At 70.8% G+C, this 56,670-nt stretch carries 52 protein-coding genes (1 of these 52 running past the window's edge); 30 read left to right on the top strand and 22 right to left on the bottom strand.

The window, feature by feature from the left end; genetic code table 11:
* The 9 genes from ABZ664_RS11310 to der all read left to right on the top strand — a co-directional run.
* Positions 1 to 428 carry the 3' end of a tyrosine recombinase gene (locus ABZ664_RS11310; RefSeq protein WP_362507257.1) on the top strand. Its footprint begins 499 nt before the window's first position, so only the last 428 of its 927 coding nucleotides appear in the window; its start codon lies beyond the left edge, outside the window; the stop codon is at positions 426 to 428.
* A gap of 99 nt (positions 429 to 527) precedes the next feature.
* On the top strand, positions 528 to 1,475 hold the full coding sequence (locus ABZ664_RS11305) for a ParA family protein (protein WP_350948232.1): 948 nt from the start codon (positions 528 to 530) through the stop codon (positions 1,473 to 1,475).
* 30 nt (positions 1,476 to 1,505) lie between these two features.
* On the top strand, positions 1,506 to 2,339 hold the full coding sequence (locus ABZ664_RS11300; protein WP_362506622.1) for a segregation/condensation protein A: 834 nt from the start codon (positions 1,506 to 1,508) through the stop codon (positions 2,337 to 2,339).
* The gene (gene scpB / locus ABZ664_RS11295; RefSeq protein WP_362506620.1) at positions 2,332 to 3,015 is read left to right on the top strand and encodes an SMC-Scp complex subunit ScpB; all 684 of its coding nucleotides are present in this window, start codon (positions 2,332 to 2,334) and stop codon (positions 3,013 to 3,015) included. The genes ABZ664_RS11300 and scpB overlap by 8 nt, the downstream gene beginning before the upstream one ends.
* The gene (locus tag ABZ664_RS11290; RefSeq protein ID WP_362506617.1) at positions 3,012 to 4,931 is read left to right on the top strand and encodes a pseudouridine synthase; all 1,920 of its coding nucleotides are present in this window, start codon (positions 3,012 to 3,014) and stop codon (positions 4,929 to 4,931) included. Before scpB ends, ABZ664_RS11290 begins: the two co-directional genes overlap by 4 nt.
* Positions 4,932 to 5,006: 75 nt before the next feature.
* A complete protein-coding gene (gene aroH, locus ABZ664_RS11285) occupies positions 5,007 to 5,366 on the top strand; it encodes a chorismate mutase (protein WP_350948236.1) in 360 nt (119 codons plus the stop codon).
* A 184-nt stretch (positions 5,367 to 5,550) separates the two neighbouring features.
* Entirely contained in the window at positions 5,551 to 6,633 is a 1,083-nt protein-coding gene (locus tag ABZ664_RS11280) for a prephenate dehydrogenase (protein WP_362506613.1), read from the top strand.
* A 262-nt stretch (positions 6,634 to 6,895) separates the two neighbouring features.
* The gene (gene cmk, locus ABZ664_RS11275; RefSeq protein WP_362506610.1) at positions 6,896 to 7,552 is read left to right on the top strand and encodes a (d)CMP kinase; all 657 of its coding nucleotides are present in this window, start codon (positions 6,896 to 6,898) and stop codon (positions 7,550 to 7,552) included.
* The gene (der, locus tag ABZ664_RS11270; RefSeq protein WP_362506607.1) at positions 7,549 to 8,973 is read left to right on the top strand and encodes a ribosome biogenesis GTPase Der; all 1,425 of its coding nucleotides are present in this window, start codon (positions 7,549 to 7,551) and stop codon (positions 8,971 to 8,973) included. The genes cmk and der overlap by 4 nt, the downstream gene beginning before the upstream one ends.
* 55 nt (positions 8,974 to 9,028) lie before the next feature.
* Here the strand turns inward: der and ABZ664_RS11265 are convergent, their stop codons facing one another.
* Both ABZ664_RS11265 and ABZ664_RS11260 read right to left on the bottom strand, forming a co-directional pair.
* On the bottom strand, positions 9,029 to 9,439 hold the full coding sequence (locus tag ABZ664_RS11265) for a DUF397 domain-containing protein (RefSeq protein ID WP_362506605.1): 411 nt from the start codon (positions 9,437 to 9,439) through the stop codon (positions 9,029 to 9,031).
* Positions 9,440 to 9,472: 33 nt separating this feature from the next.
* Entirely contained in the window at positions 9,473 to 10,429 is a 957-nt protein-coding gene (locus ABZ664_RS11260; RefSeq protein ID WP_362506602.1) for a helix-turn-helix transcriptional regulator, read from the bottom strand.
* A 218-nt stretch (positions 10,430 to 10,647) separates the two neighbouring features.
* Between ABZ664_RS11260 and ABZ664_RS11255 the strand changes: the two genes are divergently transcribed.
* The gene (locus tag ABZ664_RS11255; RefSeq protein WP_362506599.1) at positions 10,648 to 11,178 is read left to right on the top strand and encodes an ATP-binding protein; all 531 of its coding nucleotides are present in this window, start codon (positions 10,648 to 10,650) and stop codon (positions 11,176 to 11,178) included.
* A 76-nt stretch (positions 11,179 to 11,254) separates the two neighbouring features.
* On the opposite strand, the gene ABZ664_RS11250 is transcribed toward ABZ664_RS11255, so the two are convergent.
* Both ABZ664_RS11250 and ABZ664_RS11245 read right to left on the bottom strand, forming a co-directional pair.
* A complete protein-coding gene (locus ABZ664_RS11250; RefSeq protein ID WP_362506596.1) occupies positions 11,255 to 11,959 on the bottom strand; it encodes a response regulator transcription factor in 705 nt (234 codons plus the stop codon).
* Positions 11,956 to 12,960: a histidine kinase gene (locus ABZ664_RS11245; RefSeq protein WP_362506593.1), complete on the bottom strand. Its 1,005-nt coding sequence runs from the start codon at positions 12,958 to 12,960 to the stop codon at positions 11,956 to 11,958. The genes ABZ664_RS11250 and ABZ664_RS11245 overlap by 4 nt, the downstream gene beginning before the upstream one ends.
* A 172-nt stretch (positions 12,961 to 13,132) precedes the next feature.
* Between ABZ664_RS11245 and ABZ664_RS11240 the strand changes: the two genes are divergently transcribed.
* Genes ABZ664_RS11240 through ABZ664_RS11225 form a run of 4 tightly spaced genes read left to right on the top strand, consistent with a single transcriptional unit; the run spans position 13,133 to position 15,603 of the window.
* Positions 13,133 to 13,477 (top strand): hypothetical protein, encoded by a 345-nt coding sequence (locus tag ABZ664_RS11240; protein ID WP_362506590.1) that lies wholly within the window; start codon positions 13,133 to 13,135, stop codon positions 13,475 to 13,477.
* A gap of 34 nt (positions 13,478 to 13,511) precedes the next feature.
* On the top strand, positions 13,512 to 13,814 hold the full coding sequence (locus tag ABZ664_RS11235) for a hypothetical protein (RefSeq protein WP_362506587.1): 303 nt from the start codon (positions 13,512 to 13,514) through the stop codon (positions 13,812 to 13,814).
* A gap of 44 nt (positions 13,815 to 13,858) precedes the next feature.
* On the top strand, positions 13,859 to 14,320 hold the full coding sequence (locus ABZ664_RS11230; protein ID WP_362506584.1) for a CBS domain-containing protein: 462 nt from the start codon (positions 13,859 to 13,861) through the stop codon (positions 14,318 to 14,320).
* A complete protein-coding gene (locus ABZ664_RS11225; protein WP_362506581.1) occupies positions 14,317 to 15,603 on the top strand; it encodes an ArsB/NhaD family transporter in 1,287 nt (428 codons plus the stop codon). The genes ABZ664_RS11230 and ABZ664_RS11225 overlap by 4 nt, the downstream gene beginning before the upstream one ends.
* Before the next feature lie 115 nt (positions 15,604 to 15,718).
* Here ABZ664_RS11225 and ABZ664_RS11220 read toward each other — a convergent pair whose 3' ends face one another.
* The 9 genes from ABZ664_RS11220 to ABZ664_RS11180 all read right to left on the bottom strand — a co-directional run bounded on the left by ABZ664_RS11220 (position 15,719) and on the right by ABZ664_RS11180 (position 25,580).
* A complete protein-coding gene (locus ABZ664_RS11220; RefSeq protein WP_362506578.1) occupies positions 15,719 to 17,269 on the bottom strand; it encodes an MFS transporter in 1,551 nt (516 codons plus the stop codon).
* Between the two features lie 37 nt (positions 17,270 to 17,306).
* Positions 17,307 to 17,987 (bottom strand): LppX_LprAFG lipoprotein, encoded by a 681-nt coding sequence (locus ABZ664_RS11215; RefSeq protein ID WP_362506575.1) that lies wholly within the window; start codon positions 17,985 to 17,987, stop codon positions 17,307 to 17,309.
* Positions 17,988 to 18,046: 59 nt separating this feature from the next.
* Positions 18,047 to 18,511 (bottom strand): MarR family transcriptional regulator, encoded by a 465-nt coding sequence (locus tag ABZ664_RS11210; protein WP_362506572.1) that lies wholly within the window; start codon positions 18,509 to 18,511, stop codon positions 18,047 to 18,049.
* Between the two features lie 388 nt (positions 18,512 to 18,899).
* Entirely contained in the window at positions 18,900 to 20,324 is a 1,425-nt protein-coding gene (locus tag ABZ664_RS11205) for an aminopeptidase P family protein (RefSeq protein WP_362506569.1), read from the bottom strand.
* Between the two features lie 111 nt (positions 20,325 to 20,435).
* Positions 20,436 to 21,719 carry an ABC transporter substrate-binding protein gene (locus ABZ664_RS11200; RefSeq protein WP_362506566.1) on the bottom strand — a complete coding sequence of 428 codons (1,284 nt, stop codon included), beginning with the start codon at positions 21,717 to 21,719 and terminating at the stop codon, positions 20,436 to 20,438.
* A 4-nt stretch (positions 21,720 to 21,723) separates the two neighbouring features.
* Positions 21,724 to 22,902 (bottom strand): branched-chain amino acid ABC transporter permease, encoded by a 1,179-nt coding sequence (locus tag ABZ664_RS11195; protein ID WP_362506563.1) that lies wholly within the window; start codon positions 22,900 to 22,902, stop codon positions 21,724 to 21,726.
* Entirely contained in the window at positions 22,895 to 23,785 is an 891-nt protein-coding gene (locus ABZ664_RS11190; RefSeq protein WP_362506560.1) for a branched-chain amino acid ABC transporter permease, read from the bottom strand. The genes ABZ664_RS11195 and ABZ664_RS11190 overlap by 8 nt, the downstream gene beginning before the upstream one ends.
* Positions 23,782 to 24,756, bottom strand: a complete 975-nt coding sequence (locus tag ABZ664_RS11185; protein WP_362506557.1) for an ABC transporter ATP-binding protein — start codon at positions 24,754 to 24,756, stop codon at positions 23,782 to 23,784. Before ABZ664_RS11185 ends, ABZ664_RS11190 begins: the two co-directional genes overlap by 4 nt.
* Entirely contained in the window at positions 24,753 to 25,580 is an 828-nt protein-coding gene (locus ABZ664_RS11180; protein WP_362506554.1) for an ABC transporter ATP-binding protein, read from the bottom strand. The genes ABZ664_RS11185 and ABZ664_RS11180 overlap by 4 nt, the downstream gene beginning before the upstream one ends.
* A gap of 183 nt (positions 25,581 to 25,763) precedes the next feature.
* Between ABZ664_RS11180 and ABZ664_RS11175 the strand changes: the two genes are divergently transcribed.
* Both ABZ664_RS11175 and ABZ664_RS11170 read left to right on the top strand, forming a co-directional pair.
* Entirely contained in the window at positions 25,764 to 26,963 is a 1,200-nt protein-coding gene (locus tag ABZ664_RS11175) for a helix-turn-helix domain-containing protein (RefSeq protein ID WP_362506551.1), read from the top strand.
* A gap of 92 nt (positions 26,964 to 27,055) precedes the next feature.
* Positions 27,056 to 27,484 (top strand): CBS domain-containing protein, encoded by a 429-nt coding sequence (locus ABZ664_RS11170; RefSeq protein WP_362506548.1) that lies wholly within the window; start codon positions 27,056 to 27,058, stop codon positions 27,482 to 27,484.
* Between the two features lie 266 nt (positions 27,485 to 27,750).
* Here the strand turns inward: ABZ664_RS11170 and ABZ664_RS11165 are convergent, their stop codons facing one another.
* Positions 27,751 to 31,095, bottom strand: a complete 3,345-nt coding sequence (locus ABZ664_RS11165; protein ID WP_362506545.1) for a S8 family serine peptidase — start codon at positions 31,093 to 31,095, stop codon at positions 27,751 to 27,753.
* A 386-nt stretch (positions 31,096 to 31,481) separates the two neighbouring features.
* Between ABZ664_RS11165 and ABZ664_RS11160 the strand changes: the two genes are divergently transcribed.
* The 3 genes from ABZ664_RS11160 to ABZ664_RS11150 all read left to right on the top strand — a co-directional run bounded on the left by ABZ664_RS11160 (position 31,482) and on the right by ABZ664_RS11150 (position 33,876).
* On the top strand, positions 31,482 to 31,736 hold the full coding sequence (locus ABZ664_RS11160) for a Smr/MutS family protein (protein WP_329093428.1): 255 nt from the start codon (positions 31,482 to 31,484) through the stop codon (positions 31,734 to 31,736).
* A gap of 147 nt (positions 31,737 to 31,883) precedes the next feature.
* Positions 31,884 to 33,239, top strand: a complete 1,356-nt coding sequence (locus tag ABZ664_RS11155; RefSeq protein WP_362506541.1) for a hypothetical protein — start codon at positions 31,884 to 31,886, stop codon at positions 33,237 to 33,239.
* Positions 33,240 to 33,513: 274 nt separating this feature from the next.
* Positions 33,514 to 33,876 (top strand): hypothetical protein, encoded by a 363-nt coding sequence (locus ABZ664_RS11150; RefSeq protein ID WP_362506538.1) that lies wholly within the window; start codon positions 33,514 to 33,516, stop codon positions 33,874 to 33,876.
* Between the two features lie 243 nt (positions 33,877 to 34,119).
* Here the strand turns inward: ABZ664_RS11150 and dhaM are convergent, their stop codons facing one another.
* The 3 genes from dhaM to dhaK form a co-directional block, all read right to left on the bottom strand.
* Positions 34,120 to 34,491, bottom strand: coding sequence for a dihydroxyacetone kinase phosphoryl donor subunit DhaM (dhaM, locus tag ABZ664_RS11145; protein ID WP_362506535.1), 372 nt, complete (start codon positions 34,489 to 34,491; stop codon positions 34,120 to 34,122).
* Positions 34,485 to 35,126, bottom strand: coding sequence for a dihydroxyacetone kinase subunit DhaL (gene dhaL / locus ABZ664_RS11140; protein WP_362506532.1), 642 nt, complete (start codon positions 35,124 to 35,126; stop codon positions 34,485 to 34,487). Before dhaL ends, dhaM begins: the two co-directional genes overlap by 7 nt.
* Before the next feature lie 98 nt (positions 35,127 to 35,224).
* Positions 35,225 to 36,217 carry a dihydroxyacetone kinase subunit DhaK gene (gene dhaK / locus ABZ664_RS11135; RefSeq protein WP_362506529.1) on the bottom strand — a complete coding sequence of 331 codons (993 nt, stop codon included), beginning with the start codon at positions 36,215 to 36,217 and terminating at the stop codon, positions 35,225 to 35,227.
* Between the two features lie 207 nt (positions 36,218 to 36,424).
* Between dhaK and ABZ664_RS11130 the strand changes: the two genes are divergently transcribed.
* The 5 genes from ABZ664_RS11130 (at position 36,425) to ABZ664_RS11110 (ending at position 41,632) form a co-directional block, all read left to right on the top strand.
* Positions 36,425 to 37,198 carry a cyclase family protein gene (locus ABZ664_RS11130; RefSeq protein WP_362506526.1) on the top strand — a complete coding sequence of 258 codons (774 nt, stop codon included), beginning with the start codon at positions 36,425 to 36,427 and terminating at the stop codon, positions 37,196 to 37,198.
* A complete protein-coding gene (locus ABZ664_RS11125; protein ID WP_362506523.1) occupies positions 37,195 to 38,943 on the top strand; it encodes a thiamine pyrophosphate-binding protein in 1,749 nt (582 codons plus the stop codon). The genes ABZ664_RS11130 and ABZ664_RS11125 overlap by 4 nt, the downstream gene beginning before the upstream one ends.
* A gap of 77 nt (positions 38,944 to 39,020) precedes the next feature.
* Positions 39,021 to 39,773, top strand: coding sequence for a lysophospholipid acyltransferase family protein (locus ABZ664_RS11120; protein WP_362506520.1), 753 nt, complete (start codon positions 39,021 to 39,023; stop codon positions 39,771 to 39,773).
* Positions 39,774 to 39,872: 99 nt separating this feature from the next.
* Positions 39,873 to 40,424 carry a hypothetical protein gene (locus ABZ664_RS11115; protein WP_362506517.1) on the top strand — a complete coding sequence of 184 codons (552 nt, stop codon included), beginning with the start codon at positions 39,873 to 39,875 and terminating at the stop codon, positions 40,422 to 40,424.
* A 326-nt stretch (positions 40,425 to 40,750) separates the two neighbouring features.
* On the top strand, positions 40,751 to 41,632 hold the full coding sequence (locus tag ABZ664_RS11110) for a hypothetical protein (protein WP_362506514.1): 882 nt from the start codon (positions 40,751 to 40,753) through the stop codon (positions 41,630 to 41,632).
* A 257-nt stretch (positions 41,633 to 41,889) separates the two neighbouring features.
* Here ABZ664_RS11110 and ABZ664_RS11105 read toward each other — a convergent pair whose 3' ends face one another.
* From ABZ664_RS11105 to ABZ664_RS11085, 5 genes are all read right to left on the bottom strand, one after another.
* The gene (locus ABZ664_RS11105; protein ID WP_362506511.1) at positions 41,890 to 42,162 is read right to left on the bottom strand and encodes a type II toxin-antitoxin system RelE/ParE family toxin; all 273 of its coding nucleotides are present in this window, start codon (positions 42,160 to 42,162) and stop codon (positions 41,890 to 41,892) included.
* Positions 42,159 to 42,446, bottom strand: coding sequence for a type II toxin-antitoxin system Phd/YefM family antitoxin (locus ABZ664_RS11100; protein ID WP_362506508.1), 288 nt, complete (start codon positions 42,444 to 42,446; stop codon positions 42,159 to 42,161). The genes ABZ664_RS11105 and ABZ664_RS11100 overlap by 4 nt, the downstream gene beginning before the upstream one ends.
* A gap of 84 nt (positions 42,447 to 42,530) precedes the next feature.
* Positions 42,531 to 43,295: an SDR family NAD(P)-dependent oxidoreductase gene (locus tag ABZ664_RS11095; RefSeq protein WP_362506505.1), complete on the bottom strand. Its 765-nt coding sequence runs from the start codon at positions 43,293 to 43,295 to the stop codon at positions 42,531 to 42,533.
* 19 nt (positions 43,296 to 43,314) lie between these two features.
* Positions 43,315 to 43,755: a MarR family transcriptional regulator gene (locus tag ABZ664_RS11090; protein WP_362506502.1), complete on the bottom strand. Its 441-nt coding sequence runs from the start codon at positions 43,753 to 43,755 to the stop codon at positions 43,315 to 43,317.
* Positions 43,752 to 44,321 (bottom strand): NAD(P)H-dependent oxidoreductase, encoded by a 570-nt coding sequence (locus tag ABZ664_RS11085; RefSeq protein ID WP_362506499.1) that lies wholly within the window; start codon positions 44,319 to 44,321, stop codon positions 43,752 to 43,754. The genes ABZ664_RS11090 and ABZ664_RS11085 overlap by 4 nt, the downstream gene beginning before the upstream one ends.
* 443 nt (positions 44,322 to 44,764) lie before the next feature.
* On the opposite strand from ABZ664_RS11085, the gene lanM reads away from it, so the two are divergent.
* The 6 genes from lanM to ABZ664_RS11055 all read left to right on the top strand — a co-directional run bounded on the left by lanM (position 44,765) and on the right by ABZ664_RS11055 (position 56,544).
* Positions 44,765 to 47,488 (top strand): type 2 lanthipeptide synthetase LanM, encoded by a 2,724-nt coding sequence (gene lanM, locus ABZ664_RS11080; RefSeq protein WP_362506496.1) that lies wholly within the window; start codon positions 44,765 to 44,767, stop codon positions 47,486 to 47,488.
* Positions 47,478 to 47,735 (top strand): hypothetical protein, encoded by a 258-nt coding sequence (locus ABZ664_RS11075; protein ID WP_362506493.1) that lies wholly within the window; start codon positions 47,478 to 47,480, stop codon positions 47,733 to 47,735. Before lanM ends, ABZ664_RS11075 begins: the two co-directional genes overlap by 11 nt.
* 40 nt (positions 47,736 to 47,775) lie before the next feature.
* Entirely contained in the window at positions 47,776 to 50,709 is a 2,934-nt protein-coding gene (locus tag ABZ664_RS11070; protein ID WP_362506490.1) for an AAA family ATPase, read from the top strand.
* A gap of 203 nt (positions 50,710 to 50,912) precedes the next feature.
* On the top strand, positions 50,913 to 54,131 hold the full coding sequence (locus ABZ664_RS11065) for a type 2 lanthipeptide synthetase LanM family protein (protein ID WP_362506487.1): 3,219 nt from the start codon (positions 50,913 to 50,915) through the stop codon (positions 54,129 to 54,131).
* Positions 54,128 to 56,293: a peptidase domain-containing ABC transporter gene (locus ABZ664_RS11060; protein WP_362506484.1), complete on the top strand. Its 2,166-nt coding sequence runs from the start codon at positions 54,128 to 54,130 to the stop codon at positions 56,291 to 56,293. The genes ABZ664_RS11065 and ABZ664_RS11060 overlap by 4 nt, the downstream gene beginning before the upstream one ends.
* A 77-nt stretch (positions 56,294 to 56,370) precedes the next feature.
* Positions 56,371 to 56,544: a hypothetical protein gene (locus ABZ664_RS11055; protein WP_362506481.1), complete on the top strand. Its 174-nt coding sequence runs from the start codon at positions 56,371 to 56,373 to the stop codon at positions 56,542 to 56,544.
* Positions 56,545 to 56,670: the final 126 nt, after the last annotated feature.

The raw sequence follows: 56,670 nt of genomic DNA, 5'->3' as shown, positions 1-56,670 counted from the left end.
TCGAGCTGGGTGCCGAGGCCCGGCGGGTGTGCCTGCGCGGCAAGGGCGGACGCACCCGCCTGGTGCCGCTGGGAGGCTTCGCGGAGGAGGCGCTGCGCGCCTACCTCACCCGCGCGCGGCCCCGTATCGCCTCACACGGCCGGGGTACCTCGGGGCTCTTCCTCAACGCCAGGGGCGGACGGCTCACCCGCCAGGGCGCCTGGGAGGTCCTTCAGGGTGCCGCCGAGCGTGGCGGGCTCGAAGGAGTGTCGCCACATATGTTGCGACATTCGTTCGCAACTCACCTCCTTGACGGGGGTGTGGACGTTAGGGTGGTTCAGGAACTACTCGGCCACGCCTCGGTGACCACCACCCAGGTGTACACACAGGTCACGGTCGACAAGCTCCGCGAGGTCTATGCCGGGGCGCATTCGCGCACGCGGGATTGACCTTGCTTATGTCCGGGCGTGCCGCCTTGCCGCATACGTGTTGACGCCATAGTGTCCGTCCGGACGGTCCGGTTAGAGGCCGTCAGGGAGGTTCGACTGGTGACTGTGACCGCCGACGGTTCTATCCGGGGAGCGACCCCGGCAAACCCCGAGAATCCCTGGGGCGACACCAAGACCGCCGGGACCCCTCGCAGTGGGGGAGTCCTCGGCCCGACCGGACGTCCCCGACCGGTCTTCCCCGATCCGCCCCCGCGCACGGTGCACGGGCCGGCGAGGGTCGTCGCCATGGTCAACCAGAAGGGCGGCGTCGGCAAGACGACCACCACCATCAACCTGGGCGCCGCGCTGGCGGAGGCCGGGCTCAAGGTCCTGCTGGTCGACTTCGACCCGCAGGGCGCCCTCTCTGTCGGCCTCGGGATCAACCCCCTCCAGCTCGACCTGACGGTCTACAACCTCCTCATGGAGCGGCAGATCACCGCCAGGGACGTGCTGCTGGAGACCGGCGTCGAGGGCATGGACCTGCTGCCCAGCAACATCGACCTGTCGGCCGCCGAGGTCCAGCTCGTCACGGAGGTCGCCCGTGAGCAGGTGCTCGGCCGGGTGATCAAACCCCTCCTGCCCGAGTACGACGTGTGCCTGATCGACTGCCAGCCCTCGCTGGGACTGCTCACGATCAACGCGCTCGCCTGCGCGCACGGCGTCATGGTGCCGCTGGAGTGCGAGTTCTTCGCGTTGCGCGGTGTCGCGCTGCTCATGGACACCATCATCAAGGTCCAGGAGCGCATCAACGACGAGCTGGTCATCGAGGGCCTGCTCGCCACCATGTACGACGCGCGCACCCTGCACGGCCGCGAGGTGCTGGCCCGGGTCGTCGAGGCGTTCGACGACAAGGTCTACCACACGGTGATCAACCGGACGGTTCGCTTCCCCGACGCCACCGTGGCCGGTGAGCCCATCACCAGTTTCGACTCCTCCTCGCTCGGCGCCAGCGCGTACCGCGAGCTCGCGAGGGAAGTCCTGGCCAGGTGGGCCGCGCTGGAGCAGTGATCTCGCCTCCGGGTGCGGGACAATGCAGGGATGACCGAGCCGCCGAAGACCGACGATGGCACCTTCAAGGTGCATCTGGAGGTCTTCGAGGGCCCCTTCGACCTCCTGCTCGGCCTGATCTCCAAGCACAAGCTGGACATCACCGAGGTCTCGCTCAGCCAGGTCACCGACGAGTTCATCTCCTACATCCGGGCGAGGGGTCCGGAGTGGGATCTGGACCAGACGAGTCACTTCCTGCTCGTCGCGGCGACCCTGCTCGATCTCAAGGCCGCGAGGCTGCTGCCCTCGGGTGAGGTCGACGACGAGGAGGACCTCGCCCTCCTGGAGGCCCGTGACCTGCTGTTCGCCCGCCTTCTGCAGTACCGGGCCTACAAGGAGGTCGTGAAGGTCTTCTCGGGCCGGATGGCCGAGGAGGCGCTGCGCTTCCCCCGTACGGTGCCGATGGAGGCCGAGTTCGCGAGCCTGCTGCCGGAGTTGATCCTCGGCATCGGCCCCGACCGCCTCGCGGAGATCGCCCAGCGGGCCTTCACCCCCAAGGCGCCCCCGTCGGTCTCGGTGGCCCACATCTACCAACCGCTCGCCAATGTCCGCGAGCAGGCGGTTATCCTTGTCGAGCGGCTGCGGCGGTTGCGCCGGGCGACTTTCCGGGCCCTCACCTCCGACTGCGCCGGCACCTTCGAGGTCGTCGCGCGTTTCCTGGCCGTCCTGGAGCTCTACCGGGAGGCCGCCGTCTCCTTCGAGCAGGTGGAGCCTCTCGGGGAGTTGCACGTGACCTGGACCGGCAGTGACGACGGCGACGTCGCCGTGGCCGACGACTACGACGAGACCCTGAACAGCCCGAAGGAAGAGCCCGCCGATGACTGACCTGGCACCCGAGGCCGGTCCGCGTGCCGAGGCCGGACCGTACGCCGACCCCGAAGCGCGAGCCGAGCCCGGTTCACGCACTGAGGCCGGACCGTTCGGCGAGGCCGGTTCGCGTGCCGAGGTCGGCCCGAGTGCCGAGCCGGACCTGCGCGCCGGGCTGGAGGCCATCCTGCTGGTGGTCGACGAGCCCGTCGCGGAGGTGACTCTCGCCCAGGTTCTGGAGCGGCCCGTCCACGAGATCAGCCGGGCGATTCGTGAGCTTTCGGCGGAATATACCGCTTCCGGGCGGGGTTTTGACCTGAGAGAGGTCGCGGGCGGCTGGCGGTTCTACACGCGGGCCGAGTGCGCACCGCTCGTGGAGCGGTTCGTCCGCGACGGCCAGCAGACGCGCCTCACCCAGGCCGCCCTGGAGACCCTGGCCGTGGTCGCCTACCGGCAGCCGGTGAGCCGGGCCCGGGTGGCGGCCATCCGCGGTGTCAACAGCGACGGCGTCATGCGCACGCTGATGACGAGAGGGCTGGTCGAGGAGGCCGGCACCGAACCGGAGAGCCAAGCCATGCTCTACCGGACAAGTTCGTATTTTCTCGAGCGGATGGGCCTGCGGGAGCTCGGCGAGCTTCCCGAGCTGGCGCCCTTCCTGCCCGACGACATGGAATCCCTAGAGGAGCAGAAGTGAACAGCAGGCGCAGTACCCCGTCCGGTGATGGACGCGGTCAAGGCCGTGGCGGAGCCCCGCGCGGTGGCAATCCCCGTGGAGGCTCACAGTCCGGTGGATTCCGGGGCGGGTCCTCCCGAGGCGGATCCTCCTCCGGCTCCTCCCGAGGCGGCCCCTCCTCCTCCCGTGGAGGCTCCCAGGGCGGTTACCGTTCCGACGGTCCGCGCCGCGATGATCGCGGTGGTTTCCGCGCCGACCGTGACGGTTCGCGGAGCCGGTATGACAAGCCCTCTGGCGGCTCCCAGGGCGGTTACCGCTCCGACGGCCCGCGCCGTGACGATCGCGGTGGCTCGCCCTCGGGTGGTTACCGTTCCGATGGTCCGCGTCGTGACGATCGTGGTGGTTCGTCCTCCGGTGGTTCGCAGGGCGGTTACCGTTCCGACGCTCCGCGTCGCGATGACCGTGGTGGCTCGTCCTCCGGTGGTTACCGTTCGGACGGTCCGCGTCGTGACGACCGCGGTGGTTTCCGCGCGGAGCGTGACGGTTCGCGGAGCCGGTACGAGCGGCCCTCGGGCGGCTCCCAGGGTGGTTACCGCTCTGACGGTCCCCGCCGCGACGACCGCGGCGGTTCGCAGGGTGGTTACCGCTCCGATGGTCCGCGTCGTGACGATCGCGGTGGTTTCCGCGCGGAGCGTGACGGTTCGCGGAGCCGGTACGAGCGGCCCTCGGGCGGCTCCCAGGGTGGTTACCGTTCCGACGCTCCGCGCCGTGACGACCGTGACGGCTACCGTTCCGACGCTCCGCGCCGCGATGAGCGTGGGGGTTCGTCCTCCGGTGGTTCGCAGGGCGGTTACCGTTCGGACGGTCCGCGTCGTGACGACCGCGGTGGTTTCCGCGCGGAGCGCGACGGCTCGCGTGGCAGGCCGGGCTCCGACCGTGGTCGCGGTGACGCGCCCGCCGGTGGTTCCCGTGGCCGCTTCGGCAGAACCGGACGCCGGGACGACGTCCAGACCATCGGCGGCAACCGCGCTGAGGCGTACGGCGAGCGCCGCGCACCCTCGGATCGGGCCGCCAACCGTGCCCCCCAGGCGAAGGCGCCGCTCAGGCCCGGGACGATCGCGAACGACCGGTTCAAGACCGCCCGCCAGCCCAAGCGCGACTCCGACTTCTACGACCGCGACTACACCGACGAGCGCGACACCACCGAGGTCCCCGACGGCATCCGGCTGCAGAAGGTCCTCGCCCAGGCGGGTGTCGCCAGCCGCCGGGCCTGCGAGGACATGATCGGCGAGGGCCGGGTGACGGTCGACGGTCAGGTGGTCCGCCGCTTCGGCGCCCGGGTCGACCCCACCAAGCAGGTCATCCACGTCGACGGCAAGCGCCTGCCGACCATGCCCGACCTGGTCTACCTCGCGATCAACAAGCCGATCGGCGTCGTCAGCACCATGTCCGACCCGGACGGCCGTCCCTCGCTGGCCGACTTCGTGGCCGACCGCACCGAGCGGTTGTTCCACGTGGGCCGCCTCGACACCGAGACCGAGGGCCTCATCCTGCTCACCAACGACGGAGAGCTGGCCAACAGGCTCACCCATCCGAGCTACGGGGTCCAGAAGAAGTACTGGGCGAAGGTTCCCGGCCGGATCGAGCGCGACCTCGGCCGCCGCCTGAAGAAGGGCATTGAGCTGGAGGACGGCCTGGCCAAGGCCGACTCCTTCGCCCTGGTCCAGGAGCACGGCCAGCAGGCCCTGGTCGAGATCGTGCTGCACGAGGGTCGCAAGCACATCGTCCGCCGCATGCTGGAGGAGGTTGGGCACCCGGTCATCGACCTGGCGCGCATCGAGTTCGGCCCGGTCAAGCTCGGCCGCCTCAAGCCGGGTACCGTCCGGGCACTCACCCTCACGGAAGTCGGGGAGCTCTACGCCGCCGTCGGGTTGTAGCCTTCCTGAAACGTGTGTTGAGACGCGCCGGATCACCCTGAGGGTGATCCGGCGCGGTGAAGTGGAGGTGCGGCGATGATGCGGGCGATCCGAGGAGCGATCCAGGTCGGTGCCAACGACCGGGATGAGATCCTCTCCGGCGTCACCGAGTTGGTGACGGAGGTGATGGGGCGCAACAGGCTCACCACCGATGACGTGATCAGCGTGATCTTCACGGCCACGCCCGATCTCACCGCGGAGTTTCCCGCTCTGGCCGCCCGCAAGCTCGGCTTTCACGACGTTCCGCTGATCTGCGCCTCCGAGATCGACGTTCCCGGCGCGCTGCCCCGCGTGGTGCGGCTGATGGCACACGTCGACGTCGATCGGCCCCGCCAGGACATCCAGCACGTCTACCTTCGTGGCGCGGTCGCCCTTCGCGTGGACATCGCCCAGTGAGTTCCTCGTGCGTCACCGTCGTTCTTGGCGAGGGGACTGCCAGGTTTACCCGGCAGGTGAGTCGCCTCCCTGTTACCGTTCCTGTGTTTGGAACGGTCAGGGCTTGGCCGTCGCCTACCTCGACCGAGGGAAGCGAGAAGCCGCTCCCTTCAGGGAGCGGAGGAGTCACCTCGGAGGAACGCGCGTGAGCGGCCTTGAAAGCGTCCTGGTCGTCGGTACGGGCCTGATCGGCACCTCGATCGCCCTCGCCCTGCGCGAGCAGGGCGTGGCCGTCCACCTGGCCGATCGCGACGCGGGATCCCTGCGGCTGGCGCGGGAGCTGGGCGCCGGTGTCGAGTGGGCCGAGGGTGTGACCGTGGACATCGCGATCATCGCGATCCCGCCGCAGGCGGTCGCGGGGCAGCTCGCCGCCCTGCAGGGCGCCGGAGCGGCCCGTTTCTACACCGACGTGGCGAGCGTCAAGGCGCTCCCGATCAGGGAGGCCGCGAGCCTCGGCTGCGACCTGACGACCTATGTCGCCGGGCACCCGCTCGCCGGACGTGAGCGCTCGGGCCCCGCCGCGGCGCGGGCGGACCTGTTCCTCGGGCGCCCGTGGGCGCTGTGCCCGACCGAGGAGACCTCACCGGACGCCGTGGAGGCCCTGCACGGGCTCGTCAAACTCTGCGGGGGCGAGGCGGTCAGGATCGCCGCCGAGGAGCACGACAGGGCCGTCGCGGTCGTCTCGCACGCCCCCCACGTGGCCGCCTCTGCGGTGGCCGCCCGCCTCGCGGAGGCGCCGGTCACCGCGCTCGGCCTGGCCGGCCCCGGGGTGCGCGACGTCACCCGCGTCGCGGCGAGCGACCCGAGGCTCTGGACCGGGATCCTGTCGGGTAACGCGCTGCCGGTGGCCGAGGTGCTGGAGGCGGTGGCGGCCGACCTGGCCGCCGCGGCGGCCTCTCTGCGCGCCGCAGCGGCCTCCGTCGATTCCGGCGCCATGACCCGGGTCACCGATCTGCTGCACCGGGGCGTCGCGGGTACGGGCAGGATTCCCGGCAAGCACGGCGGTCCCGCGCGCACCTACGCGGTCGTCCAGGTCATCATCGGCGACCGTCCCGGCGAGCTCGCCAGGCTGTTCCAGGTGGCCAAGGAGGCGGGCGTCAACATCGAGGACGTCAGGCTTGAGCACGCCCCCGGCCTGCCGCTGGGCGCCGCCGATCTGTGGGTGCAACCGGAGGCGGTGACGGCGCTGGCCGAGGCCCTGCGCGCGAACGGCTGGCACCTGCCGTGATCCTCGCCCCTGTGTGATCACGCGGTGTTCGCACGATGATCCGTCAAGGGTTCGGCGGAGCCCGCCGCCGAACCCCGGGGTGATCTCTCGCGAGGCCCGCTCATGTCCGGGTGAGCCTCGCGCATGCCGCGTCATGAGCGAGCCTGTCCTGTAAGGCCCGCTCATCTCCGGAGCGGGCGCCCCTGTTCGATGCGTGGTTCCTTCCCGCATCCCGGTAGCCTCGTACGGACAATTGAAGCGGGCTGTAAGGGAGAGGCGCGTCGTGACCGGACTGGTCGTCGCCATGGATGGTCCTTCGGGATCGGGCAAGTCGAGCGCGTCGCGAGGAGTGGCGCGAGCCCTGGGGCTGCGTTATCTCGATACCGGCGCGATGTACAGGGCGATCACCTGGTGGATGCTTCAGCGGGGCGTCGACCTCGCCGATCCCGAGGCGATCGCCGCCAGGGCGCTCGACCCGGTTCTCACGCTGGGCACCGACCCGGACGCGCCGGTGATCGCGGTCGACGGTGTCGACGCCCTCGCGCCGATCCGCACCGCGGAGGTGACCGCGGCCGTCTCGGCGGTGAGCGCGGTGCCCGAGGTGCGGCGCCGTCTGGTGGCCGAGCAGCGTGAGATCATCGGTGCGGGCGGCATTGTCGTCGAGGGCCGTGACATCGGCACGGTGGTGGTGCCCGACGCCGCGGTCAAGATCTACCTGACCGCGAGCGCGGAGGCCAGGGCCCTGCGCCGTACGGCGGAGCTGAGCGGCACCACGGTGGACGCCCAGCGGGCCGCGATGGCCCGCCGCGACACCCTCGACTCGACCAGGAAGGCAGACCCGCTGGCGAAGGCGGCCGACGCCGTCGAGCTCGACACCACGGCGCTGAACCTCGAAGAGGTCATCGCCGAAATACTGCGTGTAATTAAGGAAAAAGAGTGACCGGGGAATACGACGACGACAACGGCTGGATCGACGCGGAGCTCGCCGATTCAGGGACCGATGACAGCTCGCAGCGGGAGGCGGGGCCCGACACCTCCCCGCAGCCGGTCGTGGCCGTGGTGGGCCGCCCCAACGTGGGCAAGTCCACCCTGGTCAACCGGATCATCGGCCGCCGGGAGGCGGTCGTGGAGGACGTGCCGGGGGTGACCCGCGACCGGGTCACCTACGACGCCACCTGGCGGGGGCGCCGGTTCACGGTGGTCGACACCGGAGGCTGGGACCCCGACGCGACCGGCATGGCGCTGAAGATCGCGGAGCAGGCCCAGATCGCGGCCGAGCTGGCCGACGTGATCCTGTTCGTGGTCGACGCCGTCGTGGGCGTGACCGACGCGGACGAGATCGTCGGCCACGTACTGCGCGGATCTGGCAAGCCGGTCATCCTCGCCGCCAACAAGGTCGACAACCAGCAGATGGAGCTGGAGGCCGCAGGGCTGTGGTCCCTCGGCCTGGGCGAGCCGCAGCCGGTCTCCGCCCTGCACGGCCGCTCCAGCGGCGACCTGCTGGACGTGATCCTCGAAAAGCTGCCCGAGACGCCCGAGCAGCGCTTCGGCCCCGAGCGCGGTCCGCGCAGGGTCGCCCTGGTCGGCAAGCCCAACGTGGGCAAGTCTTCGCTGCTGAACAAGCTGGCGGGCGCCGAGCGGGTGCTCGTCGACCCGATGGCGGGCACCACCCGCGACCCGGTGGACGAGCTGATCGAGCTCGGCGGCAAGACCTGGCGCTTCGTCGACACCGCCGGAATCAGGCGGCGCGACCGTGAGCTCAAGGGCGCCGACTTCTACGCGAGCATGCGCACCCGGGGGGCCCTGGAGCGCTCGGAGATCGCGGTCGTGCTCATCGACGCGAGCGAGGTGCTGACCGAGCAGGACCTGCGGATCATCTCCCTGGTGATCGAGTCCGGCCGGTGCATGGTCGTGGCGTTCAACAAGTGGGACCTGCTGGACGAGGACCGCCGCTACTACCTGGAGAAGGAGATCGACCGCCAGCTCGTCCGCGTGCCGTGGGCGCTGCGGATCAACATCTCCGCGAAGAACGGCTGGCACGTCGACCGGATCGTCCCCGCGATCGAGAAGGCGCTCGACTCCTGGTCGACCCGGGTGCCCACCGCCAGGCTCAACGCCTTCCTGACCGACCTGGTCGCGGCGACCCCGCCCCCGGTCCGCAGCGGCAAGCAGCCCAAGATCCTCTTCGCCACGCAGGCGTCGACGGAGCCGCCGAAGTTCGTGCTGTTCACCTCGGGCTTCCTGGAGGAGACCTACCGCCGCTTCATCGAGCGCCGGATCCGCGAGGAGTTCGGCTTCGCCGGGTCGCCCATCGAGGTCACCATGAAGATCCGCGAGAAGCGCCAGGGGCAGAAGAAGTAAGCACCTCACCGCGAACGGCCCGGCCCGCGCCGGGCCGTTCGTCGTTTCCCGAAGGTCAGGCGCCGATCGGGGTGCCGAGGAGCCAGGGGAGGGTGAACTCGTCGTCGTGGGTCACCCCGTCGAGGAACGTGTGCCATTCGCCGAGTGTGTAGGTGACGGTGATTGTGGGCGGGGTGTCGCTGTCCTGGATGGTGACGCGGTCGCCGTCGAGGCCGATGAGGAGGTGACCCGCGACGAGGGTGGGGGAGGCCGGTTTTCTGAGGGTGAGGTTGCCCGCTCGGACCTGGTCGAGGAGGGTAAGCCAGGTTTTCGGTGTGACGGCGAGGACGGGACCGTGGGGGGAGGGGTTGTTGGAGTTGTGCAGCCAGACGACGGTGCCGTCGAAGCGTGCTTCGACGCAGTTGCTCTGAGCGCCGCTGCGAGCGCTTTTACGCCAAACTCCGCAGGAATGCTGATCGCCAACCATCGTTGAACGTCCTCCCTGGATAAATCGCGACAATTAGAGCGTAACGGCTATCTCCTGCAGGAAAGAGACTGATTTATCAGGGCTCAGGGCAAGATCGCAGAGGTGATCGAAAGCTCGGAGATACTGTTCGACGCTGTGTTCGTCTTCGATGTAGGCGTCGGTGTTCATCGTCTCGACATGCGCGACGTCCAGGCTGGGAAGACGCAGGATGGTGAAGGCTCCTGACATTCCAGGATGAGGTTGGCTGGTGAACGGCAGAATCTGCAGGGTGACGTTGGGCCATGCCGCGCACTCGCGTAGATACTCGATCTGATCACGAAAGATCTCCGGGCCGCCAATGGGATGACGGAGGGCGGCCTCGCTGATCACGGCGCGTAGGATGACCGGTTCCTGCCGCCTGAGGATGGTCTTGCGTGCCGCCCGGACGGCGACGAACTCCCCAAGCTCGGTGGCGCTGCTCAGGCCTTGCATGGCGGACACGAACGTTCGGGCATACGCCTCTGTCTGCAGCAGCCCCGGCATCAGGTATGCCTCGTAGGTTTGGATCTCGGTCGCCGTCGATTCGAGCCGTATCAGGTCTACGTACGAAGGCGCCAACGCGTCGCCGTGCTCGACCCACCAGCCGCGTCGTTCCTGTTGTATCTCAGCCGCGACGACCATGAGCTTGTCCCGGACGGCTGGGTCGGTGACTCCGTAGGCATCCAGGATCGGAGGCACGTCGCGCGGAGGGATGCCGACCATGCCGTTCTCGATGCGGCTGAGCGAGGCCGTGGAACGTTTGCATTTGTCCGCTGCTATGGCAAGTGAAGGGATTCCCGCCGCCGCGCGAAGTTCTGCCAGTTTCGCGCCGAGCCAGCGCTGTCGAAGCGACGGTATGTCGGTGTTCATTTTCCCTCCCGCAGTAATGATCTCGATCAGGATGGGCCGAGAAAGAAACTCGGCGTAACTATTTCGCTCAACCAGCTTGCGCTCCGGAACCGCGAAGCTCACTGTAGACCCCAGCGATAGGTCACCGAAGGCGATCGATCAAAAGCGTTCAGTAATCGCGGTTGGGTGAGGTCGAAGCGTCGAGGACGCCGCTCTCGCCGCGAAAGGTGGCGCCCGTGTGAGCTGCCGGATGGCGGCGTATCGCTATGTGGACAAGCCATGTCAGGCGAGATGGAACGTTCCTGGAGCGATCGGTTCTGTGAACGAAGGAAGGGACAGGGATGATGGGGAAGCGTTCGCGTGCTCTGATCGTCGGCGGGATCTCCGGATGGTTCCGGAGCGCCCGGTTCAACGGCGCGGATCGGAGGTTCTCCGGCCTGGACTGGCAGCTGTTCGCGCTGGACGTGCTGTCCGCCTCGCCGAGCTTCTCCCGCCGGTTCGCGGCCACGGCCTCGCAGGTCAGGTCGGCCCGTACCTTCGTCGCCGACCTGCTGGGGGAGGACCATCCGCGCAGGGACGACGCGGTCCTGCTCACCAGCGAGCTCGCCGGGAACGTGATCCGGCACGCGGTCCAGCGGGAGTTCCTCGTCTCGCTGGCGTTCGCGACCGGCGGCGTGCTGGTCGCGGTCCGGGACTGCGGGTCCTCCAGGATCCCGTACCCGAGGGTGGCCGAGGAGGAATCCCCGAGCGGCCGAGGTCTCGCCCTGGTCGACACCCTGGCGGCCCGCTGGGGTTTCCATCGATCACCCGGAAGCACGAGCGTCTGGTTCCAGCTCGCCCCACCCTCGCCTGGCCGAGGCGGAGAGGATTGATCGAAGGCGCGGGGGCACCCTCCCCGCCGCCGAGGTTCGTGCTGTTCGTGTCGATCAGGCCCGCGTGGGTGGCGGGTCAGGGTTCGATCAGGCCGGCGCGGATGGCGTAGCGGGTGAGGTCGAGCCGGTCGCGCATGCCGAGCTTCTGCAGGATGTTGGCGCGATGCCGGTCGACGGTCTTCACGCTGATGAAGAGGGTCTCGGCGACCTGCTTGGCGGAGTTGCCCTCGGCGATCAGCTTGACGATCTCCTCCTCGCGCGGGGTGAGGATGCTGTCGGGCATGCTCTGCCCCATCCTGTCGCGCTGCAGGTAGTGCCTGATCAGGGCGGTGACGGCACCCGGATACAGGAACGGCTCACCGCGCATCGCCGCCCTGCACGCCTCCAGCAGGTCGCGGTCGGCCACCGACTTCAGCACGTAGCCCGAGGCTCCCGCCTTGAGCGCCTCGAAGAAGTACTGCTCGTTGTCGTACATCGACAGGATCAGCAGCCGGATGCCGGGCGCGCGCCGTGAGATCTCGCGGGCCGCCTGCAGGCCGGTCATGCGAGGCATCGCGATGTCGAGGATGGCGAGGTCGACCCCCTCGGGAGTGGCCGCCTCCACCGCTTCGGCGCCGTTGGCGGCCTCGGCCACCACCCTGAGATCGGGCTCGGCGTCCAGGATCAGCCGCAGTCCGCGGCGGACCAGGGCGTGGTCGTCGGCGAGCAGGATCCTGGTGGGGCTCCCGACGCTCACGGGGGTCCCGGGGGTCCCGGGGGTCCCAGGGGTCACAGTGCTCATGAGGCTCTCCGTTCGGTGTCGGCGACCGGTACGGTGAGGCGGACGTCGGTGCCGCCGTCCTGCGGAGAGGTCACGGTCAGTTGGGCGCCGATGAGCAGGGCGCGCTCCCGCATTCCGCGGATACCCGCCCCATCCTGGCGTACGCCGCCGCGGCCGTCGTCGGTGATGCGCAGTTCCAGGACGCCGGGCCGGACGGTCAGCGACACCTCGACGTTGGATGCCCGGGCGTGCCTGGCCGCGTTGGTCAGGCCCTCCTGGGCGATGCGGTAGAGGACCAGCTCGACGTCCTCGCTCAGCGAGGGTAGGTCGGCTTCGACCCTGCGTGTCACGGGAACGCCGGTGCTCTGGGAGAAATCGCTGCTCAGCGCGCTGAGGGCGCTCTGCAGGCCGAGGTCTTCCAGGACGCCGGGACGCAGGCGGCGGGCGACCTGCCCCACCTCGTCCAGGCTCGCGCGGACGCTCTCCTGCACCGCGTGCAGGTCCTCGCGCAGCTCTTGCGGCGCGCGGTTGGCGGCGTGTTTGAGGCTCAGCAGGACCACGGTCAGGCTCTGGCCGATCTCGTCGTGCAGCTCGCGGGCGATGCGGCGTCGCTCGCCCTCCTGAGCCGCGAGGGCGTGGGCGCTGCTGGCGCTGCGTTCGGCCTCCAGCCGGTCCAGCATCGCGTTGAAGGTGTCGATCAGGTGGGCGAGGTCACGATTGCCGCCGCTGGGCAGCCGATTATGGGGGTGCAGCAGGTCCACACGCTGCATGAGGGCGGTGAGCGCGTCGAGCGGTGCCAGACTGGTGCGCAGGAGCAGGGCGTTCGCCGTCAGGATCACCGCCAGGCCGACCGTCAGCACCGGGATCTCGGTCAGGAGCACCGGGGAGGAGACGGTGGCCGGTGAGAGGGCGAGCACCAGCGTACCGACGGTGAAGACCAGCCCGTTGATCGCGAACAGCCGCCTGAACAGGATGCGCCCCGGACTGCGCGCCCCTGCTTGACGGTGGGTGCGTTCGCTCATCTGACCAGCTTCCTCGTTGTGGCACAGGCTGTCCATCCGGGGTGCCTCCCATACCCGTGTGCCGCCCCTACATGTTTCACCCCTGCTCAGATGGGTGCCGACCCCAATGGCGGCGAAGAGGTGGGACCGATGGGATGAAAGGGCGGCGACCACCAGCAGACGGGAGAGGGCGATGGGTACGAGCGATGTCGGCATTCTCTGGCTGGACGCCGTCACCCGCGACGGTGCCACGATCACGGTGAACGCGGCCGCCCGAGCCTTCATCGCCGACCCCGTGGCGTGCGCCTCCTACCCGGGCTCACCGGACGCCGCCAAACTCGCCGCCGTCGAGGCGGAGGTCCGCGACTACGTCGGGAGACGCGACCTGTCCCGGCTGTCCAAGCGGGTCGACCTCGCCTGCGCGGCCGGCGACGAGGCCCGCCACTGGGGCGTCGAGGTGGCACTGGTGGCGATCACCCGCGTCGAGGTGCGGCGCCGCGAGGACCTGATCCGCTGGGCGGAACGACTCGCGTCGTGACGGCGACCACGAGTGGAAGGAAGTGATCGCCGATATGGACATCACCCGCACGACCGTCCCCGGTACGGGAACCCTGTTCCACTTCGCTACCCGAGACGGTCAGCGACTCGCGGTCATCGTGGAGAGCGACGGACCGCGGCGGCTTCTGGTGTACGGCGCGGGCGACGAGCCGGCGCAGGCCATCGCGCTGGAGCAGGACGAGGCCGACCAGATCGCGCAGGTCCTGCACAGCCGCTCGGTGGACGACAGGCTCGCCGCCCTCGAACGACGGATGGCCGACATCGCCAGGGCCACGCAGGCCACAGGGGTCACAGGGAGTACAGGAGGGGCCTCGTGAGCACACCGCCCGCGGTACGCCACCTCCCCCGACGGGAAGGTGCCATGCAAGCGCGCGACATCGCGGTGACCATTCCGACGGTCACCAAGGGTGACTCCGTCGCGAAGGCGGTCAGGATCATGGTGATCGGCCGCCTGCCGGGGCTCATCATCGTGGACGACCTCTCGCGGCCCAAGGTGGTGCTCCCCGGCACCCAGGTGCTGCGGCTCGCCGTGCCCGGTTCCTACCAGGAGGATCCCGCCCTCGCCAGGACCATCGACGAGGACTACGCGGACCAGTTCTGGCAGGAGCTGGGCAATCGCACGGTCGGCGACTGCCTGCCGCGCGATGCCGCCAGGCCGGTCACCGTCTCCACGACGGCGAACCTGCTCGAGGTGGCCGCGCTGATGGCCAGGACTCGCAGCCCGATCGTGGCCGTGGTCGATCGAGACGCCTCACTGATCGGGGCGATCACGCTGGAGCGGCTCCTCACCAGCCTGGCGGTCTTCGGTCTGGGTGAGTCTTGAGCGCGCTGCTCGCCCTATCGATCTTTCTAGTCGCGTTCTTCTTCATCGCCACCGAGAAGGCCAACAAGGTCAAGGTGGTCCTCATCGCCGCCGGTGTGATGGCGGTCCTGGGGTTGATACCGGGATCGGAGGTTTTCTTCTCCGAGCACGAGGGCATCGACTGGAACGTCATCTTCCTGCTGCTGGGGATGATGATCATCGTAGGGATCATCAAGCAGACGGGAATCTTCGACTACCTGGCGATCTGGGCGGCCAAGCGGTCCAAAGGCGATCCGTACCGGCTCATGGTCATGCTGATGGTGATCACAGCGATCGCCTCGCCCTTCCTCGACAACGTCACCACGATCATGCTGGTGGCGCCGGTCACGGTGGTGGTGTGCGACCGGCTGCGGATCCCGGCGCAGCCCTACCTGATCGCGGAGGTGCTCGCCTCCAACATCGGTGGTGCGGCCACCCTCATCGGGGACCCGCCCAACATCATCATCGGCAGTCGGGCGGGGCTGACGTTCAATGACTTCCTGGTGCACATGGCACCCGTCGTGGTCATCATCTTCGTTGTGTTCGTCCTGCTGACCAAAGTGTTGTTCAGGAGCTCCTTCCAGTACAACCCCGAGCACGTCTCCGCGGTGATGGCCCTGCAGGAGAGGCGGGCGATCACCGACCCACGCCTGCTCGTGCGGTGCCTGGCGGTGCTCGCCGTGGTGGTGGTGGGGTTCGGGATGCACGCGGTGGTGCACATCGAGCCGTCCATCGTCGCCCTCGTCGGAGCGGGGGTGATGCTCCTGCTGTCGCGGCTGTCGGTCTCGGAGGTGCTGGCGGAGGTCGAGTGGCCGACGCTGGTGTTCTTCATGGGACTGTTCGTGATGGTCGCGGGCCTGGTCCAGACCGGTGTGATCGCGACGATCGGGACGTGGGCGATCGACGTGGTCGGCGACGACTACTTCCTCGCGGCGACGTCGCTGCTGTTCGGCTCCAGCGTGCTGGGGGCTTTCTTCGACAACATCCCCTACGTCGCGACGATGGCACCGGTCGTCGAGGGGATGGTGGCGCAGGCCCCCGATCCGGCGACCGGGCAGGCGCTGTGGTGGGCGTTCGCGCTGGGTGCCGACTTCGGCGGCAACGGTACGGCGGTCGCGGCCAGCGCGAACGTGGTCGCGATCGGCATCGCGGCGCGGACGGGACACCCGATCAGCTTCTGGCAGTTCACCAAGTACGGCATCGTCGTGACGGTGCTGAGCACGCTCATGGCCTGGGTGTACGTCTGGCTGCGCTACTTCACCTGACCGCCTCTCGGGGGTTGGTTCCGGTCCGCGTCGAGGGCCGGAACCGGGCCGTTCCGCGTCGAGGTCGTGCCCGGTTCCGGTTCCGGCTCATGCCCGGTCGGCGCGGGTGTCGGGGTCAGGATCGGTCGGCTCGCCGGGATCCGCGGGGCAGGAGTAGCGCGACCAGCGCGCCCACCCCGCACAGGACGGCCGTGATCAGGAAGATCTCGCTGTACTCGGTGTGCAGCGCCTCCTTCACCTTTTCCTGGTACTCGGCGAGCCGCCCGGCGTACACGACGGGGTCCACCCCGAAGGGCAGCGGCGTGTCCAGGTCGGCGGTGAGTGACTGGAAGCGATGGAAGCCCCACGCGGACAGCGCGGCGACGCCGAGCAGCATGCCCATCATCCGGGCCACGACCACCGCCGCCGAGGCCACCCCGTGCTGGACGGCGGGCACGGCCCGCAGCACCGCGGAGGAGACCGGGGCGATCACCAGGCCGAGACCCAGGCCGGCGACGACGAGGTCGACGTCCATGCGATATCCGGCCGAGGCCAGGTCCAGGGGCCACTGGCCGATGCGCGCGTACCCGGCCGTGGCCACCGCGAGCCCGAGCACCGTCACCGCGCGTTCGCCGTAGCGGCGGGCCATCACGCCGCCCACCAGCGCGGCGACCGAGAGCGCGACGAGGAAGCGCGACAGCACCAGGGCGCCGTCCAGGCTGTTGAGCCCCAGCAGCGTCTGCGCCGACAGCTGCACGTCGACCAGGGTGACCAGCAGCGCGGCGCCGGTCAGGAAGCTCACCCCGAGCGTGGCGAAGAACGGGCCGCGCCGCACCCCCGTCATGTCGATCAGCCGGGTCCTGGAGCGCCACTCCCAGGCGACGAACGCCGCGCCGGACACGACCCCGGCGACGATCATGGGCATGCCCCACGGGGGGAGGACCGACCGGCCGGGGTCGGGGTTGTAGAGACCGGCCACGAGCAGGCCGAGCGAGAGCGCGAGCAGCAGCCCGCCCACCACGTCGACGCGCTTTCCCGCCCCGGGTTCCCTGTCGCGGGAGGGCGGCGGCACCGACCGCTGCACGGCCACCGCGGCCAGGGCCACCAGTGGGACGTTCAACCAGAAGATCGACCGCCAGCCGCCGAGTTGCACGCCGCCGATCTGGAGCCCGGCAGGGACGAGGGCGGCGAGGGCGGCACCGTACAGAGGGCCCAGCACGCTGCCGAGTTCCTGGGCCGACCCCACCGCGCCGAGCGCCACCGGGCGCTCGTCCTCCTCCCACAAATCCCCGATCAGGGCCATGGTGATGGGCAGCAGCGCGCCGCCCGCCACTCCCTGCAGGGTCCGCCCCGCGACGAGCCAGGGCACGGTCTCACCCAGCGCGGTGATCACCGAGCCCGCTGCGAAGCCCGCCAGGCACAGGTGGATGAGCGGGCGCCTGCCGTACCGGTCGGAGAGCTGGCCGAGCAGCGGCATGGCCGCGATGTAGCCGAGCAGGAAACCGGTGACGATCGGGGTGGCCCGCTCCAGGTGGTTGAGGGGAACGTCGACGTCCCTCGCGATGTCGACGAGGACGGTCACCACGACGTAGGCGTCCAGGGCCGCGAGCAGCACCGCGGTGCCGCCGACGCCGAGGGCGGTTCGCCGCCGGGTGGGAAGGGCGTCGCCCGAGGCGGTGTAGGTCATCTGCGGGTCACCGTGCGGGTCACTGTGCGGGTCACCGTCACTCCGCCGGAGCGGTGACCTGGACCGGCACGTCGTAGTCGCCGAAGGCCACGATCACCTTGCCGTCGGTCAGTGGCAGGTCCGCCTTGAGCAGCCGGTTGGTGGCCTTGTCGATCCAGAGCACCGCGTCGACATTCTGGGTGAGACCGGGCACCATCGTGGCGAGCACCTGCTGGGAGAGCGTCGCCGAGACCCGGTAGGTGTCGACGCCGTCCAGCTTCTCCGCCGCCTGGGTCTTCGCGTCGAGCGCGTTGGTCAGTAGCTGTACGACGCCCTTCTCCGGGTTGAGGATGGCGGACGGGTCGTAGATCGCCGCCAGCTGGCTCCGCGACATCTGCTGGAAGCCGCCGGTCACGCCCTTGAAGTGGACGGTCTCCCCGATCAGCACGAAGTTGATCTCCTGGAGACTGCCCAGTACGTCGATCTGGAGGGTGCCGTCCGCGTCGCCGGTCCCGCTGAGACGACCGGAGGCCTTCTTGACCGGTACGGGTGGGGTGCCCTCGGTCTCCAGGGAGAAGGTGGCGGACTTCACGGAGCGCATCGCCTCCGCGGACTTCTTGACCAGCTCGGCTCCGCTGGGAAGGGCTGTCGTGCCGTCGGAGGCACCGCCGCCACTGCATGCGGTGACCAGGGATAACGCGGCGATCACCGCGGTGATGAGGATCCGGCGAGCAGACATGGGCGGATCGTAACGACCTTCCGGTCTACTAACGAGGAACGACCGGTATCGGTTTCGCGTCAGCGGATGCTTTTGAGGTGCTTGACCACCGGCGCGTACGCCGCTTCCAGTTCGATCAGCTGATCGTCGGTGAGCAGGTCGATGAAGTGACGGCGCACGCCGGTCACGTGGTGGGGTGCGACCTTCTGGATGGTGGCCCAGCCGTGCTCGGTGAGGACGGCGAAGGTGCCGCGCCTGTCGTCGGCGCAGGTCTCCCTGGCGACCAGACCGGCGGCCTCCATCCGGGAGATCTGATGTGACAGGCGGCTGCGGGACTGGATCGTGGCCTCCGCCAGATCGCTCATCCGCATGCGCTGACCGGAGGTCTCCGACAGGTTCACCAGGATCTCGTAGTCGTTGAACGAGAGTCCGAGGGGTTGGAGCTCACGATCGAGGCGATGCTCGAGGAGCTTGTGCGCGGCGAGGTGGGCACGCCATGCCCGTTGCTCGACGGAGGACAGCCAGCGAGGCTCCTGATCTTTCACCGGCCGCTCACCACTTTCGTTCACCGCGCGTGTGACCACGACTCCAACGGGTCCACCCCCCAGTCGACCACTTCGCTCGCCGGGCGGGGCTTGCTTCGGGGTCATAGATCAGAATCTACCTCAGAAGGCGTCGTTCGCTCGTGGTGGCGAGGCGGCGAGGTGAGGGAACTCCTGTGGTTCCCGCTGTCGCTCCCAACCCCGATGACCAGCCGGGATCGGCCACGCCGCCGATGGGGCAGGTGAAGGAACGCACGTGAGGGTGTGGCGGAGGCGGCGGATCCGCGAAAAGATCGCCGCCCTGCCCGAGGTCGAGAGCGCGGCGACCTTTTCCCAGTCGTCGTCTGCCGTCGTCTGCCGTCGTCTGCCGTCGTCTGCCGTCCTCGCCCGCTCAACTCGTGACGCCTGAATCCTCCATCCATCTCTCCACCTTGTCGGGGTGGCGGGGCAGCCCGGCCGACATGAGGCGGGCGCCGTCGGAGGTGATGATCAGGTCGTCCTCGATGCGCACGCCGATACCGCGCAGTTCCGGCGGAAGCGTGAGGTCATCCGGTTGCAGGTAGAGGCCGGGCTCGACCGTCAGCACCTGTCCCTCCTCCAGCACACCGTCCAGGTAGACCTCCGAGCGGGCCCTGGCGCAGTCGTGCACGTCCATGCCGAGCATGTGGCCGCTGCTGCACAGCGTGTAGCGGCGGTACAGGCCGCTGCCGGGCTCCATCGCCTCGTCCGCGCCGATCTTCAGCACACCCCAGTCGTGCAGCCCTTCCGCGATGACCCTCATGGCCGCGCGGTGGAAGTCACGAAAGCTCACACCGGGGCGCAGGGTGGCGATCGCCGCCTCCTGGGCCTCGTACACCAGCTCGTAGACCTGGCGCTGGACCGGGCTGAAGCGCCCGGAGAGCGGGAGGGTCCTGGTGATGTCGGCGGTGTAGAGGTGGTCGGTCTCCACGCCCGCGTCGAGGAGCAGCAGTTCGTTCGCGTCCAGCCGCCCGTCGTTGCGGATCCAGTGCAGCACGCACGCGTTGGCGCCGGAGGCCACGATGCTGTCGTAGCCGACCGCGTTGCCCTCCAGGCGGGCGCGGAGGCCGAAGACCCCCTCCAGATAGCGTTCGCCGCGCCGGTGTCCCAGCGCGGCCGGCAGGGCCCGCGCCACGTCCTCGAACCCGCGCACGGTGGCGTCGATCGAGAACTGCAGCTCGGCGACCTCCCACTCGTCCTTGATCAGCCGCATCTCGGACAGGAACGTCTCCAGCTCCTCGTCGCCGTCGCCGGGGGAGACCCGCGCGTCGACCGACGCGTCCACCCCGCGCAGCACCCGCGCCGGTCCGCCGAGCACGTCGTCCAGTCTGTCGATCGGCGCGCAGGCGATCTGGTGCAGGGCCTCGGCCTCGGCCAGGTCGGGGCGGCGGCCCACCCAGAACTCGCCGTAGCGGCGGTCGCGGTAGAACTCCTGCCCGGCCTCGCCCGGCGCCGATCTCGGTGAGCGGGGGCGCAGGAACAACGTGGCCTCCCCTGAGGGCTCGACGACCAGCACGTCGTCGGGCTCCTGGTCGCCGGTGAGGTAGGCGAAGGCGCTGTGCGCCCGGAACCGGTAGTCGCTGTCGTTGCTGCGGACCTTGAGCGTGCCGGACGGGACGACCAGCCGCTCGCCGGGAAAGCGGGCGGCGAGCGCGGCGCGCCGCTTGGCGGTGTAGGCCGCCTGCGGCAGCGGGGCCAGGTCGTCGCGGTGCGTGTCGGCCCAGCCGGTGTTCATGAACGCGGCGAGGGCCTCGGAGACCGGCAGGTCGTGGCTGCCGGTGTTGAGCTTCTGGGTCATCGTGTTCCCGGGAGCGGAGGTCTCTGGTCGCCCCCACGCTAGCCCGGAGCGGTGCGGCCCCGCACACCCGGCGCGTACCGGGCCGCACAGAGGAGCACAGGGGACCGTGGGTCAGCCCACCGGGACCCGGTACTCCTTGGCCAGGTCGGACGTCGCGGCCTCCTCGAAGACGACCGCGCCGCCCAGGGCCGCCTTGTCCGGCTTGGCCACGTACGACAGCAGCGAGGCGGGCCTGTCGAAGGCGGTGAAGTCCATGATCGTGCCGAACTCCTCGCCCCAGGCCGACTGGCCGCGGTGCGCGGCGACCACCGCCGCCCGGGTCAGGTCCTTGCCCTCGCAGGCCTTCTTGAGCGCGTCGACGACGATCGCCGCCGCCGAGTAGCCCGCGGGGACGCCGCTGTCGATGGCCGTGTCCGGATATTTCGCCGTATAGTCGGCGGCCAGCTTCTTCAGGGCGGGCAGTTCTGAGCTGATCGGCGTGCCGGCGGTCATGTAGTAGAAGTCCTTCAGCAGGGCGGGCCCGGCCGGAGTGGGCAGCAGTTGCGGGGAGTAGGCCGAGTTGCTGCCGACGAACGGCACGTCCATGCCCTTGGCGAGCGAGACGCCGACGAGCGAGGCGGTCTGCCTCGGACCGACGGAGACGAGGACGGCCTTGACGCCCTCCGCCTTGAACGCGGCGACCTGGGCGCTCATGTCCTGGTCGGTGGCCTTGATCTTCTGTTCCACGAGCGTGAGGCCGAGCTTCTCCGACGCGTACTTGGAGCCGTTGAGGGCGCTCTCACCGTAGTCGCCCTCGAAGTACAGGTGCCCGATCCTGTCCCCGGACTTGAGGCCCTTCTCCCTGGTCAGGAAGTCAACCCCGTTGATCATGTCGATGTCGTAGGTCGTCCCGGTGACCTGGATGGCCCTGCTGCCGAGCAGTCCGGTCGCCCAGGCCTGCGGGAGGGTGAGCATCTGGTCGGTCTCGATGCGCTGCTTGAGCGCGTTGACCATGGGCGAGCCGACGACGTGGGCGAGCGCCACCACCTTCGGGGCGATCTCGGTGTAGGCCGCGACCGCCTTCTGCGCGTCGTAGCCGTGGTCGCGCACCAGGGCCTCCAGCTGCCGTCCGCACACGCCCCCGGCCGCGTTCGCCTGCTCGAAGTACAGCTGCTGTGCCTGGGTCAGGCTCTTGCCGAACGAGGCGTACGGGCCGGTGAGGTCGGTCATCAGACCGATCGTGATCTTGTCGGCGGTGACGCCGGGGCCCGTCTTCACGCCGTCCCCCCCGACGGCGGAGGGGGCGGAGGCCTCCCCGCCGCCCCCGGTGGCCTTCTCGCTGGCGCACGCGGTGACGGCCAGGGCCAGGGCGGCGAGCGCCGCGACGCCTCGGACCGGGGTTCTTGGGATTCCCATGTCATCAGTTCCTTGTGTCGGGGGAGTCGGGGGAGTCGGGGGAGTCGGGGGGTGGGGGCGGAGACGGCGGGGCCTTCGTCGCCGCGGGAGCCGGGGAAGCGCGAGCGGAGGAAGCGGGGACGGGGGCGAGCCGCCGACCGGCGGCCGGGCGCAGGCGGCCGGCGAGGCCGAGCAGCCCGCCGGGCAGGAAGAGGACGATGACGACGACGGCGGCGCCGTACAGGACGCGGGCCGCCTCTGCGGGCGAGACTCCGCCAGAGCCCGGCTCGGCCACCAGCGGCAGGGCGTCGCTGTAGCGGCTGAGCAACTGGGGGAGCATCGAGACGAAGAACGCGCCGATCACCGCGCCCGCGACGGAGCCGAGTCCACCGATGACGATCATCGCAAGGTAGTCGAGGGAGAGCAGCAGGCCGAAGTAGTCGGGCACGGTGCGCTGGAAGATCAGCGCGAGCAGGACCCCGGCCAGCCCTCCGTACATCGACGAGAGCACGAACACCCCGGCGCGGTAGCGGGCCACCGGCACGCCCATCACCCCCGCCGCGATCTCATGGTCGCGGATGGTGTTCATGGCCCTCCCCGGACGGCCGCGCAGCACCCCTCGGGCGAACAGCGCCGCGCCGGTCAGCAGGACCAGGCCCAGAAACCACAGCCGCTCCAGCGAACCAAAGGGCACCCGCGCGACCACCAGTTCGGGGGTGTCGGCGAACACGAACCCGAACAGCTCCATCGGTGGCACCGGGCGCCCGTTGTATCCGCCCGTCACGGGTTCGGCGTTGAACAGCACGTGCTGGCCGACGAAGATCAGCGCGAGGGTGGCGATGCCGAGGTAGGCGCCTTTCAGGCGTCCCGCGATGGGGCTGAACACGCCGCCCGCGACGCCCGCCGCGAGCACCGCGAGCAACGCCGCCACGGGGGTGGGCAGGCCCAGGCCGCCGAGGGCGTGTGCGCCGCCCTCCGGCTCGGAGGCGAGGTAGACGTAGGCGTACGCGCCGACCGCCAGGAAGAAGGCGTGTCCCATGGACAGCTGGCCGGTGGCACCGGTCAGCAGGTTGACACCGATCGCCCCGATCGCCGCCGACATCGCGAAGAGCCCGGTCTGCAGCCAGAAGCCCTCCAGGTAGAACGGTACGGCGACCGCCACCACGGCCAGTGCGGCGCAGGAGAGGATGATCTTCCTAGACACGTGCCGGCTCCCTCGTCCCGAACAGTCCCGCGGGGCGGATGAGCAGGACCACGATCATCACGAGGAACGGCGCGACGTCGCCGATGCCCCGGCCGAGGAAGGCGAGGTCGTTCTGGTAGCCGCTCATCATGGCCTCGGTGACACCGATGATCAGTCCTCCGGCCAGCGCTCCCGTGGTGGAGTCGAGGCCGCCCAGGATCGCCGCGGGGAACGCCTTCATCGCCGCGAAGGCGGTGCCGCGGTCCAGCCCCGGGGTCGGGAAGACGCACAGGAAGAGCGCCGCGACGGCGGCGAGCGCCCCGGCGACCGCCCAGGCTCCCATCGAGACCCGCCCGCGCCGCACGCCCATCAGCGCGGCGGTCTCCGCGTCCTCCGCGGTGGCGCGCATGGCGATGCCCCAGTTCGTGTGCTTGAACGCCAGCAGGAACGCGGTGATCAGGGCCGCCGCGACGGCCAGTGCGACCACCCGGGTCTGGGCGACGCTGACGTCACCCAGATGCAGCACCCGGTCACGCCAAGGGTCGCCCATGGCGAGCACGTCGGTGCCGATCCGCCTGGTCAGCTCGGTCGTCAGCACGATGTCGACGCCGATCGTCACGATCGCCAGCACGCTGTGCGAGGCGGTGTTCGCCCTGCGGATGACCAGGAACTCGATGAGGGCGCCCACGACGGCCGCACCGGCGACGCCCAGCAGCAGGGCGGTCCAGAAGCCCACCGACGGGTGCGTTCTGGCCACGATGAAGCCGCCGACCAGCAGTAGCGAGGCGTGCGCGAAGTTCACCACCTCGGTCGCCTTGAAGATGATGACGAAGCCCAGGGCGATCAACGCGTACACGGCTCCGACGGAGATCCCGTTCACCAGGAGTTCGAGAAAAGTGATCACGAAGCGACCTCCCCGTCCCCGCCCGCCACGCTCTCGCCCGCCGCGCTTCCAGCGGTCGTGTCCTTGCCCGTCGTGTTTTCCGCGCTCGCGTTCTCGACGGTCGTGTTTCTCTCGGTGGCGTCCTCGGCGGTGGGAAGCACCGCGGTCGCGCTCTCGACCACGGTGCTTTCCACCGCCGCGCCCAGGTAGGCGCGGACCACCTCCGGATCGTTCTGCACCTCGCGGGGAGAACCGTCCGCGATGCGCCTGCCGAAGTCCAGGACCGTCACCGCGTCGGCGAGCCGCATGACGATCCCCATGTCGTGCTCGACCAGCAGGATCGAGATGCCGAGGCTCTCCCGTACCGCGACGATCAACTCGGCCATGTCGCGGCGCTCGCCGCCGTTCATGCCGGCGACCGGCTCGTCCAGCAGCAGCAGCCGGGGTTCCATGCACAGGGCCCGCGCCAGCTCCACGCGCTTCTGCACGCCGTACGGCAGCAGTCCGGCGGGCGTGGCCAGCCGTTCGGAGAGCCCGACGAACGCGGCGATCTCGGTCACCCGCTCGCCGTGCGCGGCCGCCTCGCGCCGGGCCGACGGCAGCCGCAACCCGGCCGAGAGGAACCCGGCGCGGGTCAGCCGGTGGCGGCCGAGCATGAGGTTGTCCCTTACCGACAGGCGCGGCGACAGGGCGATGTTCTGGAAGGTGCGCGCCACGCCCAGGGCGGCGACACGGTGCGGGGCCAGGGAGGTCAGTTCCGCGTCGCCGAACCGCACGCTGCCCGAGGCGGCCCGGTAGACGCCCGACAGGACGTTGAAGAAGGTCGACTTGCCCGCCCCGTTGGGCCCGATCACCGCGTGGAGGCTGCCGGGCTCGACGGTGAAGCCGACCGCGTCCAGCGCGGTGAGCCCGGCGAAACGCACGGTCACGTCACGCACGTCGAGCCGGGGGATGGAAGGGTCCGTACCATCCGGTTGGTATGTGTCGCTCACGCGGACCACCTCGACAGCGCGGGCCGAGCCGCCTTCCGCGTCCCACGGGCCGCGACCGGGGAGGTGTCCTCGATGCCAAGGTAGCGACGGCGCACCTCGTCGCTCGCGGCGAGTTCCGCGGCCGGCCCCGACAGCACCACCTCGCCGACCTCCAGCACGTAGGCGTACGAGGCCAGGGACAGAGCCATCGCGGCGTTCTGCTCCACCAGGAGCACGGTGGTGCCGTCGGCGTTGATCTCGCGGACGGTCTCGGCGATCCTGGCGGCCATCAGCGGTGCGAGACCGAGGGTGGGCTCGTCGAGCAGCAGCATCCTGGGCCTGGCCATCAGCGCGCGGCCGATGGCGAGCATCTGCTGCTCCCCGCCGGACAGCAGGCCCGCGCGTTGTCCGGCGCGCCTGGCGAGCACGGGGAAGAGCGCGAGCACCCTCTCCCTCGCCTCGGCCGCCGACCGCCGGTCGGGTGCGCCGAGGGCGCCGGCCCGCAGGTTCTCCTCGACCGTCATCCGCGCGAAGACCTTGCGCCCCTCGGGTACCTGGACGACACCCCCCGCCACGATGGCCGAGGTGGCGGCGCCGGACAGCCGTGTGCCGCCGAACCCGACCTCGCCCGCGGTGATGCCGCCCCGGTGGAAGCCGAGGGTGCCGGAAACGGCGCGCAGCAGGGTCGACTTCCCCGCGCCGTTACCGCCGAGCACCGCGACGACCGAACCGCGCGGGACGCTCAGCGAGACACCCCGCAGGGCCGGGACCGGGCCGTAGTCCACCGCCAGATCCCTGACGGCCAGCCCGGAGTCCCCGGGAGGGCGAGGGGCGTGCACGTCCATGTGTGCCTCCTGACAGCCGATGAACGCACCCAACCGAGACGCTTCACCGGCGTCCAGAGGGCGGGGTGAAGTCGGGGCGGACGCCCATGCGGGACGGGTCCCGGTTGTGCGTGTGCACAACCCCGGGTCACGAAACAGAACAGAACCTTGTTCGGCAAGGTGTTTTGCTGTCACGATCCCCAGATGGGGACCCGGCCGGTTACGGACGACGAAGTACGCAGGGTCATGCGCCTGGCCGCCCGCAGGCTGTTGCTGAGACTTCCCGAGCTCACCGACGAGCTCGTCGCCAAGATCCGTGACACCGACGAGGCGTACCGGCGGATGGTTCCCACCGACGACCACTGGCAGAGCGTCTACGAGGCGATGCGGGACGGTATCGGCGCCATCCTGCTGCCCCGCTCCGAACGGTGTGACGTGCCGCAGGCGGAGAGGACCGCCCGGCGCAGGGCTGAGCAGGGACTGCCCATGGACTCCCTGCTGCGCAGCTATCGGCTCTCCGCGCAGGTGATGTGGGACGGTCTCATCGACGTGGTCACCGAGGAGGAGTCGGACAGCCTGCCTGTCCTGATCCGCAGCGCCACGAAGGTGTGGCACGCCACCGACCGGCAGGCGATCGCCGCCGCCGAGGCATACCGGAGACGGGAGTCCGAGTTGTTCGGCCGCACAGCCGAGAGGGTCCAGGCCCTGCTCGACGCGCTCCTTGAGGACCGGGCCGACGCCGGACTCGTCCGCAGCGCCGCCGCCGCGCTCGACCTGCCCGAACTGGGCCGGTACGCCGTCGTCATCACCCGGCTGCCCGGCCGCCACGACCACGGGAACGACACTCCGCGGCCGACCGCCCTGGGCGTGATGCGGCTGCTGTGGCGGATGCGCCCCGACTACGAGGTGTCGGTCGTTTTGCTGCGCGACGCGGACATGGACGACCTCGCCGGAGAGCTTCGCCCGTACGTCACCGGATGCGCCGGGATCAGCCCGGTCGTCGAGGGACTGGCCGAGCTGGGCCGCGCCAGGCGGCTCGCCGAACTGGCCCTGCGGACCTGCGTGGGCGAAGGCCCGGAGATCGCCAGACTGGAGGACAGACTGCCCGCCGCGCTGGTGGTCAGCCAGCCCGAACTCGCGGGTCACCTCAGCGGTGCCGTATTACGGCCCATCCTCGCCCTCGACCCGGCCGACAGGGAGGTGCTCCTCGGGACCCTGGAGGCGTGGCTGCGATGCGAGGGCTCGGCCATGCGCGCCGCCGGGCGGCTGTACTGCCACCGCAACACGGTTTTCAACCGCATCCGCCGAATCGAGCAGCTCACCGGCCGCTCGCTCGCACGCCCGCTCGACATCGTGGAGCTCACCCTCGCCCTCGACGCGGTGCGGTTGCTGCCCGTCACCTGACGGTCGATACTTTGCTCTCCTGCGTGCTTAGCGTGTGGCACAAGAGGGCAAAGGTAGGAATACTCGCGCCAGGCTGAACCGAGGTGATGCCAATGCTGATAGGTACGATTCTTCAAGGCAAGGGCACGGAGGTGGCGACCATCCGCCCGGACTCGACGGTCGCCGCGTTCCTGGCCGTTCTGGCCGAGAAGAACATCGGCGCCGTGGTGGTGTCCGAGGACGGCTCGTCCATCGCGGGCATCGTCTCCGAGCGCGACGTGGTGCGGCGACTGCACGACCGGGGCGCCGCCGTGCTGGAGGACCCGGTGTCCTCCATCATGACGGCCGAGGTCCGCACCTGCTCGCCGGACGACAACGTCGACGGACTCCGCCAGACCATGACCACGCACCGTATCCGGCACGTGCCGGTCGTGAGCGCGGGCCGGCTGGCGGGGATCGTGAGCATCGGTGACGTGGTCAAGAGCGCCATCGAGGCGCTGGAGACCGAGAAGGCCCACCTGGTCGACTACCTTCACCGCTGAACCCGAGGTTTCCGAACCGGAGGTCCCGGGGCTCGATCCCTGAGTCCGAGCCCCGGGGTCGCCGAGGCGCGAGTTCCTGAGCCCCGTGTCCCCTTGGGTTCACGTGGTCGTCGCAACGTCTCGATCTGAGGAGTTGCGACGACCCCTTGTCACCGCCCCCGGCAGGGGCCGTTTCCCGGATCCGTGAGCCCGGCCCCGGCTCGCCGTGATCCTCCCAGGAAGCCCGGATGGGCCCGGCGCGTCGCGCCGGGCCCATCACGTTCTCGCTACTGCACGGTTATCTTGTCCACCTCGATCGTCAGCCCCTTGACCTGCGGTGTCGACGTTCCCGTCGTCACCGTCCCGATCCCGGCGCCGACGCCCTTGATCTTCATCGTGTAGCTCAGGCTGCCGCCGGGGGCGCCGGGCGTGCTGGCCACCCGGAGGTCCGTGGTCGGCGGGCCGGTGATCTGGCCGCCCGCGGTGCCGTCGGCGTTCTCGGCGCCCACGGTCAGGCCGTAGCCGGCGGGAGGATCACCGGGCAGGTTGCCCGGGTCGTAGGTGTAGGTGATGTCCTCGGTCCCGTTCAGGCCGATCCACTGCTGGAAGACCTTGAGGTTGCTCGTGCCGTAGAGGTTGACCCGCCACTCGACGACGAGCCAGTCGTTGACGCCGTCGGTCAGCGTGCCGGCGTAGATGCCGGGCGCGCCGGTGCCGTCCAGGTCGGTCCAGTAGGTGGCGAGCACGTTGTTCGGGGTCGCGGGGTCGGGCAGGGTCTGCGGTTCGAACGAGACGTCGGCCGAGCCCGAACTTCCCCCGGCGATCGTGTAGCCGTTGGAGACGATGCCGATCCTGTTGTAGGTCTGGCCCGCGTACTGGAACGAGGGCACGGTGAAGTTGATCGCCTGCTCGTCGCCGATCGGTACCGGCGCGATACCGAAGGCGTCGAGCGGCAGGTACGGGGCGGGACCGGTGCCCGGGGCGATGCCCGGCCTGTCCGGCTGCCTGGCCGCGAGGGTGGTCTTCGTCGTCGCGATCTGGGTACCGATCTTGGTGGCGCCGGTCACCGAGTTCAGCCGCAGCTTTCCGTCCAGCGTGCTGAGCGCCGTGACCTCGGCGTTCTCAAGGGTGTCGTTCCGCACGGTCACCGTACAGGTGGACTCGCCGGTGTTGCGCGGGATGGTGGCCGGTGCGCAGGTCTGCTCCACCGGGACCGCGCCCTGCTTGCGGACGAACGCGACCGGCAGGTGCAGGTTGCGCGAGCCGCCCACCTGCTTGAGGTTCACCTGGCCGAAGTACTGACCCTCCGGCAGGTCCGGCGCGGTGATCACCACGCTGAGCTTGACGCTCTTGCCCGCCTTCACGCTGAACAGCGGCGGCAGCACCGTGATGTTCGCGCCGTTCACCGTCGTGCCCGTCGCGGTGAAGGTGAGCGTCGAGTTCGTGACGTTGGTGAACGTCCGCTTGGCGGTGATGAGACCCGGCATGATCGGGGCGTTCACCGACGGCAGGTTCAGGTCGATGCGGTTCAACGGGTCGTCGGCCGAGGCGGCGAAGTTCTCGCCCGTCTCGTCCAGGGTCAGGCCGGGGTCGCCGGCCTTGGTCAGGTCGACGCGCCCGCCGCCGGTGTCGAACGGGTCGGCCGGGGTGACGCGGTCCTGCTTGGTGACCGAGGTCTTCGCCGTCGTCTCCAGCGCGGACTTCACCTGGCCGGGAGTCCAGGTCGGATGCAGCGCGAACAGCAGGGCCGCGGAACCCGCGACGTGCGGCGACGACATCGAGGTGCCCGAGATGGCCTGGTAGAGATTGCCCTGCGGGCCACCGGCCGGGCTCTCCAGCACCGGTGTCTGCCCGGCCAGGATGTGCAGGCCGGGAGCGGTGACGTCCGGCTTGAGGAAGTCGCCACCGGGGCCGCGCGAGGAGAAGGTGGTGATCGCGTCGCCCTGCCAGGTGGTCTTGGTGCCCTGGGTGAACGAGGCCGTCGCGCCGGGGTTGGCCGACAGGAACGCCAGCAGGGCGTCCCCCTCGGGCTTGTCGATGTGGACGGTGGGGAGCCAGTGGTTGTCCGTCATCACGTCGAGCGGGGAGGAGTTGTACAGGATCATGCCGGCCGCGCCGCCCTGCCGAACGCTGAAGCCCTTCAGGACACGGTCGGGGCCGCGCTCACAGAGGACGATCTTCCCGGTGAACAGACCCGGGGGTGCGGGCGTGGTGCAGAGCGGGTTGGAGTACGGCGGGGCCGAGGCCCGCACCACCGGCAGCGCGGAGGCGACGCCCGGGGTGATGGAGGCGCCCTTCACCGTGGCCGTCGCGCCGCCGGAACCGGACAGCGTGATCGTCGACTGGAAGGTCCTGGTCTGCGTGGAGGCCGCCACCGTGGTCACCCACGGGCTGACGTGGTTGACGGTCGCCGCGCCGGGGCCGGCGTTGCCCGCCGAGGCCGAGACGAGGACGCCCGCGGAGTACGCGTCGAGGAAGGCCAGCTCCACCGGGTCGCTGTAGGGGGAGGTGCCGCCGGAGATCGAGAAGTTGATCACGCGGACGCCGTCGAGGATGGCCCGGCCGACCGCCTGGGCGGAGTCGGAGGGGTAGCAGCCGGCCTCACCGCAGACCTTGTAGACCGACACGTGCGCCGCCGGGGCGATGCCGTGGATCGGGCCCCGGCTGATGCCGAGCGGGTTCGCGTCGGCCACCGGCCCGCCCGCCGAGGTCGTCGCGGTGTGGGTGCCGTGGCCGTTGGAGTCGCGGGCACTGTCGGGGAAGGTCTCACCGCCGACGTTCGCGTTGTAGGTCTCCAGGAACGGGGCGCCACCGATGAGCTTCCGGTTGCAGACGAACGGGTCGGCCGCAGGGGTGAGCGGGTTGTCGCCGAAGTTACAGGTGCGCGGCGTGCCGTCCTTGGTCGCCGGTGCGGCGGGCAACGTGCCGGGGTCGGCGAACTGGGGGTGCTCGGGCCAGGCGCCGGAGTCCAGGATGCCGACGATGACGCCCTTGCCCGAGGAGGAGCTGCCGCCCAGCTTGTTGTAGATCGTGGGCGCTCCGATGAACGCGGGGCTGGAGTCGGTGAGCAGCTGCTCGGGCTTGTCCTCCTGGACGGCCGCCACGCCGGGCAGCTTCAGCAGCGAGGCCGCCTTGTTGGCGGGAATGCGCAGCGCGATACCGCCGTAGACGGTCCGCAGCTTCTGACCCGCCCTGGCGCCTGGCACGTTCCTGGCGAGTTCGGCGAGGAAGGTGTTCTCGACGTCCTCGATGTGTCGCTGGTATTTCTTCGCGTCGTTGCTCTTGATGTCAAGAGCCTTTCCGGTCTTCGCCGGACTCGTCGCGGGAAGTCCGGCGAGGCCGCCCTGATAGGCGGCGAAAGAGTCGTAGTCGAGCTTGACCATCACGCTGACCGTGGCGGCCGAGGTCGACTTCAGCAGCCCCTCATCACTTTGGGCGAGTTTGCCGGTGGGGGACTTCGCGCCCTGGATCGGCTCACCCCCGGTCAGGGGAGTCGCCGTCCATTTGGCGGACGGCGTGGGGGTGGGGGTGGGATCCGCGCTCGCCGGCGGCGCCATCGCCGCGACGAGCCCGACGCCGGCGGCGAGCACCGCCACGCGTCTGATCCTCGGTGAGTAGGGCCTTCTGGTCAACGAGACCTCCCTGTCGGCACGCATGAACAGATCACGCGGCAGGGAGGGGAAGCCACCTGGCATGCCTGGGGCACGGCATGCCGGGGAGGGCGCCGACCCTCCCCGTCGGGTGACACGTGCTCGGCCACCCGGCAGGGGCGGCCGATCATGACAGGGAGCCTAACTAGGGGGCATTTGTTTGCCTAGATCGTTAAATTGACACAATAATCCCCGGAATTGGTCAAATTTGATTGCAGACTCGGCGGTGTTCTCGCACCTCCGCAGTTCGGGCGCCTCCGTGCTCGCGTACCCCGTGCCCGCTGCCCCGTGGCGGGAGGACGCGACCACCCCGAGGAGGATGTTCCGCCGCGCGTAAACTGGCCGCACCTGACACACGGGAGGCTCGGTTGAAGCTCAAGCTTGATCTACATCCCCTCTACAACAAGGGCGGAGAGATCGACAAGGCGCTGCGGGGCATCATCGACGAGGCCATCAGGAAGAAGGCCACCGAGGTCGAGATCATCCCCGGCAAGGGCTCGGGCCAGTTGAAGAAGAAGGTCCTGCGCTTCCTGGAGCAGAAGGAGATCAAGGCCCTCTACCACCGCATCGACAAGGACGCCAAGAACCACGGCCGCCTCTTCGTCTACTTCCGTTACAAGTAGGGGCCTTCAGGCCCGGTGGCGTCTCGCCGTTTCGGGAACTTTATGTTTGCTTTATCCGTCGCTCCTGGAAAAGGGGGAATTTTCGGGGCGGGGGAGACGGGGGTAGCGATAGGCGCGACGCGGGTGCTCGCCGGAGGCGGGTGTGAGATGAGGGTGGACGACGGCTGTCTCGCCGTCGACGTGCCGGGCCGCCATCCGATCCGGTTGCCGCTCACCGGCGAGGAACGCGCGGTCGGCCTGGTCCTGTACCGCCTTCCCCGCGAGAGCGGGGTCGTCTACGGGATCACGGTCCGCGACACCGGCGGGAGGGTCGTGCTCGATTCCCCGGGGGCCAGACATCGCCACCTGGTGGAGGAGTTCGCCGAGGACGCCGGGTTGACCTTCGAGTACCGGGGCTACGCCACGGAGTTCGAGGGGCGCGCCGACCTTGAGAACCGGGCGCCGCGGTGGCACACCACGGAGCACGCGGGGCTTCCGGTGCGTGGCGACCACTCTCCCGGGGAGGTGGCGCTCAGGCTCCGGCCGTACGACGAGGTGTCCGGCGAGATCAGGCCGCGCGAGGGCGCGCTGGAGGGCACCCCCTGTCCGGCGACCGCGCTCAGCTGGGACGGCCCGACGCTGGTCGCGAAGGATCCGGCGGCCGGACGCTCGCTGCGGCTCGCGCCCGCCTCCCTGTACCACTACCGGTACGAGCGCCGGGTGATCGTCTCCGGCAAGGAGGAGCGGCGCTCTCTCACCGGGCTCGCCGTGCTCGATGCCGACGGGCTGGTGCTCGCCGACCTTCCCGGCGATTGGCCGGTCCACGAGGTGGCCGTCTTCGCGGCCGGGCGGAAACTCCCCGTGCACGACGCCCTGAAGACATCGTCGAAAGGGGTGCGCGCCGCGCTGAGCAGGCGGGCCCCCGGATGGACGCGTCTCGCAGGCCTGGAGGTCCCACGGATGTCCAGGGCCAAGAAGGCCGTCGCGGCCGGCGCGGGGGTGGCCGGGTTGTTCGTGATGGCCTACGTCGTCACGGCGGGTGGCTGGCTCGCGTGGCGGGGGGTGTCCGCGCTGGGCGGGATGATGCTGGACCTGCTGGACGCCAAGTGGCTGGCGGTCTTCTTCGCCCCCCTGGTCATCGTCTTCAAACCGGCGCGCGAGGCGTGGCACACCTGGCGCACCCGGCGCGGCGCCGCGCTCGGGCCGCCCGGCGGACCGTACCTCTCCGTCCGGGGAGGGACGACGCTGCGCGTCCGGCTCGGTTCGCGGATGGTCCCCGACGACATGGAGATCGGACCCGAATCCCGCTGTGTCGGCGGCCTGATGGCCTACCGTCACGAGAGGCTGTCCGGGCTCTTCGTGATGGACGGTGTGGGAAGGCCCGTACGCCACCTGCCGGGGCCGTGGCCGCCGGAGGAGGCGCACCGCTTCGCCGCGCGGCACGGACTCGGCTTCGAGGCCCGTACGCTGGGCCGCGAGGAGTATCTCGACCTCACCGCCCGCGCCCGGGACGCCGTGCCCTGACCGGCGCGACGACGCCGCGAGGGGTATATCTCGACGCCCGAGGTCTCTGAGCATGAGGATTCCATCGGGATAGATCGACGCCGAGTGGGCTCATACGGCACCATTATGTGACGCATGACGGCAATGTCCTCTCCGAGGATCGGCGAAGCCTCCAGCAGCTCGTGGATCGCGGCGAGGTTCTGCCCGGGTACGGGCCCGGTTCCCTCGTGCACGACCTTTTTTGAAGAGCCCGGTGTCCCGCCCGCACACTTCTCACCTCCCCGAAAGGCCCCCCATGAGCGACCTCAACGCCCTCCTCGCCCAGCGCGCCGAGCTGGACCGTCAGATCGAGGAACTCCAGTCCGGAGACCTGAAGGAGCGCGAGAACACGCTCGGCGGCATCCTCGTGGCCGTCGCCGAGTGGGCCACGGCACGCGGTCACGAGGCGCTCAGGAGGGACCTCAAGAACTGGGAGTACGTCACCTTCGCCGGTATCGAGGTCGGCGTGGGGCACGACGGCGGTGAGCGCTGGGGGCTGCCGCAGAGCTCGGTCAGCGTGATGGACTCCGTCAGCGGGACCGACGTGGAGTTCGGGACCACGCCCCCTCCGATCCAGGCCGTCCTCGGCCTGCTGGAGGGCCTGCTGGCCATGCGCTAGCCCGCACCTTCGCGCGCCATGCGCCGGAGCCTCGGCACCGCACCTCCGCGCCTCCGCGTCGTGCGCCGGGCCTCGGCTCGCGTCGCACCTCCGCGCCTCCGCGCCTCCGCGCCTCCGCGTCGTGCGCCGGGCCTCGGCTCGCGCCGCGCCTCCGCGTCGTGCGCCGGAGCCTTGGCCCGCGCCGTCCGGCCTCACGTGTACGCCGGACCCCGCTCTCCCCCGCGGAGGGCGGGGTTTTCCGCGTCAGAGTTTGCGGATGGTCCTCGCCTCCTCGGCCGCCGCGAGCACGACGTCCAGCGAGGAGTCGATGCCCGCCGACACGACGGCCGAGATGGTCCCCTCGACGAACGGCACGTCGGCGATCACCACGCGCTCGTCGGCGAAGAGCCGGGCGGTGAGCACCGAGCTTCCCAGGTCGGGGATGAGGATCACCCCGTCCCCCCGGTCCACCTCCTCGATCGCCGCCGCCACCAGGTCGGGACTGGTCCCGAGACCGCCGTCCTCGGTGCCGCCCGCGGCGGCGAGCGGCACGTTCGCGCCGCCGATCTGCGAGGCGAGCCGTGCCACCTCGGCCGCCAGCGGGCCGCTGTGCGAGATGAGGACGATGCCTACCACGACGTCGCCACCGTGTGCAGGGCGGAGACGACGAGCGCGGTGGAGGCGGCGCCGGGGTCCTCGTGGCCCACGCTGCGCGGCCCGAGATAGCTCGCCCGCCCCTTGCGTGCCTGCATCGGGATCGTCGCCTCGGCTCCGGTACGTGCCGCCTCCGACGCGGCGCCGATCGCCTCCGCCGGGTCCCTGCCGTCCCGTACGGCCTGCTCCAGTGCCCGTACGGCCGGGGCGAGGGCGTCCACCATGGTCTTGTCACCCTCGGCGGCCGCGCCCAGCTTCCGCACCCCGGCGAGCCCGGCCTCCAGAGCGGTGTGGAGTTGCGCGAGGGACACCTCGGGGGTGTCGCCCAGCGTCCTGCCCGCCTCGCGGAACGCCGTGCCGTAGAGGGGGCCGGACGCCCCGCCGACCTTGCGGATCAAGGTGTTGCCCACCAGCATCAGCAGCGACCCCGGGGTGTCGGGTCCCTTGGCCGCGAGCGCCCCGGCGACCGCGGTGAACCCCCGGTCGAGGTTGGCCCCGTGGTCGGCGTCGCCGATCGCGGCGTCCAGACCGGTCAGCCACTCCTTCTCCGCGGCGACGACCCTGGCGATCTCCTCGATCCAGGCGGCGAAAAAGGCGGTGTCCAACGCGGTGCTCATCTCGGCCTGGTTCGTGTCAGTGTGTGCCCCGGTGTCCGTGTCGGCCTGTGTTCCGGTGGGCGTGTCAGCACCCGAGCCGGCGCCCGAGTCGGAGGTCATCAGCGGCCCCAGCGCAGGGCGGAGGTCTCGACGGGGGCGTCCCAGAGCCGGGTGAGCTCCTCGTTCAACCGGCAGACCGTGATCGAGAATCCCTGCATGTCGAGGCTCGTCACGTAGTTGCCGACGAGGTTGCGCGCCGCCCGCGCCCCCTTCTCCGCCAGGTGTTCCACGACGGCCGCGTAGGCGATGTACAGCTCGATCAGCGGCGTGCCGCCCATGCCGTTCACCATGACGAGGGTGTCGCCGGAGATCGGCAGGTCCTCGTGGATCGCGTCCATCGCGAGGTGGACCAGTTCGCGGGCCGGGCGCATGGCCGAGCGCGTCCTGCCGGGTTCACCGTGGATGCCGATGCCCAGCTCGATCTCGGTGTCGGAGAGGTCGAAGGTGGGCCTGCCCGCCGCGGGCGTGGTGCAGGGGCTCAGCGCGACCCCGAAGGAACGGCTGCGGGCGTTGACCTCCCTGGCCACCCGCGCGACCTCGGGCAGTGGCGCGCCGGTCTCGGCGAGCGCCCCGGCGATCTTCTCGACGAACAGGGTGGCGCCGGTGCCCCTGCGCCCCGCCGTGTAGAGGGAGTCGCGTACGGCCACGTCGTCGTCGACCAGCACGCTCTCCACCCGCACCCCCTCCTCGCCGCTCAGTTCGGCCGCCATCCGGAAGTTCAGCACGTCGCCCGTGTAGTTCTTCACGATGTGCAGGACTCCCGCCCCGCCGTCCACCGCCGTGGTGGCCTCGATCATCTGGTCGGGTACGGGAGAGGTGAAGATCTCACCGGCGCAGGCCGCGTCGAGCATGCCGTACCCCACGAATCCGGCGTGCAGTGGCTCGTGCCCCGAACCACCGCCGGACACCAGGCCCACCTTGCCGGGGCGGGGCCCCGAGGCCCGGAACACGATCTGGTTGTCCACGTCCACCCGGAGCCCGGGATGGGCCGCCGCGAGGCCGCGCAGCGCATCGGGAACGACTGACCCGACATCGTTGATGAGCTTTTTCACAACTCCCAACCTCGCCTTGTTCGCAAGCGATGGCAAGCACCGGCGGTGGAAGCCCGTTCCTGCCCGGGATCGGATCCCGAAGCGGCGGGTGGGGATCGGCGCGAGACCGGTACGGATCCCGGAGTCCCGGCACGCGCACACGAAGCTGGCGGTCCGAGGTGGCGGTGTAGGAGGATCTGCCCAGATCTCATCCCTGCTGGAGGCGTCATGTCGGTGTTGCGGAACCTGGTGGAGAGCATCCGGAGCGGCGGGATCGAGGTGATCGACCTGACGGCGCCGCTGTCGTCGGAGACGCCGATCCTGCGGCTGCCGGAGCCGTTCGGCAACACCGTCCCGTTCACGCTCAAGGAGATCAGCCACTACGACGATCGTGGCCCCGCGTGGTACTGGAACGACATCGTGACCGGTGAGCACACCGGCACCCATTTCGACGCGCCCGTTCACTGGGTCACCGGCAAGGACGGCGAGGACGTCTCGCGGGTGCCGGTCGAACGGCTGATCGCCCCGGCCGTGGTGCTCGACTTCGCCGCGGAGGCTGCCGAGGATCCCGACTTCCTGCTGGAGGTCGCGCACGTCAAGGAGTGGGAGAAGGTCAACGGGCCGCTGCCCGAGGGGGGATGGCTGCTCTACCGCACCGGCTGGGACGCCTACTCCCACGACCAGGAGCGTTTCCTGAACGCGAACGAGACGGGCCCGCACACGCCCGGTGTCTCGGTCGAGTGCGCCCGGTGGCTGGCCGAGGAGACCTCGATCGCCGGGCTGGGTGTGGAGACCGTGGGCACCGACGCGGGCGCCGCGCACGGCTTCGACCCCGCCTTCCCGTGTCACTCGTTCCTGCTGGGCGCGGGGAAGTACGGACTGACCCAGCTGCGCAACCTCGACCGGCTCCCGGTGACCGGCGCCGTGGTCGTCGCGCCACCGCTGCCCATCGTCGGAGGCTCGGGCAGCCCGCTGCGCGTGCTGGCCCTGGTCGAGAGGTGAACGTCGCCGAGGTCGTGGGACGGACCCTCGCCTCACTCGGAGTGGACACCGCCTTCGGGGTGGTGGGCAGCGGCAACTTCCACGTGACCAACGCGCTGGTCGCGCACGGCGTGCGCTACGTCGCCGCGCGCCACGAGGGCGGTGCGGCGACCATGGCCGACGCCTACGCCCGCCTCAGCGGTGGGGTCGCCGTGCTCAGCGTCCACCAGGGGCCGGGACTCACCAACGCGATGACCGGCATCGCCGAGGCCGCCAAGAGCCGCACCCCGCTCGTCGTACTGGCCGGAGAGGTGAGCGAGCCCCGCTCGAACTTCTTCGTCGACCAGGCCGCGCTGGCGGAGGCCGTGGGTGCCGTACCGCTGCGGATCGGGTCGGCGGAGACCGCCGCCGCCGACACGGCCGAGGCGTTCCGCACCGCTCGCGACGGGCGTCGTACGGTCCTGCTCAACCTTCCGCTGCAGGTCCAGGGGCTGGCCGTTTCCGCCGCGTGCGCGCAGGTCGAGGCGGCCCTCGCGGACGGCGCGGACATCGAGGCAGGGGCAGCCGAGCGGATCGTCCGGACGGGGACCGGGGCAGGGGAGAGCGTTCGGTCGCCGGAGGTCGGGGAGATAACTCGATCCCCGGAGCCGGGAGCCGAGGAGGTCGCCCGGCTGGTGGATATCCTCGCGGCGGCGCGCCGTCCCGTCTTCGTGGCGGGGCGGGGCGCACGCGGGGCCCGGCGCGAGATCGAGGAACTCGCCGGGCGGGTCGGGGCGCTGCTGGCCACCTCCGCCGTGGCGAGGGGACTGTTCAGGGGCAGTCCGTGGGACCTCGACGTGAGCGGTGGCTTCGCCTCGCCGCTCACGGCCGAGCTCATCCGCGACGCCGACGTGCTCGTGGGCTGGGGCTGCGCCCTCAACATGTGGACCATGCGCCACGGCACGCTGATCGGCCGCGACACCACCGTCGTCCAGGTCGACCTGGACGACGCCGCGCTCGGCGCCCACCGGCCCGTCCATCTAGGGGTGGTCGGCGACGTCGCCCTCACCGCGCGCGCCGCCGCACGCCTGCTCGGTGAGAGCATCCCGGACGGTGACGGTGACGGAGCCGGCTACCGCTCGGCCGGGCTGGCCGCGCGGATCGCGGGGGAGAACCGCTGGCGGGACGTGCCCTACGTCGACGAGAGCGGTGACGGCAGGATCGACCCCCGGACGCTCACCATCGAACTGGACGACCTGCTTCCCACGGAACGCGTCGTCTCCATCGACTCCGGAAATTTCATGGGATATCCATCGATGTTCCTCGATGTCCCTGACGAGCGGGGATTCTGCTTCACGCAGGCGTTCCAGTCGATCGGACTCGGCCTCGCCACCGCGATCGGCGCGGCCCTCGCCCAGCCCGCCCGGCTCCCGGTGGCCGCGCTGGGCGACGGGGGCGCCCTGATGGGCATCGCCGAGCTGGAGACGGTCGTACGGCTCGGCCTTCCGATGGTGATCGTCGTGTACGACGACGACGGTTACGGCGCCGAGGTGCACCACTTCGGCCCGGACGGGTACCCCCTGGACACCGTGACCTTCCCGCCCGCCGACATCGCCGCCGTCGCCAGAGGCTTCGGCTGCGAGGCGGTGACCGTACGGGACCGGGCCGACCTCACCGCGGTGGCCCGGTGGCTGGAGGGAGCCCGCGATCGGCCCCTGATGATCCACGCCAGGGTCAGCCGGGCACGGGGGGCGTGGTGGCTGGAGGAGGCGTTCCGGGGGCACTGAGGTTCCTCCCCGCACGAGCGCGTCCGGGGAGGATGGGGAGGTCGGGCGGAAGGGGGTGGCTGAGGTACGGTTCAGCCATGGCTGAGATCGTGTACCCCCCGGTCATCGGGGCGGCGTTGACCTTGTTCCGCGCGCTGGACCTCAAGATCAGCATTGAGGGGGCCGACCGCATCCCGAAGACCGGCGGAGCCGTGCTGGTCAGCAATCACATCAGCTATCTCGACTTCATCTTCGCCGGCCTGGCCGCGCGGCCCGCCGGGCGCCTGGTGCGTTTCATGGCGAAGAAGGAGGTCTTCGACCACCGGATCTCGGGGCCGCTGATGCGCGGCATGCACCACATCCCGGTCGACCGCGCGGCCGGGGCCGCCGCGTTCGGCGCGGCGCTGAAGGCGCTCAGGGGCGGCGAGGTCGTCGGCGTGTTCGCCGAGGCCACGATCAGCAGGTCCTTCACGGTCAAGGAGATCAAGAACGGCGCGGTCCGGATGGCCGTCGCCGCCAAGGTGCCGATGATCCCGGTCTCCCTGTGGGGCACCCAGCGGCTGTGGACCAAGGGCCACCCCAGGAAACTGCTCCAGCGGCACGTGCCGATCACGATCCGGGTCGGTGAGCCCATGCATCCCCAGCGCGGCGACGACTACGACAAGATCACCGCTGACCTGCGCGAACGCATGTCGGAGATGCTCGACAAGGCGCAGCGGAGCTACCCGGAGATCCCGCAGGGCGTCTGGTGGCAGCCACGCCACCTCGGCGGCACCGCGCCCACTCCCGAGGAGGCCGCGAAGCTGGACGCCGCCGAGGCCGAGGCCAGGACGGCCAAGGGCATCTCCTGAGGCCCTCGCGGGATGTGAGTGCCCCAAGCGCGTCATCGTGAGGATCGATCTCAAGTCGCCAACAGGTGGTTCACAAGTGGCGTGCCTCATCCTGCCTCCATGAGTAACGCCTTCGAGGACGTGGCGAACGTCTTCCAGCCGGTTCCGACCCCCGGTCCAGGAAGAACGCCGGGGAAGATCGGCATGACCATCCTGCTGATCCTCTGGGCGGGCCTGGGTGTGCTGCCCTTCGTGTTCGCGGTGCCCGACCTCAGGCTCGCGACGGGCTCCATCGGCGTCCCCGGCACGCTCACGGTCATCTCGTGCGAGGAACTGGGCCGGGGTCGTTACGACTGCGAGGGCAGCTTCGCGCCCGACGGCGGCGGAGACGCGATCCCGGTCGACGCCTCACCCGACTCCACCGCGGGAGACGTCAGACGCGCCCAGCTCACCCCCGAGGGCGACCGCGCCGTCCGGACCGGCACCTCGGGCGTCCTCGCCGCGCTGACCATGCCGTTTCTCGGGGTCGGTGTGCTGGGCTTCCTGCCGTACGTGTTCCTCTACGTTCTCAAGGTGCGTCGCGGCAGGCGCGCCGCGGTGGTTCTCGGCTGCGTCCTCACGCTCGTCTCACTCGCCGGTCTCGTCGTCGGCATGGTCGCCGCCTACTCCTGAACCGTCCTCGCCGAGGCGCGTCTCGGTTCACGCACTTCGCGATGATCGGGGAAGTGCACGCGAGAGACCCGAGGCGTGTTCATAGGCCCTGAGGGAGATTTGTTCTAAATCGCGAAATGTGGCGGTGAGCTGGCGAAAGTTTCGGTGCCGTCGGCTCGTCGCCTGTTTTGTCTGCATGGCTGCTCCGGAAGCGGGAAGTCTTCCCCGCGCCCCTCGACGGAGGACCACGACCGGGCGGTGGTCCTCGGTCTCGGCGGCGGGCGTGAGAGCACCCCTTCGACTTCGACGCCCCCGCTGGTTCCGGATCAAACCAGATGGAGGACAAGGTGACGCTAACAAATCCCGACAGGCCCGACGCGGTGTCGTCGAGCGGACCGGGCGGACCACCACGGCGCATTCCCCGCCCGATGGTCATCGCCACCGCCGTCGTGCTGGTGGCATCGGGCGGCGTCGGGGCCTCCCCGGCGTCAGCGGCATCGCCGCCGCCCGCACCGACGGAATCACCGGCGCCGACCCCCAGCGTGACGGTGAGCGAGACACCCACGCTGAGCCCGACACCGATTCCCCCGCCCTCGACCGAGACACCGACGCCGACACCGACCCCCACCGCCACGACGCCGCACCGGGTACCCCCGGTGGCGTTCCCCGGCACGCTGCACGGCGAGTTCGTCCTGCCGGCGAAGGACGGCTGCGGCTTCACGGTGTTCGCCCAGACCGGCGAGGCGACCGCTCTGGCAGAAGACTCGATCACCGTCAAGAGCCAGGACGGCTTCGAGCGGGTGTACACGATCGCCGACACCACCAGGTCCCTCTCGGGACGGCGGGACAACGCGCTCAGGCAGGGCGACTGGGTCTCGGTGACCGCGACGACCTCGGGCGAGACGGCGACGGCCGCCTACGTCTTCGGCCTGACGCGGCCCCACAAGAGGTTCTGGCGGGGTGGTGGCTGGTGGTCCGTCAACGAGTGGCGGCCGGGCAGCCGGTGGCGCGAGCCCGCCATCTGCCCCACGCCGCCGGTCGCGACCCCCACGGTGCCACCGCCCGCGGAAACCCCCCTGCCTCCCACGGAGACCCCGTTCCCGCCTACGGAGTCTCCGCTGCCTCCCACCGAGACCCCGCCGCCCACGGAGGAGCCGCCGCCCGCCCCCACTCCAGAGCCGACCCCCACCGTGACGGAGGGAACCCCGACCCCGACCCCCACTCCCTGAGCGAGCAGGAAACGGGCGCGGCCGCCACGCGGCCCTGACCCGAATGGCCGCGCCGTGGAACCGGAGCCGTCCGTCACGAGGTGACGGCCCCGGTTCCGATGACAGGCGGCTCGGAACGGTGATGCCCGGGTCTCCGATCGGAGACCCGGGCATCACCGTTGGGGCGGCGAAGTCGTGCACATGCTCGCGGCGCCGACGTGTCCGACCGCGATCTGCCGTCCGGCGGTCACACCGGTACCGGCGGCGGTCGCTCGCCTTTATGGGCGGTAGGCGTCTCGGCGGTGTTTGATCGTCTGGATCGTCACGGTGCGCTTGTCCTCGTCGATGCGGTAGACCACGCGATACGTTCCACGTCGGGCGACATGCAGCCCTTCGTACGGCTCTTGGAGGGGTTTGCCGGCACGCCAGGGCTCGCGTGCGATGGCGCCGGTGATCAATTCCCAGGCTGCGGACGCCACGGTTTCGGGCAGGCCCGAGGCGAGTGCACGGCGGGCAGGCGGATCCAGCAGGACGGTGTATCGGTCGCTCACGCGCTCGCCTTGCCAAGGCGGGCGGCCATGACGGCGGCCATCTCCTCCTCGGTGGTCAGGTCGCCGCGTGCCTCGGCGGCAGCGGCCTCGACCAGGTCGGCCCGCATTTCAGGGTCGGCGAGGATCTCCAGTGTCTCCTGCAGGGACTCCCACTCGGCCACGGACACGATGACGGCATGGGGTCGTCCGTTCCGGGTGAGCGTGAAGTGATCGTGCTCGCGAGCGGCCCGGTCGGCCAACTCGGTCAGCCGGTCCTTCGCTTCGCTGATCGGGATGATCTCCATGGAGTCCATGGTATCTCTTTGGCTGGAATGCTGGCCAAAATCCGGGCCATCTTTCGTGTGGTTGCAACGCCGGGTACCGAAGGGTCAGCCTGGGGTGAGGAAGTGGCCGTCGGTCCTGATGGCCTCGCCGGTGGTGTTGGTGTTGGCGGTCGAGCACAGGTAGACGATCATGCGTGCGGCGTCGTCGGGGTGGCTGACGCGCTTGGTCGCGGCGGCCTCGCTCGCCTTGTCGAGCAGGTGTCGCGGCATGGGTTTGCCCGCGGGGGTGAAGCCTGGCATGACGACGTTGGTGAGGATGCCGGCGGAGGCGAGTTCCCTGGACATCACCCGGGTCAGGCCGTGCAGCCCTGCCTTGGCGGCCACATAGGAGACGTTGCCGGGAAAGCCGTCCTCGACCAGTCCTGTGGAGACGTTGACGATGCGGCCCCATCCGTTCGCTCGCATGTCGGCCAGCACGGCGCGGGCGAGCAGGTAGGGGCCGACCAGGTTCGCGGTCACCGACGTGGCGAACCGCTCGGGCGGCGCGGTCTCGAACAGCTCGCCGGGCTCGGGCCAGTCCGGCCAGCGGACGGCGTTGTTGACCAGGACGTCGACCGGCCCGAGCCGGGCGCGGGCGTCCTCGACCGCCGCCTCCAGGGAGTCGGGGCGGCCGAGGTCGAGTCGCCAGGCGATCGCCTGGGCTCCGCGCTGTTCGGCCATGGCGACGGTCTCCTCCGCGGCCTGCCGGTTGGTGTGGTAACCGACGGCGACGTGTGCCTTCTCCTCGGCGAAGGCCAGCGCGGTGGCCCTGCCGATGGCGGTGCTCGCGCCGGTCACCAGAACGACTTTTCCTGCGAGTCCGAGTTCCACGGGTTTCTCCTATGGGTGATCAGGTGAGGTTGTCGCGGACGGCGTGCAGTAGCCGGATGAGACGCGCGGCGTCGGCCTCGTCGAGCCCGGCGCCGGCACGGCTTTCCACCTGCGCCCACGCTGCCACGACGGCGTCGACCACGGCCTCGCCGCGTTCGGTCAGCCGCAGCCGGGTCACCCGGCGATCGCCGGGGTCCGGGGCACGCTCGACGAACCCGGCCCGCTCCATGCGGGTGATCGCCTTGGCGATGGTTGGCTGTTCCATGCCGATGCGCTGGACCAGTTCCGCCTGGGTGGTCTCGGGGTTGTGGTGAAGGTCGACGATGAGAAGCTCCTGGCCCAGGTGCAGGCCGAGCTCGGCCATCCGGCGCTGCATCTCGGCGCGGTGCGCCCTGGTGACCTCGGCGAGGGCATAACCGATCGGCCCATGTGTGGCCGCGATCTGCCGTCCGGCGGTCACGCCGGCACCGTCGATCGGTCATCCGCGACGCGGGCGAGGACGCGCCGCCACAGCCGGATGATGTCGTGTCGCGCCTCTTCTTCGGTCAAGGATCCGTCGGCGTCGATGTGACGGTGGGCGAAGCCGACCGCCACATCGAAGTCGGAGAGCACTTCTGCACCGACCCGCCGCAGCATGTCGCCGAGCTGCAACTGGGCGAAGACCCCGCCGAACCGGTTGGGTGACGCGCTCATCAGCGCCACCGGTTTGCCCGCCAGTGGGCGTGGGGGCGCGAGGATCGAAAGCCAGTCGACGAGATCCTTCATCTGCCCGGGGATGCCGCGGCTCAGCTCCGGCGTCACCAGCAGCAGCGCATCGGCCGCCGCCACGCGCTCGCGTAGCGCGCTGACGACCTGAGGGAAGGGGCGCCCGCGAGTGGCGTCCAGGCGGGGAATCCGGGCATGGTCGTCCCACACCTCCACCCGCAGCGGGGCCTCCGCCAACCGTTGCGCGACGTGGAGGAGAGCCCGGTTGTGTGATCCCTCCCGGCTGCTCCCGCAGATCGCCAGTACATCGACTATTTCCATAGTCGGCTATCTTATAGTCGGCTATGGAAATGCCGCAACTTCGACCGGTGAGATGCCCATGAGCCCGGAACCCTGCGAGCCCGTTCGTCGCCGTGCCGTTCCGAGCCTGGGTGACCTTCTTGAGATCGGGTCGCTGACAACCGGACCGCGGGACGTCGGCCCGTGCGCGGTAGCGATGGTCGACCGGGCGGAGTCCCCGGTGGGGAGACGACGAAGGAGGGCTCGCCGGAAATATGGGGGCATTGCCCCCATATCGCGGTTCGGGGTGGTCGTCATACTTGACGGCTGTGAACCCTGCGAGCCCGTTCGTCGCCGTGCCGCCCCGAGCCCGGACGGCGGCACGTCCCTCCGTTCGGGCCACCGCTTCCGACGCGGCTCGCCTCGCGGCTCCCGATGTGGAGCGTCCCGTCGCCGGAGCAGGCGCGCCGGAGGCCGTTACGGACATGTCCGGTGTTCCGGCAGGGCGGGAGGCGACTCTGTCGGACGCGGTGCGCCCGTTCGTCCGGCGGGCGGTGGAGCGGCTGGCCGCCGGCACGACACGACTGGAGGGCGGGGTCTGGGGCGCCTCGGTCGGGGAACGGTTCGCGAAGGATCTGACGGCCCGGCTCACGCGGGTCGCCTCACGGGTCCTGGTGTTCGAGTTGAACGCGCGGCGGGTGAGGGGAGAGCTGTCCGGAGACACGCCGGCCGAGCGGTTCGCCGATTTCGTGGGCCGGGTGAGCGGCGAAAAAGGACTCGCCGAACTGCTTGAGGAGTATCCCGTCCTCGCCCGACTGCTGCGCCAGGCCGCCGACCAGGCGGTGGAGGCGGGGCTGGAACTTCTGACGCGCTTCGCGGCGGATCGCGAGCGCCTGAGGGAACTGCTGGGGAGTGATCCCGGAAGCCCGGTGGAGTTCTCCGCCGCGGGCGACAGTCATCTCGGAGGGCGCGCCGTCACGGTGGTGACCCTGGCCGGGGGCGCGAAGGTCGTCTACCGGCCGCGGCCGGTCCAGGCGTACCTGCACTTCGCCGAGGTGCTCGACTGGCTCAACGAACGGGTCCCCGGTCTGGGCCTGCGCGTTCCGCGCGCGGTGCGGCGGGAGGGCTACGGCTGGATCGAGTTCGTGCCGGCCGAGCCGTGCGCGGACGCGGCCGAGGTGGAGCGGTTCTACACGCGCGCCGGTGCGCTGCTCGCCCTGCTGTACGCGTTGAACGCCATCGACGTGCACTACGAGAACCTCGTCGCCTGCGCGGACCGGCCGGTGCTGGTCGACGTCGAGACACTGTTCCACGCGGCGCTGCCCGCGGAGGCGTCCGCCGACCCGGCGCTGCACGCCCTGCGGGACTCCGTCCAGCGCACCGCGCTGCTGCCGAAGGTGATGGTCGGCGAGCAGGGCGCGCTGGACGTCTCCGGCCTGGGCGGGGACAAGGGCGGGGTGTACCCGTTCCTGTCCGCCCGGTGGGAGGAGGAGGGGACGGACACGATGCGGCTGGTGCGCGGTGTCACCCGTTTCGCCGGAGCGGTCAATCGTCCCACGCTGAACGGGGTGGACGCCGACCCCGCCGACCACCTGCCGAATCTGCTGGCCGGTTTCCGGCGTGCCTACGACGCCGTCGCGGCGGGACGCGACGAATTGCTGCGCGGGCCGCTGGCGAGGTTCGGCCAGGCCGAGGTCCGCGTGCTGCTCCGGCCCACCCGCTTCTACGGCGAGCTGCTGATCGAGTCGACGCATCCGGACGTGATGCGGTCCGACGCCGACAGGGACGAGGTGTTCGACCTGCTGGACGCCGTGTCGGTCGGCGACCCCGCGCGGTCGGCGGCGGTGCCGTTCGAGCGGGCCGACCTGTGGGCGGGGGACATCCCGTACTTCAGCACGTCTCCCGGCGAGCGGGAGATTCGCGATGGCGGGGGCAGGGCGCTGCCGTGGTGTTCGCGAGAGAGCGGGCTGGACGTCGTGGCCGCCAAGCTGGCCCGGCTGGGCGCCGCCGACCGGGAGAACCAGGAATGGATCATCGAGGCGTCGATGGCGACCCGGGTCGCGGGCGGGCGGCATGATCCCGGCGAGCCGTCCGAGACGCCGTTGCCGGCCACGGTGCCCCATCGCGCGGCGCTCGTGGCCGCCGCGCGGGGCATCGCGGACCGCCTGTGCGCGACCGCGCACCGCGAAGGTCGTACCGTCAACTGGCTGGGCCTGGAGCCGGTGGAGGACGGCCGGTGGACGATCATGCCGTTGGGCGCCGGGTTGTCCAGCGGGTACCTCGGCGTCGCGCTGTTCCTGGCACAGGCGAGTCGAGCCACCGGAATCTCCCGCTACATGGACTTCGCCTGGATGGCGGTTCGGCCTCTGCCGCGGCTGCTGGAGCGGATCGCCGGGAACGAGGCTCTGCTGCGAGCCGTGGGCTGCGGGGGATTCGGCGGTCTCGGCGGCATCGCGTACGGCCTGTCACAGCTCGGGGTCTTGCTCGGCGACGCCGAGGTGGCGAGCTGGGTGGAGCCCGCGGTGGAGGCGGCCGGCGCGGCGGTCGTCGACGAGTCGCCGCTGGACGTCCACGACGGCCTGGCCGGGTGCCTGGCCGCGATGCTCGCCGTCCGGCGCAGCACGGGGACGGCCGCGGCCGGCCGCGTGGCGGCCGGGTGCGCGGAACGCCTGGCGGCCGCGGCGCCCTCGGCGGCGGATCTGCCACCGGGTTTCGCCTTCGGCGCCGCGGGCGTGGGGTGGGCGCTCGCCAGGCAGGGGCAGAGCGTGGACGGCGCTCGTCTGCTCGTCCACGCCGCCGCGCGGGCGGCGGAGGGGGGCACCTGGTGCCACGGCCGGGCGGGAGTGCGCCTGGCCCTGTCCGACACCGCCCTCCCCGGCGATTCGGTGGCGTTCCCGATCTCCGACGTCCCGTTGGGGGGACACGGCCTGTGCCACGGTGAGGCGGGGCGTCTGGAGACGCTGAGCGCCCTCGCCCGGCGAGGCGACCCCGTGGCACAGCGGTCACTGCACCGCCACGCCGGCAGGCTGCTGGCCTCGCTGGACACCTACGGAGCGCGGTGCGGTACTCCCCGCCATGCGTCGACCCCTGGCCTGCTGGACGGCCTGGCCGGTATCGGCCACGGTCTGCTCAGGCTGGCTCTTCCCGAGATGACACCGTCGGTGCTGCTGTTGCGGCCCACTGATGAAGGAGAGATCCATGGACCTTGAGAAGGACGCCGAGAACCGTTCGACCGCCGAGGAGCCGGCCGCGTCGTGGCAGGAGCGGCTGGGCACGCCGGCCGGATCGATCATGATCAGGCTGGCCGGTGTGTCCCCGGTGACCCGTGCGCTCGTGCTGGCCGGCCTGACGGCGGGGACGACGATCGCGTTCGGCTCACCGGACACCGCGGCGCACGCGGTGATGGCCATGAGCGGGGACGACACCGTCGTTCCCGTCTCGCTGAGTGCTCGCTAAAAGGCATTTTTAGTGACATGGCGGCAGTTAACCTGTCGTCATGTCATATACCTCCCCCATTCTGGTCGGACGCGAAAGGGAAATCGAGCAACTCGACCGGCGCCTCGCCGCCGCGCGAGACGGCCGGGGTGGTGCGGTTTTCCTGCTCGGCGATCCTGGAATAGGCAAGTCCCGCCTTTCCGCGGAATGCGCGTACCAAGCGTTCGACACAGGGATGATCGCGTTGCGGGGACGGGGCGGGGGCATCAGCGCGGACATCCCGTTCAAACCGCTGTGCGAGGCGCTGCTCTCCTACACCAGGACCAAGGAGCCGCCGGACGATCCGGCCCTGGCGCCCTATCTGCCGGCGCTCACCAAGCTGGTCCCGGAATGGCGCCGGGCGGGGGGCACCGACCATCTGGAGTCGGTGATGGTGCTGGCGGAGGCGGTCCTGCGGCTGCTCGCCGTCATCGGGCGAGACGGTGGCTGCCTGCTCGTCCTGGAGGACCTGCACGACGCGGACGCCGACACACTCGCCGTCGTCGAGTACCTGGCCGACAACCTCGCCGGGGTTCCCGCCTTCCTGCTGGCCAACCTGCGCAGCCACGCGGGGCCGGCACGGTCCGTCGCCGAGGCCTGCGCCCAGCGGCGGACCGCGACCCTCGTCGAGCTCGCGCCCCTGCCGCCGGAGCAACTCGCCCGGCTCACCGCCGCCTGCCTGGAGGCCTCGCCCGACGACCTGCCTCGACAGCTTCTCACCCGGCTGGAACGTGATACGGCGGGCGTCCCGTTCGTCGTCGAGGAACTGCTCGCCGCCATGGTGAACGTCGGCGCCCTGGAGCGCGACGGGCGGCGGTGGCGGCTGAACGGCGACCCCGCGATCGACGTGCCGACCACGCTGGTGCGCAGCATCATGCTGCGCGCCGCCCAGCTGAGCTCCTCCGCCCGGGAGTCGCTGCACATGGCGGCGGTCTTCGGCTCCCGCTTCCCGATCCCGATGATCCAGGAGGCCACCGGCCTGGCCGACCGCGAGGTGATGGAGTTCCTGCGCGCGGGTACGGGGGCGCGGCTCATCACGCCGGACGACTCCGCCGGCGACTGGTACGCCTTCCGCCACGCGCTGATGGCCGAGGCTCTGCGCTCCTCGCTCATCCCGGCCGAGCGGGTGTCGATCGCGCGCCGCGCCGCCGACGCGCTGGAGCGGCTGTACCCCGGGCTGCCCGGCGAGTGGTGCCAGATCGCGGCCACCCTGCGCCTGACCGCCGGGGACCCCCTGGGCGCGGCCGACCTGCTCGCCGACGCCGGCCGCCGCCTGCTGGACGACGGTGCCGCCGACCTCGCCGTCACGCTGCTCGAACGCGCCTACGCCCTGCTCGGATCCGCCCCCGCCGACCTGCGGGCGCGCGTCCTGCAGGGGTTGTTGCACGCGCTGACCGAGAGCGGGCAGGCCGACCGAGCCTTCGCCCTCGCCAAGGACCTCCCGATCAGCGGCGACCTGGCGATGACCATCCCGCACGAGATGGACCTGCGCACCAAGCTGGCCTGGGTCGCCGCCGAGATCGGCGGGACCGCCGACGGACTGGCGCACGTCACAGCGCTCCGCAGGCTCCTCCAGATCAACCCGGACGAGGCCCGTACGGCGGCCGTCGACGTGATCGAGGCCCAGCTCATCGTCCCCGACCACGGGGTCCTCCAGCAGAGCCCGCAGCGGATGGCCGCGGCCGAGGCCCTCGTACGGCGAGCCGTGGAGGTCGCCGAACGCGTCCCGCTCCCCGAGGTGGCCTGCCAGGCGTGGGAGCGGATGGCGATGTTCTCCAGGGCCCGTGGGTTCGACGAGCCCGACCGGTGCCTGACGCGGGTGGTGTCCATCGCCGACGCCCACGGCCTGAAGCTGTGGAAGCTGCGGGCGATGTTGCGCCTGGCCGTGAACCACGCCCTGCGCACCGGCGAGCGGGAGCCGCTGGAGGAGGTCGGCAGGGCGGCGGCACAGGCGGGCGCGATCAGCCTGGTCCACTCCACCCAGGCGTCCCTGGTCATGACGGGCGTGCTGCGCGGCGAGTACGGTGAGGCCCACGGGCTCGCCGTCCCGTGCGTCGAGTCCACCATCCGGCTCGGCCACACCGCCTACACCCAGTACCTCCTGCTCGCCCAGGCCACGCTCGCGGCCCACCAGGCCAAACGCGCGGAAATGGAGGGCGTGCTGGAGCGGTTCCGCGAGTGGGGCGGTGAGAGCAGCCTGCACATGCCGGTGGTCTACGGCCTGTGCCAGGCGATGTGCGCGCTGCTGGAGGAGGACCGCGACCTCTGCGGCGAGATGCTGATCAGGGCCCGGGAGTGGGAGGACGACAACCCCACCATCTACTACCTCACCGGCAGGTACGGACTCTGCGTGCTCATGGACGTACTCGCCGACCGGGCGGGCGCCACCGAATGCGACGCCGCGGAGAGCACCTCGGCCGCCGAACTGGCCTGGAACCGTACCTTCCTCCACCTGGCCCGGTCCGTGCTGTCGGGCCGCCAGGGCGACCCCGAGGGGGCGCTCGCCGCGTTCGGCAGGGCCGCCGAGGCCGCCCGGCCCTTTCCCCTCGCCCACCACCTGGGGCTCCGGCTGGTCGCCGAGGCCGCCCTGGCGGACGGCTGGGGCGAGCCGCTGGTCTGGCTGCGCACCGCCGAGGAGTACTTCCACCAGGCGGGCATCCCCGCGGTCACCGGGGCCTGCCGGGCGATGCTGCGCGGGGCCGGCGCGGCCGTGGCGCAGCGCCGCACCGGACGGGAACAGGTGCCGAGCGGGCTGCGCGCCCAGGGCGTCAGCGTGCGGGAGTATCAGGTGCTCACCCTGCTCGCCGAGCGGCGTGGCAACGTCGACATCGGCAAGCGGCTGTTCATCTCGCCGCGCACCGTGGAGAAGCACGTCGCGAGCCTGCTGCAGAAAACGGGCCTGCCCGACCGGGCCGCCGTGTACGAGCACGCGGCCGAGTTGCTGCGCCCCACCTGACGCCTCCTCGGGCGGCCCCGGTGCGCGCGCGAACGCCGCCGCTCCACCTGACGTCCTCTCAAGCGCCCCGGTCCGAGCTCGCGCGAATGCCGATGCGCCCCACCTGATGTGACCGATGCCCCCATCACCCCCCGGCGGGCCCGCGCGAATATGGGGGCGGCTCCCGCATGTGGCCGACGCCGCGCATCGGCAGAGTGCCAGCTATGAGCGGAGACGGAATCACCCTGGGGGCGGCGCCCGAGCTCGGCGCGGCATGGTGGGCCGGCGGACTGACGCTGGCCGAGCGGCTGGACCGGACCGGCGGAGACATCCCTGTCGGCCGGTCGCCGGAGTCGGCCGGCGAGACCGCGCGCTGGCGGCTGCGGGAGTGGCGGAACGCTCACGGGCTGCTGGAGAGCGGACAGTTCGACCGGCGGCTGGCCGCGGCCGGGCTCACCGTCGACGAGCTGGCCTCGCTGCTGGACGAGGAGCCCGCCGTGCTGGCCGGTCGTGTCGCCCGCCCGGACTGGGCCGTACAGGCCGAGGAGGCGATCGCCGCGGCGCCTGCCGAGTCCGTCGCCCGCGCGGACGGGATACCCGCCGACGAGGGATTCGCGGCGATCATGACGCCGTTCGCCAAGGACGCGCTGCGGCGCCTGGGCGACGCGCTGAACGCGTGCGGCCCCGCCGTTCGGGCGGACGCCCTGCTCGCGGCCTGGGGCGTCGAGCTCCGGCAGCGGCTCGCGGCGCTCGCGTCGCGGACGCTGGTTTTGGAGCTCAACGTCATGCGCGTCTCGCGGCGGCTTGAGGGGGCGACGCCCGAGGAGCGGTTCGCGGACTTCGTCCGATGGTTCGGGCGTCATCCCGAGGCGCTCGCCGCGCTGTGCGAGGAGTACCCGGTGCTGGCCAGGCTCCTCGCCCAGACGGCCGACCGGTTCGCGGCCTGCCGGGGCGAGATGCTCGCCCGCTACACCGAGGACCGTCCCGACATCGTGCGGACGCTGCTGGGCGGCGTCGATCCCGGCCCGCTGACGGCGGTCGAGGGCGGCGGCGACACCCACCAGGGCGGCCGCGCGGTGAGTGTCCTGACCTTCGAAACGGGTGCGCAGGTGGTCTACAAGCCGCGCCCGCAGGCCGTTCACCGGCACTTCAACGACGCCCTGGCCTGGCTCAACGAGCGCGTCGCGGGCTTGGACCTCATCCGCCTGGCCGTGCTGGACCGCGGCCCGTACGGCTGGGTGGAGTTCGCACCCCACCTGCCGTGCCAGGACCGCCGGGAGGTCGCCCGTTACTACCACCGGCTCGGAGCGCTGCTCGCGATGCTGCACGCTCTCGACGGCGCCGATTTCCACTGCGAGAACCTGATCGCCTGCGGCGACCAGCCCGTGCTGGTCGACCTGGAGGCCCTGCTGCACCCGCTGGTGCCCGGGGCGGGGATCGAGCGCCTCATGGGGGACCCCGCGGCGCTCGCCCTGGAGTCGTCGGTGAGCCGCAGCGGTCTGCTGCCCGAGCTGATGGTGGGCGAGAACGGCGTGATCGACCTGTCCGGCATGGGTGGCGACAAGGACGTCATGCTGCCGATGAAGACGCCGACCTGGACCGGACAGGGCACCGACGAGATGCGGCTGGTCCGCGAACACCTGGTCTTTCCCGGCGTGCGCAACCGCCCGCGCCTGGGCGAGGACGCGGCCGACCCCGCCGACCACCTCGACGACCTGCTGGCCGGGTTCGGCCGCGGCTACGAGGCCATCGTGGCCGACGCCCCCGCACTGGTCCGGCTGATGACCACGTTCTCCGACGACGAGGTTCGCGTCGTCCCGCGGGCGACCCGCACGTACGCCAAGCTGATGATGGAGTCCACCCACCCGGACGTGCTCCGCCACGGCCTCGACCGTGACCGCGTGCTGGACCACCTGTGGGCGATCACCCGCGGCGACCGCACCCGCGAGCGGCTGATCGCCCATGAGGCGGAGGACCTCTGGGCAGGCGACATCCCGATCTTCACCACCAGGCCGGGCAGCCGCGACCTGTGGACCTCGGGAGGCGTTCGCATCCCGGACATCCTGCCCGAGGCCAGCCTGAGCCGAGCCGTCCGCAAGGTTCTCGGCATGGGCCGTGTCGATCGCGCCCGCCAGGAATGGGTCATCCGGGCTGCCATGGTCACCCGGGACCGCTCCGGGCTCGCCGCCCTCGCCGTCGGCACGACGCCCTCCGTCTCCGCCCCCGTCTCCGTCTCCGCCGACAGGCCGGACGAGGCCCGGCTGATCGCCGCCGCCCGGGACGTCGCCGACCTCGTCGACCGCCACACCTGTGCCTCGGAACCCGGCGGTCGCGTCAACTGGCTCGGGCTGGAGCTGGTCGAGGAGAAGTACTGGATGCCGCGGCCGCTGAGCTGGGACCTGTACGGCGGCTACACCGGCGTGGCACTGTTCTTGGCGCAGTGCGCCGCCGTCACCGGTGAGGAACGGTACGCCGACCTGGCGCGACGCGCGGCCCTCCCTCTCGCGGGGCTGGCCGAGGACCCACCGGAGGAAGGCGTCATGGGCGCCTTCACCGGCCTCGGCGGAGTCGCGTACACCCTGATCCACCTGGCCGCTCTGCTGGACGACACGGGGCTGGCGCGGCCGGTCGAGGACCTGGTGGAGCTGTGCGCGAAGGCGGCCGCCCAGGACGAGGCACTGGACGTCATCGTCGGCGCCGCGGGCACCCTGGCCACGATGCTCGCGATCCACCGGGCCACCGGGTCACCCGCGGCCTGGCGCACCGCGGAGGCGTGCGCCGAACGCCTGCTGGACACCGCGGCCCCCGTCGGAGCCGGAGTGGCCTGGCACACGCCCATGAGCGACGACAAGCCGCTGACCGGCTTCTCCCACGGCGCGGGCGGCATCGGCTGGGCGCTGCACCGCTACGCCGAGGCGGGCGGCGACCCGCGTGCCCGTGACACCGCCCTGGCCGCCTTCGCCTACGAGAGCGAGCACTACAGGCCGGACCTGCGGGGCTGGCCCGACTACCGGCAGGGACAGGGCGGCGACGACATGCTCCACGCCTGGTGCCACGGAGCACCCGGCATCGGCCTGTCGCGTGTCGGCGGCCCGGCGTCCGAGCACCTCGACCGGGACCTCGACCGCGCGCTCGCCGCCGAACTGGAGCGCGGGCCGATGGCCAACCACAGCCTCTGCCACGGCGAGCTGGGCAACCTCGAACTGCTCATCCAGCTGCGCCACCGGCCGGAGGCGGCCGAGCTGCTGACGGCACGCACGGCCCACCTCCTCGACGACCTGGCCCGGCGCGGCCCCCGCTGGGGCGCGCCCGGCGCCGCCCCCACCCCCGGCCTGATGAACGGGCTGGCCGGAATCGGGTACGGCCTGCTCAGGCTCGCCCGGCCCGAACACGTCCCGTCCGTGCTTCTGCTCGACGCGCCCATCGGAGGTGAGCGCCGATGAGCAGGGTCCCGCTGCGACACCAGCTCACCTCCACCGAATGCGCCGCGGCCTGCCTGGCCATGATCGCCAGCTTCCACGGGAGGGACACCCGGGTCGCCGAATGCCGGGAGATGCTCGGTATCGGACGCGACGGCGTGTCCGCCGCCCACCTGATCGCCGCCGCCCCCCGCATGGGCCTGCACGCGCGGACCGAGCGGATGAAGAGCCTTGGTCCCATCGACCGGCCGGCCATCGCCTACCTCGCCGACCACCACTTCGTCGTCGTGGAACAGGTCGGCGCGCGGCGCGTCCGCCTGGCCGACCCGGGCGGCGGACGCCAGTGGCAGAGCAGGAAGGACTTCGACCGGCGCTTCGGCGGCGTGCTGATCCACCTCTCGCCCGGCCCCGAGTTCGTCCGGCGGCGCACTCCCATGCGGGAGTGGCTGATGCTCCGCTACCTGCGGGACTTCGTGGCGATGCCGGGAAGCCGGAGCCTGCTCGCCGCCGTGCTGGCCTGCGCGACCGTGCTGAAACTGCTGGCCCTGGTGCTGCCGCTCGCCACCCAGCAGGTCGTCGACACCTTCGCCCCCGACCAGCGGACGGACATCCTGCCGCTCTTCGCCGGGGTGGTGCTCGGCACCACCGTCCTGGCCGGTCTGACGACCCTGCTGCGGGAGATGGCGGTGCTCACCCTGCGCGTCCGCGCCGAGGCGACGCTGGGACGACAGCTCATCCGCCACATGCTGCGGCTGCCGCTGTCGTTCTTCATCCAGCGCCGCAGGGGAGACCTGCTCGCCAGGCTCGGCAGCGTCTCCACCACGCGAGAGACCGTCACGCAACGGCTGCTGATACTCGTGCTGGACGCCGCGCTCCTGGTGGGCTACCTGATCGGCCTGGCCGTCCTCGCCCCCGGCTACGTGCCCGTCGTCCTCACCCTGGGCGCCGCCCACGTGCTGCTGGTGTTACGGGTCTCCCCGCGGGTCGCGGCCGTCTACCAGCGGGAGCTGTCGGCCAAGGCCGAGGAGCAGAGCTACCTCACCGAGACCCTGGAGGCCGTGGTCCCGGTCAAGGCGAACGGCGTCGAGGGACGGGCGGAGCAGCACTGGGTGCGGCTGTTCGAGACGTATCGCGGCGCCCTGGTCGTCCGCGGCCGGATCACCGCCGGCCTGGAGGCCTTCCACCAGGCACTCACCGTCGCCGCCCCGCTGCTCCTGCTGCTGACCGGGCTCGCGCTCGTACTGAACGGCGGCATGACGATCGGCACCGCGCTCGCCGCCAGCACCGTCGCCCTCGCCGTGCTCGCCCCCCTCCAGGGGCTGGCCAGCGCGGGCCAGAGCTACCCGATGCTGCGCAGCCAGATCGAGCGGGTCTACGACATCGTCGACGCGGACGAGGAGGCCACCGGCCCCGTGCGTCTTCCCGAGAACACCGCCAGCGGCATCGAGGTCGAGGAGCTGGTCTTCCACTATCAGGCGGACGCCCCGCCGGTGCTCAAGGACCTCACCTTCACCGTCCCGCCCGGCGCCAAGCTCGGCATCGTCGGCCGCACCGGCTCCGGCAAGAGCACCATCGCCCTGCTGGTCCTCGGCCTGCTGCGCCCCACCGCCGGTACGGTGCGCCACGACGGACACGAACTGGACGAACTCGACGTCCACGACCTGCGCTCCCGCTGCGGGGCCGTGCTGCAGGACCTCAACCTCTTCAACGGCACGATCATGGACAACCTCACCCTCGGCAGAGAGGACGCCACCGAGGAGGAGGTGGTGCGCGCCGCCCGCATCGCCGGACTGCACGACGACGTGGAGGCCATGCCCATGGGGTACGGCACCCTCGTCGGAGAGGCCGGTGCCGCGCTGTCGGCCGGGCAGCGCCAGCGGGTCGCCCTGGCCCGCGCCCTCGTCCACAAGCCTCGTCTGCTCATCCTGGACGAGGCCACCAGCCACCTCGACCCCGAGACAGAACGCCGCGTCGACGCGGCGCTGTCCCGGCTCGAGGTCACGCGGATCGTCATCTCGCATCGGCTGAGCGCGATCCGCGACGCCCACAAGATCCTCGTGCTCGACCGCGGTCGCATCGTCGAGCGGGGCACGCACGAGGACCTCATCGCACGAGAGGGGACCTATCAGGAGCTGTTCGCGCACGACGCGGCGCCCCGGCAGCGAGCCGGGGCACTGAACGCGTGAGGCGCGCCGGGTCCCGCCGGCGCGCCCCATGGACCGATTCCGAACCACGAAATCTCAATCCAGAAGGAGAGTACGTCATGTCCGAGAACGAGCTGATCCGTCAGTGGAAGAACCCGCAGGCCCGCTCCGCCGACCTGGTCCACCCGGCCGGGGAGATCGCCCTGGACGACGCCCGCGTGGTCGGTGGCCGCGAGCCGCGGACCGAGTACGCCATCTCCTATGGCTGCTGCCCCACCGGCATCTTCTGCTGATCCCTGCGGCCTATACCAAGGAGTTATGAGATGTCCGAGAACGAGCTGATCCGTCAGTGGAAGAACCCGCAGGCCCGCTCCGCCGACCTGGTCCACCCGGCCGGGGAGATCGCCCTGGACGACGCC

Source organism: Streptosporangium sp. NPDC006930 (assembly GCF_040635605.1).
Classification (GTDB): Bacteria; Actinomycetota; Actinomycetes; order Streptosporangiales; family Streptosporangiaceae; genus Streptosporangium.
Note: the sequence above shows the minus strand (reverse complement) of the source record. Positions and strands in the feature narration are given on the sequence as shown.

What these genes read in the sequence shown, in the direction of transcription:
- ABZ664_RS11300 (WP_362506622.1), top strand. Translation starts at nt 1,506, where the DNA reads ATGACCGAGCCGCCGAAGACCGACGATGGCACCTTCAAGGTGCATCTG.
- scpB (WP_362506620.1), top strand. Translation starts at nt 2,332, where the DNA reads ATGACTGACCTGGCACCCGAGGCCGGTCCGCGTGCCGAGGCCGGACCG.
- aroH (WP_350948236.1), top strand. Translation starts at nt 5,007, where the DNA reads ATGATGCGGGCGATCCGAGGAGCGATCCAGGTCGGTGCCAACGACCGG.
- ABZ664_RS11265 (WP_362506605.1), bottom strand. Translation starts at nt 9,439, where the DNA reads ATGGTTGGCGATCAGCATTCCTGCGGAGTTTGGCGTAAAAGCGCTCGC.
- ABZ664_RS11255 (WP_362506599.1), top strand. Translation starts at nt 10,648, where the DNA reads ATGATGGGGAAGCGTTCGCGTGCTCTGATCGTCGGCGGGATCTCCGGA.
- ABZ664_RS11250 (WP_362506596.1), bottom strand. Translation starts at nt 11,959, where the DNA reads ATGAGCACTGTGACCCCTGGGACCCCCGGGACCCCCGGGACCCCCGTG.
- ABZ664_RS11245 (WP_362506593.1), bottom strand. Translation starts at nt 12,960, where the DNA reads ATGAGCGAACGCACCCACCGTCAAGCAGGGGCGCGCAGTCCGGGGCGC.
- ABZ664_RS11240 (WP_362506590.1), top strand. Translation starts at nt 13,133, where the DNA reads ATGGGTACGAGCGATGTCGGCATTCTCTGGCTGGACGCCGTCACCCGC.
- ABZ664_RS11235 (WP_362506587.1), top strand. Translation starts at nt 13,512, where the DNA reads ATGGACATCACCCGCACGACCGTCCCCGGTACGGGAACCCTGTTCCAC.
- ABZ664_RS11230 (WP_362506584.1), top strand. Translation starts at nt 13,859, where the DNA reads ATGCAAGCGCGCGACATCGCGGTGACCATTCCGACGGTCACCAAGGGT.
- ABZ664_RS11220 (WP_362506578.1), bottom strand. Translation starts at nt 17,269, where the DNA reads ATGACCTACACCGCCTCGGGCGACGCCCTTCCCACCCGGCGGCGAACC.
- ABZ664_RS11215 (WP_362506575.1), bottom strand. Translation starts at nt 17,987, where the DNA reads ATGTCTGCTCGCCGGATCCTCATCACCGCGGTGATCGCCGCGTTATCC.
- ABZ664_RS11205 (WP_362506569.1), bottom strand. Translation starts at nt 20,324, where the DNA reads ATGACCCAGAAGCTCAACACCGGCAGCCACGACCTGCCGGTCTCCGAG.
- ABZ664_RS11200 (WP_362506566.1), bottom strand. Translation starts at nt 21,719, where the DNA reads ATGGGAATCCCAAGAACCCCGGTCCGAGGCGTCGCGGCGCTCGCCGCC.
- ABZ664_RS11180 (WP_362506554.1), bottom strand. Translation starts at nt 25,580, where the DNA reads ATGGACGTGCACGCCCCTCGCCCTCCCGGGGACTCCGGGCTGGCCGTC.
- ABZ664_RS11175 (WP_362506551.1), top strand. Translation starts at nt 25,764, where the DNA reads ATGGGGACCCGGCCGGTTACGGACGACGAAGTACGCAGGGTCATGCGC.
- ABZ664_RS11170 (WP_362506548.1), top strand. Translation starts at nt 27,056, where the DNA reads ATGCTGATAGGTACGATTCTTCAAGGCAAGGGCACGGAGGTGGCGACC.
- ABZ664_RS11155 (WP_362506541.1), top strand. Translation starts at nt 31,884, where the DNA reads ATGAGGGTGGACGACGGCTGTCTCGCCGTCGACGTGCCGGGCCGCCAT.
- ABZ664_RS11150 (WP_362506538.1), top strand. Translation starts at nt 33,514, where the DNA reads ATGAGCGACCTCAACGCCCTCCTCGCCCAGCGCGCCGAGCTGGACCGT.
- dhaL (WP_362506532.1), bottom strand. Translation starts at nt 35,126, where the DNA reads ATGAGCACCGCGTTGGACACCGCCTTTTTCGCCGCCTGGATCGAGGAG.
- ABZ664_RS11130 (WP_362506526.1), top strand. Translation starts at nt 36,425, where the DNA reads ATGTCGGTGTTGCGGAACCTGGTGGAGAGCATCCGGAGCGGCGGGATC.
- ABZ664_RS11120 (WP_362506520.1), top strand. Translation starts at nt 39,021, where the DNA reads ATGGCTGAGATCGTGTACCCCCCGGTCATCGGGGCGGCGTTGACCTTG.
- ABZ664_RS11115 (WP_362506517.1), top strand. Translation starts at nt 39,873, where the DNA reads ATGAGTAACGCCTTCGAGGACGTGGCGAACGTCTTCCAGCCGGTTCCG.
- ABZ664_RS11100 (WP_362506508.1), bottom strand. Translation starts at nt 42,446, where the DNA reads ATGGAGATCATCCCGATCAGCGAAGCGAAGGACCGGCTGACCGAGTTG.
- ABZ664_RS11085 (WP_362506499.1), bottom strand. Translation starts at nt 44,321, where the DNA reads ATGGAAATAGTCGATGTACTGGCGATCTGCGGGAGCAGCCGGGAGGGA.
- lanM (WP_362506496.1), top strand. Translation starts at nt 44,765, where the DNA reads ATGTCCGGTGTTCCGGCAGGGCGGGAGGCGACTCTGTCGGACGCGGTG.
- ABZ664_RS11075 (WP_362506493.1), top strand. Translation starts at nt 47,478, where the DNA reads ATGGACCTTGAGAAGGACGCCGAGAACCGTTCGACCGCCGAGGAGCCG.
- ABZ664_RS11070 (WP_362506490.1), top strand. Translation starts at nt 47,776, where the DNA reads ATGTCATATACCTCCCCCATTCTGGTCGGACGCGAAAGGGAAATCGAG.
- ABZ664_RS11065 (WP_362506487.1), top strand. Translation starts at nt 50,913, where the DNA reads ATGAGCGGAGACGGAATCACCCTGGGGGCGGCGCCCGAGCTCGGCGCG.
- ABZ664_RS11060 (WP_362506484.1), top strand. Translation starts at nt 54,128, where the DNA reads ATGAGCAGGGTCCCGCTGCGACACCAGCTCACCTCCACCGAATGCGCC.
- ABZ664_RS11055 (WP_362506481.1), top strand. Translation starts at nt 56,371, where the DNA reads ATGTCCGAGAACGAGCTGATCCGTCAGTGGAAGAACCCGCAGGCCCGC.